This window comes from Streptomyces sp. NPDC021356, assembly GCF_040641015.1.
In the GTDB taxonomy this organism is placed as follows: Bacteria; Actinomycetota; Actinomycetes; order Streptomycetales; family Streptomycetaceae; genus Streptomyces.
Genome location: NZ_JBFACU010000014.1, coordinates 1 through 56,120, shown reverse-complemented (window position 1 = coordinate 56,120; position 56,120 = coordinate 1). Strand labels below are relative to the sequence as shown.

Here is a 56,120-nt window from a genome sequence, read left to right as displayed (position 1 = left end):
GGCGAGCTTCGGGGCGGCCTGGAGCGCCGCCACGATCAGCAGTTCGTTCATGCCGGGGTCGGCGGAGCGGTCGCGCCGCATGAGGTCCAGGGAGACGCCGTCCTCGCCCCACGGCACGAAGTGCAGGATCGCCTTCAGGTCGCCGTACTCGCCGGGCTCGTCGTCCTGTTTGTGGGCCGTGGCTATCAGGCAGTCGCCGTCGGCCGGGTCGCCGATGCGGCCGAGCGCCATGGAGAAGCCGCGTTCGGTGTCGGTGCCGCGCCAGTCCTCGGCGGCGTTGCGGATGCGCTCCAGTTCGGCGTCGCCGAGGTCACGGATGCGCCGTACCCGGGTTTCGTAGCCGGCCCGTTCGATGCGCTTGACCATTTGGCGGACGTTTCGCATCGCGCGTCCGGCGAGGGAGAAATCCGCTACGTCGACCACCGCCTCGTCGCCCAGTTCCAGGGCGTCCAGGCCGGTCTCGCGGGTCCACACCTCGCCGCCGGTCTCGGAGCAGCCCATGACGGCGGGCGTCCAGGAGTGGGCCTTGGCCTCGTCCATGAAGCGTTCGATGGCGCCCGGCCAGGCCTCGACGTCGCCGATCGGGTCGCCGCTGGCGAGCATCACGCCGGAGACGACGCGGTAGGTCACCGCGGCCTTGCCGCTCGGGGAGAACACGACCGCCTTGTCGCGGCGGAGCGCGAAGTGGCCGAGGGAGTCACGGCGTCCGTGCTTGGTCAGCAGGGCGCGCAGCTGGACCTCGTCCTCCTCGGTCAGCCGGGCGGCCGGGTGCTCGGGGCGGAAGGCCAGGTAGATCGTGGTGACCGCGGTGATCCAGCCGAGGGCGCCGAGGGAGAAGGCGACGGTCCAGGAGGTGTTGCCCTGGTAGTCGATCGGGCCTTCGAAGCCGATGAGGCCGTACACGACGTGGGTGAGGCGGTCCGCGACGCTCGGGTCGCCGACCATGCGGTGCGCGTGGACGCTGACGATGAGCATGCCCAGGGCCAGCGAACCCGCGCTCATCAGCACGAAGTTGGTCAGCGCCCGCCACCTGCTGCGCGGGTCCGGCAGCGCCGAGAACTCCTTGCGGTGCAGGAGCAGCGGAGTGAGCAGCGCCAGGGCGATGAGCACACCGACCAGGGAGTGCCGGTAGACGAACTCGGCCGCCGCGCCGGCCGGCAGGAGCACCACGGCGGCGCGCCAGGCACGGCGCTTGCGCCGGCGCAGGCCGTGCGCGAGGAGCAGCAGGAGTACGCCCGCGCTGAGCGAGAGGGCGGCGGCGAACGGGCCGAACGAGCCCGGCAGCACCTCGGCCCAGGCGTGCATCCGGCTGTGCCGGAAGCGCGGGAAGACGCCCGCCGCGATGTCCAGGAGGCCCACGACCGCGCAGGCCCTGCCGATCAGCGTGGGGACGGCCTCGGGGCGCGGACCGCGCAGTATGCGCCGTACCCGACCCGATCGGCTCGGAACCCCGCCCGGCTTTTCCCCATCTATCCTGACAGACATCGCATCCCATAGTTCTGCGAGAGACCTTGAATCCGGTGCCGATCCGGGCATCCGGCGACATTGCGCCCTCTAGGACGGTGTCTGGGGGAGGAAGGTTCACTCCCCACCCGGAATCCGGGTCAAAGGCCAGGGAAAGCCCGGGGCAAGCTCGCGCCAAGGAGGTGCCGGCGGGCCGGGCATCGAGTGCAGTCAGGAAAGGCTCATGGGTCTCACGAGCAAGAAGGTGCTGGTACTGGCGGTGCTGTTCGCCGTACTGCTGTTCGTCGCCACGGTGTGGCTCTGGCCGCGTCTGGCGCGGCGCAGCTGGCCGTCGGTCGGCGGCCGGGTCGGCATCCTGCTGGTCACACAGGCGGCGATCTTCGCGTGCGTCGGTCTCGCCGCCAACCAGGCCTTCGGCTTCTACGCCAGCTGGGCCGACCTGTTCGGCCAGGAGACCGACCAGGGCGTCGTCGTCGATCACGCCGCGAGCGGTTCGACCGGGCCGCTGCGGGTGGTCGGCACCCAGCAGGTGCAGCTGGCCGGCGGATCCCGGCCGCAGCTGACCGGGCAGATACAGAAGGTCGACATCGTGGGCCGCAGGTCCCACATCGCCTCGCCCGCCTTCATATACCTGCCGCCGGAGTACTTCCAGCCGCAGTACCGCACGCGTACGTTCCCCGCGGCTGTCGTCCTCACCGGTTACCCGGGCACCGCCCAGGCGCTCATCAGCAAGCTGAACTACCCGCGCACGGCTCAGCAGTTGGCCAAGTCGGGCAAGATGCAGCCGATGATCCTGGTGATGCTGCGGCCGACGGTGGCGCCGCCGCGCGACACCGAGTGCGTGGACATCCCGGAGGGCCCGCAGACCGAGAAGTTCTTCGGCCGGGACCTGCCGGACGCCGTGGCCGCCCACTACCGGGTCGACAAGAAGCCGGGCGGCTGGGGCGTCGTGGGTGATTCCACGGGTGGTTACTGCGCTCTGAAAATCGCCATGCACTATCCCGCGGTGTACGGCGCGGGTGCGGGTCTGTCGCCTTACTACAAGGCGCCGATCGACCCCACCACGGGTGATCTCTTCCACGATGACAAGAATCTGAAGAATCGTGCCGACCTGGGCTGGAGCATCAAGCACCTGCCGGCTCCGGACACTTCCCTGCTCGTCACCAGCAGCAGGCAGGGAGAGAGCAACTACAAGTCCACGCTGAAGTTCATAGACGCGGCCAAGGCGACGAACAAGACCCGTATCTCGTCGATCATCCTGGACAGCGGCGGCCACAACTTCAACACGTGGAAGCGCGAGATCCCGGCGGCGCTGCAGTGGATCAGCGCGCGACTGGCCGAGCGCTGAGAGCGGGCGGGACCGGTCTCGGCGCACGGAACGAGGGCATCAGGAATGATCTTGAAAAGGGTCCGGAGTTCGATCGAACCGGCGCAGTACTCGGGCGGAACTCGGCCGCGTACGCGCGCGGGTAGCGGAACGGAACTCCTGATGCCCTGTGAAGGTTTCGGTATGGCCGCCTTTTTGCGGGGCGGCCCACCACGATTCGCCTACGCGCGGTAAGTTTCTGGCCATGCCACGTGGACGTCACCGCCATTCCCCTCCTTTGCACAGGCTGTTGCCGCCCTCGGCGATCGCCGGCGTCTCCCTCGTCTGCGCCCTGGGTCCCTGGGTCTCCACGGCACCCGTGGTCCTGCGGTCCCTTGCGGCGGCCGCCGCGGTGACGGCGGTCGCCGGTGCCGTCGTCCTGCGCCGCTGGGACACCCAGGCGGGCCGCAAGGTGGCCGACCTCACGCGCGCGCGGGCGAGCGACGAGTGGCGCTTCGAGGAACGCGTCGCCGAACTCGAATCGGACCTGGAGGAGTCGCGCGAACTGCGCGTCCGCCTCGATCAGAAGCTGCGGGCCAAGCGCTCGGAACTGGCACGGCTGCGCAACGAGCACGCGTCGCTGCTGCGGCGGTACGCCACGGCCGAGACCGAGCGCGCGAGCGCGCTGGAGGGCCGCCGCCTGCTGGAACTGGAGGCGGCGGCCGAGCTGCCCGCGCTGCCTGCGGCCCCGGGCGGGGCCCTCACGCCGGCCCGCACCGAGCCGGCGGGGCGGCGGCCCGTGGCGACGGGGTCGGTGGCGGCCGGCGCGGCGGCGTCCGGATCGGTGGCGGCCGGATCAGTGGACGGCGCGCCCGTGAAGGCGGGTGCCACGGAGACCGGTTCCACGCGGACGGGATCGGCGGAGGCCGATTCGGTCGAGGCCGGGTCCGCGGACGAGGAGCCGGCGGTCGTGGCGCCCCCTGTGTTCTCCCCGGCGGGCTCCGAACTGTTCGGGCGGGCGATGGCCGCGCTGGCGCGGTTCGGCGCGGACGGCGACCGGCCCGTGGACGCGGTGGGCGCGGTAGACGCGGTGGCGAAGGAGCCGACGGTCGAGGAGGCCCCTGAGGCGGGATCGTCCGGCGGTGCTGCCGGCCCGGCCGAACCGGCTCCCGCGCGGGAGGACGATCCGGAGGGGAAGCCCGAGGCGGCCGATGCGCACGAGCACCCGGCCGCCGCCCACCCGACGGCCGGCCCGGACCGGTCGGCCGAGCCGGAGTCGGCCGAGCCGGCGATGACCGAGGTTGCGGAGTCGGCCGAGGCCGCGGTGGTCGTGCCGGGCGGACCGGTCCGGCAGCCCACCGGGCACTACGCCGTGCCGACCGCGGTGGCCGTCGTGCCGCCCGCGCCCGCGCGGCGTCCGGTGACCGGGGGCGGGTTCGACTTCTTCGGTACGCAGAAGGGGGCACCGCCCGCCGCCCTGGAGGCCGTCCAGAACGAGGACCTGGCCGACGTGGTCGGCCAGGAGGCGCTCGCACTGCACGAGGCCGAGGCCGAGGCCGCCGCCGGGTCCGGTGACGGTGGACCGGCCGACGCGGACGCCGGCGCCCGGGCCGTCGGTCAGGTCATCGACCTGACCGCCCACGACGAGACGGAACAGATCGACCTCCAGGGACTGCGGACCGCGGCCTCCTGAGCGCGGGCGTACGCCGGGGACGGCGCACGGCGCCGGCGAGCGGGAGCCGCGAAAGGGACGAGCGAAGGACGAGCCGGGGACGAGCGGGTAAGGGGCGCGGCACAGGGGCCACGCCCCTTACTGCTGCCCGCTCCCGGTGCTTCCCGCGTCCGCGGCCATCCACCGGTCCGGTCGGGCCCCCCGCCGTCCCGTCCGTGACCGCTCGGCCTGCGCCCGCAGCAGCCGCCCCGCCTCCTCCGCGTCCCGCAGCCGCGCCGTCACGCTCTTGTTCGCGCCCGTGTCCACGTGGACGTCCGCAACCTTCCAGACCCGCTTCCAGGGCCCTTGGGTGAGCCGTACGCTCTGCACCTTGGCGTGCGGGACCAGGGCGAGCCGCCGCCGGAGCACGCCGTGCCGGGCGGCGAACACCGCGTCGGTGACGGCGACTCCGTACCCCCGCCGACGCACCGGCGCGCACCACCGCGCACGTCGGGGCGGCTGGGCCAGCGAGGCGGTCTCCGGCACCGTGACCCCCGGCAGCACCCGCGCGATCACCGACTCGGCGATCTCCCGGGGAGCCACCGGCAGCAGCACGGAGTCCGACGATCCGGCCACGTCCAGTTCCACGCGGACCCAGCCTCGCCCGCGCCCGCTTCCGTCGGGCCCGGGTGACTTCCAGCGCCGCCACAGCAGCGGTTCCACGATCCGTACGGTCTGCACGCGTCCCGGGGGCACCGTCTCGTGGGTGCGGTCCAGCAGGCCGCGGTCGATGCGCAGCCCGTCGGGAGACTCGCTCACCGTCCAGTCGTAGGCGGCCACGAAACGTCCGACGCTGCTCGTCACGGCCCCGCCGAGCAGCGGCAGGGCGGTGGCCAGCACCGTCCACAGGCTGTGGGTGGCCAGCCACAGCAGGGGCGGCACGACGAGGGCGGCGATCAGCGATCCCCAGGTCGCAACGATCAGCAGCAGCGAGACCGCTATCGCGCGCGCGGGGACGCGGACGAGTTCCCGCGCGGGTGCCTCGCCGACCTCCCGTGCCGTCTCGGAGGTGAAGCCGGCGGCCCGGGCGAGCAGTTCGGCGCGCAGGGCGCGGGCGTCGTCCTCGCCGAGGAAGGCGAGTTCGTCCTTCTTGTCCGCGCCTATGACGTCGAGTTTCAGCTTGGCGACGCCCGCGACCCGCGCGAGCAGCGGCCGGGTGACGTCGACGGCCTGGATGCGTTCCAGCCGGATGTGCGCGGTGCGGCGGAACAGCAGCCCGGTACGTATGCGCAGTTCGCTGTCGGTCACCGCGAAGTGCGTGAACCACCAGGACAGGAATCCGTAGAGCGCGGCGGCCGTGACGAGCACCGCGAGCCCGGTCAGCAGCCAGGCGGTCGTCAGCCTGGTGAGCTGCTGCTGCGCCTGGCCGGGATCGTGCACCGCCCATCCGGCGAGGACGGCGACCGGCGCCCAGGCCCGGCGCAGCGGTGTCACGGGGTGCAGCCGCCGCTCGGTGACGGGCCGGGGCACGGCGGCCGCCCCGACAGTGGCCGCCCCGACAGTGGCCGGCCCGTCGGTGCTCGGCCCGTCTATGGCCGGACCGCCGGTGCCCGGACCGCCGGTGCCCGGACCGCCGGCGGGTTCCCCGCCGGTCTCCTCGCCCCCCGCCGCCGTCACCGTCACAGTCCCGCCGATCGGGCCTCGCCCAGCTCGGTGAGCCGGTCGCGCAGCCGTTCCGCCTCGGCCGGGTCGAGGCCGGGGATGGTCGCGTCGGTGGCGGCGGCGGCCGTGTGCAACTGCACGGTGGCCAGGCCGAAGTGCCGTTCCACGGGCCCGGAGGTGACCTCGACCAACTGCATGCGCCCGTACGGCACGACGGTCTCCTCACGCCACAGCACGCCCCGGCTGATCAGCAGGTCGTCGGCGCGCTCGGCGTAGCGCCAGGAGCGCCAGTTGCGGCCCAGCAGCACCCAGCCCCAGACCGTCAGCGCGAGCGGCAGCACCGCGCACGCCGACCACACGGGGCCGGCCACGACGGCGGGCACCGCCGCGGCGGCCACGGCGGCCAGGCCCAGCCACAGCACCAGCAGCAGCCGGCGCATCCGCAGCAGGCCCGGGGGCAGCGCGGTCCACACCGGCTCCTCCCCGGCCGACCGCTCGTTCTCCAGGCTCCCCGTCTCCATGGGGCAAGCGTACGTAGGGGAGACTGGGTCCATGACTCCCACGACGGAGACCATGGTCGGGATCGGCGGTGCCGCGGAGAGCACCGACATGGTGCTCAACATCGGGCCCCAGCACCCGTCCACGCACGGTGTGCTGCGGTTGAAGCTGCTGCTGGACGGCGAACGCATCACGCGCGCGGAGCCGGTGATCGGCTACATGCACCGCGGCGCGGAGAAGCTGTTCGAGGCGCGGGACTACCGGCAGATCATCATGCTGGCCAACCGTCACGACTGGCTGTCGGCGTTCTCGAACGAGCTGGGCGTGGTCCTCGCGGTGGAGCGCATGCTCGGCATGGAGGTCCCCACGCGCGCGGTGTGGACGCGCACGCTGCTCGCGGAGCTGAACCGGGTGCTCAACCACCTGATGTTCCTCGGCTCCTATCCGCTGGAGCTGGGCGGCATCACGCCGGTCTTCTACGCGTTCCGGGAGCGGGAGGTGCTCCAGAACGTCATGGAGGAGGTCTCCGGCGGCCGGATGCACTACATGTTCAACCGGGTCGGGGGCCTGAAGGAGGACCTGCCCGCCGGATGGTCCACGCGCGCGCGTGCCGCCGTCGCCGCCGTGCGCTCGCGCATGGACGTCTTCGACGACCTGGTCCTCGGCAACGAGATCTTCCGGGGGCGCACGCGGGGCGTGGGCGCGCTGACGCCGCAGGCCGTGCACGCGTACGGCGTCAGCGGGCCGATCGCGCGCGCCGCGGGCGTCGACTTCGACCTGCGCCGCGACGAACCGTATCTGGCGTACGGGGAGCTGCGGGACACCCTCAAGGTGGTCACCCGCGAGGAGGGCGACTGCCTGGCCCGCTTCGAGTGCCTGCTGGAGCAGACCCACAACGCCCTCGACCTCGCCGACGCCTGCCTGGACCGGCTGGCTGAACTGGAACCAGGGCCCGTCAACCAGCGGCTCCCGAAGGTCCTCAAGGCGCCCGAGGGGCACACGTACGCCTGGACCGAGAACCCGCTCGGGATCAACGGCTACTACCTGGTCAGCAAGGGCGAGAAGACCCCGTACCGGCTGAAGCTGCGCTCGGCGTCGTACAACAACATCCAGGTCCTCACCGAGCTGCTGCCGGGCACGCTGGTGGCGGACATGGTGGCGATCCTCGGCTCAATGTTCTTCGTGGTCGGGGACATCGACAAGTAGGTCCGCCGCGTCCCCGTCCTGGACGCCCACCGGCTGCAGCAGCCAGCCGAAGTCGCCGAGGCCGCCCGCCGCGGTGAGTTCCGCGGCCTCCCCGGCGCTCGCCAGGGCGCGTACGTACTCCGCGGGGTGGGTGGAGGCGAGGCTGAGCGGGGGGCGCGCGCCGGTGACGCCGAGGGCACGCAGAGCGTCGCGCTGGGAGACCAGGCGCGCGGGCGGGTACACGCGTGCGCGGGTGTGCCCTCCCGGCGTGCACGCCCCCGTCTCCGCCCCGGCCTCCATCTCCGCTCCCGCTCCCGCTCGCGCCCCCGCCCCCGTCTCCGGGGAGGCGTGCGCGGCGCACGCGTCCAGGGCGACGTGGGCGGTGAGGTCGCAGGCACCGTCCGGTACGGGCCGCGTCTCCCGTCCGTCCCGGAAGCCGGTGAGGGTGCCGAAGAGCGGCCGGGCGTCCGCCGTGTGCGCGTAGTCCACGGCGACCGCCAGGCCCCGGTCGAGACACGAGACCGCCGCGGCCCAGGCGCTGTCCCGGGGCAGGCCGATCTCCGCGCGCAGGCCCTCCTCGGCGGGCAGCGGCCACCACCGGTCCAGCCACTCGGCCTCCGCGCCCGCCACCGGCTCCCCGAGCCGCTGCGTCCCGTCGCGCCGGACGAGCACGCGCCGGCGCACGCCCGCGGAGTCCACCTCCACCACCTCCACCGGCACGTTGTCCAGCCACTCGTTGGCGAACAGCAGGCCGCTGACCCGCCGCGGGGGTTCGCTGCGCCACTCGATCCGGTGATCGAGTCCGGCCGGGCGCCCGGCGACCTCGACCGCGTACACCCGCGCGCGGGACGCCACACGCGCGGGCAGCGCGCTCAGCACCCCTGCGGCCAGCTCCCCGTGCCCGGCCGCCAAGTCGACGAAGTCGAGCACCGCCGGGTGCCCGAGCGCCGCGTCGACCCGGCACAGCAGCCGCGCCACGGCCGTCGCGAACAGCGGCGAGGCGTGCACGGACGTCCGGAAGTGCCCCGCCGGGCCCTCGGGCCGCCGGTAGAAGCCGCCCGGCCCGTAGAGGGCGTCCTGTGCCGCCGCGCGCCAGCCGCGCCATTCGTCCGCCGATGTGTCGTCCGCCACCCGGCCAGAGTAGGCGCACAGGTGATCACGGCCTCCACCTTGGGGAGTACGCGCGGCGAGTGCGGATCGGCCCTCCGGTTGACCCATGCACCTATCACGCTTCCCTACTCTGGGTTACGTGCAGCGTCTCTATGACTTCCTCCGCAGGCACCCGACCGGGGTCGACGGCTTCTGGGCCCTCGTCCTGCTCGGGGCCTCAGCCCTGGGCGCGGTGAGTGTCGACAGGACGCCGAACCACCACGGAACGCTGGCCGGGGCACTGGCGGTGTCCGTCGTGCTGAGCGCGGTCGTCGCGCTGCGCCGCCGCATGCCCGAGAAGATGGTGCTGCTGGCGGCGGCGACGGGCGTGGCGCAGCTGGCGCTGGACGTCGAGACGACGGTCGCCGACTTCGCCATGCTGGTGATCATCTACACGGTCGCCGCGGTCGGCGCCCGCTGGGCCTCCCGGTTCGCCCTGGCCGGCGGGATGTGCGCGGCGACGCTCGCGCAGATCCGCTGGCCCCAGGAGAACTCCGGCGTCGCGGGCAACGTGGCGATAGCCGTCTTCACCACCGTGCCGTTCGCCCTGGCCTGGGTGCTCGGCGACTCCATGCGCACCCGGCGCGCCTACTTCGCGCAGTTGGAGGAGCGGGCCGCCCGGCTGGAGAAGGAGCGCGAGGCGCAGTCCAAGGTCGCGGTCGCCGCCGAACGCGCCCGTATCGCGCGCGAGCTGCACGACGTGGTCGCGCACAACGTCTCCGTGATGGTGGTGCAGGCCGACGGCGCCGCCTACGTCCTGGACGCCGCGCCCGACCAGGCCAGGAAGGCGCTGGAGACGATCTCCTCCACCGGCCGCCAGGCCCTCGCCGAGATGCGCCGCCTGCTGGGCGTGCTGCGCACCGGCGAGCACCAGGAGGGCGGCGAGTACGTGCCGCAGCCCAACGCCGAGCAGATCGAGGACCTGGTCGAGCAGTGCCGGGGGTCCGGGCTGCCCGTCGACTTCCGGGTCGAGGGCACGCCGCGCCCGCTGCCCAGCGGCGTCGAGCTGACGGCGTACCGCATCGTGCAGGAGGCCCTCACCAACACCCGCAAGCACGGCGGGCCGAACGCGGGTGCGAGTGTGCGCCTGGTGTACTTCGACGACGGCCTCGGCCTGCTCGTCGAGGACGACGGCAAGGGCGCACCGCACGAGCTGTACGAGGAGGGCGGCGCCGACGGACGGGGGCACGGCCTGATCGGGATGCGCGAACGCGTCGGTATGGTCGGCGGCACGCTGGACGCGGGGCCGCGACCCGGGGGAGGCTTCCGCATCAGTGCGCTGCTGCCCCTCAAGCCGGCGCACTGAAGCCGACGCACTGAAGCCGGCGCACCGGAGCCGGCGCACCGGCGTCGGCGCACGCCCAGCGCCGGCGACCGCCGCACCGCCCCGCCACGGCGAGCCCGCTCGCCGCCCGCCCACCTGCCCGCCGCCCTACCCGATGGAAGAGGACCCCATGACGATCCGCGTGATGCTCGTCGACGACCAGGTGCTGCTGCGCACCGGATTCCGGATGGTGCTCGCCGCCCAGCCGGACATGGAGGTCGTCGCCGAGGCGGGCGACGGCGTCGAGGCCCTCCAGGTGCTGCGGGCCACCGCGGTCGACGTGGTGCTGATGGACGTGCGCATGCCGAAGCTGGACGGCGTGGAGGCCACCCGGCGCATCTGCTCGGAGGCGAACCCGCCCAAGGTGCTGATCCTGACCACCTTCGACCTCGACGAGTACGCCTTCTCCGGGCTGAAGGCGGGCGCCTCCGGGTTCATGCTCAAGGACGTGCCGCCCGGCGACCTGCTCGCCGCGATCCGCGCCGTGCACAGCGGCGACGCGGTGGTGGCGCCCTCCACCACGCGCCGTCTGCTCGACCGGTTCGCGCCCATGCTGCCTGCCGGCGGGCAGGAGCCCCAGCACAAGGAGCTGCAGCGGCTCACCGAGCGCGAGCGCGAGGTGATGGTCCTGGTCGCGCAGGGCCTGTCCAACGGCGAGATCGCCGCCCGCCTGGTGCTGTCCGAGGCGACGGTGAAGACCCACGTCGGTCGCATCCTCACCAAGCTGGGCCTGCGCGACCGCGTGCAGGTGGTGGTCCTCGCCTACGAAACGGGCCTGGTCCGGGCCGGCGGCCACGGCTGAGGGACCCGGGCGTCGGCGGCCGCGCCTGAGGCACCCGGACGCCGGGCGCCACGGCTGAAGGGGCCCCGGCCGGGGAAGGGCCCCCGAGAGGAGCGGGCCGCCGGTAGGGTCTGCGCATGCTCCTGTGGATCAACGGGCCCTTCGGGGGCGGCAAGACACAGACCGCGCACGAGATCCGGGACCGTCTTCCGGGCAGCGTCATCTGTGATCCCGAGCACGCCGGCTTCGGTCTGCGCCGCATGCTGCCGCCCGCGCTCCGGGGCGACTTCCAGGACCTGGCGTCCTGGAGGCAGGGCGTGGTCGAGGTGCTCGATCTCGCGCTGACGCTCCACGACGGGGTGGTCATCGCCCCCATGACCGTCACCGACCCCGGCCACTTCGCCGAGACGGTGGGACGGCTGCGGGAACTGGGACACGACGTACGGCACTTCACGCTCCTCGCGGAGCGCGACACCGTACTGAAGCGGCTTCGGGAGCGCGGTCCCGGGCACCTCCTCCAGCGAGCGGCCGGGAAGAACACCGGGCCGTACCGGGAGTCCTGGGCCGTCCGGCAGCTCGACCACTGCCTCGCGCGGCTGCGCGAACCGGAGTTCGCCGAGCACCTGTGGACCGACCACTCGACCGTCCCCAGGACCGCGGACCGGATCGCCGTCCTGGCCGGGCTGGAGCTGCGGCCCCACACCGGAGGGCCGCTGCGCACCCGGCTCAGGCAGGCGCGGGTCGGCATCCGGCACATCCGGTTCGACTGACCCGGCCACCGGCCATCGGTCACCGCCCGGGCCGGCCTACCTGAGGATCCCCTCCAGGAAGTCGCTGCCCAGCCGGGCCACCATCGCCACGTCCAACTGGTGGTAGACGTACCGCCCGCGGCGCCGGGTGGTGACCAGGCCCGCCTTCTTCAGCACGCTCAGGTGCCGGGATATCTCCGGAGCGGTCATGCCGTGCGCCTGGGTCAGCTCGCTGGTCGTGAACGCGCTGCGGGCCAGGCTGCGGCACAGTCTCATCCGCACCGGGTGGGACAGCGCGGACATCCGCAGGGTCAGCTGCTCCACCGACGGCGGGGCGGACAGCTCGGGGGAGCCGACCGGGTAGTGCAGCGCAGGCTGCCAGTCGTGGCGGTGCAGGACCATCAGGTGCGGCCAGCCGAGGCTCGTCGGTATGAGCAGCAGGCCTCCGTCCGCCGTGGCCGTACGGCCCTCGCCGAGCTTGTCGACCGTGATCCGGCAGGCCGTCTCGTCCAGCTCGACCGCGGGGGACACCGCTGCCAGCGCCTCCGCCAGGCCCCGGCGGCGCAGCAGCTCCGTCTTGTGCCGGGCGTCCGCCGCGAGCTGGTGGCGCAGCCGGGACCAAGTCTCCGCGAAGAACGCCTCGTCGCAGTCCTGGAGGAACTGCCGCAACCAGCCCCTGATGCGCGGCGGGTCGGCCAGCAGGCGCTCGCTGAAGCGCACCTGCTGCGGGCCGCGGGCGGCGGCCAGTTCCAGGGCGCGGCGGCGCAGGCGCGCGTCCGCGAGCGGGCCCGGGCCCGGTTCGCTGTAGGGCAGGGCGCAGGTGAACTCCAGGGCCGCGTCCACGAACTGCTCGTCGGAGAGCTTGTCGAGCAGGTCCAGCTCCTCGGCGAGGGACTGACCCGGCAGCCCCGTCCCGCCGGGCAGGCCGGCGAAGGGCATGAAGAGGTCGGAGAACGTCGTCCGCCACAGGAAGTCCGCCTCGCACATCCGGTCGGCGAGATGGGAGTCGAGCCGGGCGGTCACGCCCGTGGCCCAGCCCTGGAGGCCCGGGTGGTGCCCCGGCTCCGACAACGCGTGCAGCGCCATGCCCAGCTCGGCCAGGGGCGAGGGCACGGCGGCGACCCTCTCCGGCCGCAGCCCCGTGATGTCGATGCGCACGCTCATGTCCCCATGGTGCACGGCGCCACCGACAACGCGGCTCCCGATTGACGGCCGCCGTCAATCGGCGGGACTTCGCGCGGGCACCGCCGCAACCTGGAGCCACCGGGGCAGCCGCGGAGCCCGCCCCCGGGCCCCCTCCCGCTTCCTTTCCGTTCCGCTTTCCCTGCCGCTCCCTTCACGTCCTGAGAAGGCGATACGCCATGAGCATCACCGAGCAGTACCTCCTCGACCTCCATCGCGCGCGTCAGCACGGCGAGCCGGAGCCCCCCGCGCCGGGCCTGAACGACTGGCAGGTCGCGCGCGAACTGCGCGACCGCCGGCGCTTTCGCGCCGTGGTCGCGGGCCGCCCGGCGCACGGGCGGCTGCGCCTCGCGCTGGACCGGTGGCGGCACCGGCAGACGCGCCGGCGCACGCCCGGCGGTTCGCGCCGGCCCCGCCCCAGCGGCTGCTGACGGCGGGCAGCGCACTTCACGCGGCCGCCGGCCCGGGGCAGCGCGCTTCCCCTGCCGGGATCGCCGACCGGCTGCAGTGCGCTTCGCGCGGTCGCCGCTCCAGCGCCGGCGTGCTTCCCGCGGGAGCCGACACGACAGAGCGCCGGCGTGCTCCGGCGCCTGCCGTCCTCAGGGCAGCCGCGTCACGAAGTCGGCGACCGCCGCTCGCACGTCGTCCGCCGTCCACTCCAGACCGGCGGCGCGCACGGTCACCTCGGTGAAGGCCGCCCCGGGGCCGCCGCCGTCCCAGGGGCGGGCGAACAGCAGGGTGCGCGTCGCCTCCCCCTGGCGCACCGCCGCCTCGGCGAGCACGTCCGCGTCGTACGGCAACCAGACCTGGAACTCGTGGGTGTGCGGCACCTCCGGATGCACACGGAACCAGGGCACCCCGGCAGCCTCGAAGCCCTCGCGCAGCGCGGCGGCCACCACGCGCGCGTGCCGAACGTACGCGGGCAGGCGGGGCAGCTCCCGTTCGAGTCCGGCCAGCGCCGACAGCGCGGTCGGGAACTGCTGGAAGACCGTGCCCCCGTACCGGTGCCGCCAGGCCTTCGCCTCCTCCACCAGTTCCCGCGGCCCGGCGAGCAGCGCACCGCCGAGGCCTTCCAGTGACTTGTAGAGCGACACGTACACGCTGTCGGCCAGGTCCGCGATCTCCGCCAGGGAACGCCCGAAATGCTCGGTGGTCTCCCACAGGCGCGCGCCGTCGAAGTGCACCACGAGGTCCCGCTCGCGCGCCGCCTCGACGACCTCGGTCAGCTCCGGCCAGGTGGGCAGCACGAAACCGGCGTCCCGCAGGGGCAGCTCCAGCATCAGCGTCCCGACGGACTCGTCCAGAGCGCGCACCTCGTCGGCGGTCGGCTGCCGCGGCTCGCTCGTCACCCGCACCGGGCGCAGGCCGCTGACCTGGCTGAGCGCATGGCGTTCGTGCACCTCGGGGTGGGAGAGGGCGTGCAGGGCCACGGCCGGGTTCCCGGTGCGGGCCGCCCAGCAGCGCAGGGCGACCTGCTGCGCCATCGTGCCGGTCGGGAAGAAGGCGGCGGTCTCCTTGCCGAGCAGTGCCGCGACCTTCCCCTCCAGCGCCTCGACGACACCGTTGCCGTAGAGGTCCGACGGCTCGTCGAGGTCGTACACCTCCTCGGCCCGGTCCAGCGCGGCGAGCCGCTCCCGGAGCGTGCCCAGGTACCCGAGGCGGGAGAGCACGCGCTCCGCGCCCCGGTTCACGGCTATGCGCCGCTCGCGCAGCCGCTTGCGCCGCTCCTCGTCCGAGCCCGGCTCGCGCCCGAGCAGCAGTTGCCCTTCGTCATCGGGTCCCGCCTGCTCCGTCCCTGACCGATCCGGTCCCGCCTGGTCCGTTCCCGACCGATCCGCTCTGTCACTCATGCCGTGGATCATCCCGCGCGGCGACCGCGGCGGGCACCCGGATTTCCTCCGTCGCCCGCCGTGGTGAAACCCACAGCCTGTGGACGAACGGACCCCGCCCCGACGGATAGCGTTAACATGACGAGAAATCGTCCGGTACCGGGAGCGGACTGGAACGGGAAGGCCACTGTCGCGTGAGTACAAGCCAACAGCCAGACCCCAGGGACCGCCCCGCGCGGCTCACCGTCGGCGTCGTCGGCGCCGGCCGGGTGGGCCCCGCGCTCGCCGCGTCCCTCCAGCTCGCGGGCCACCGGCCGGTGGCCGCCTCGGGCGTCTCCGACGCCTCCAGGCGCCGTGCCGACCTGATGCTGCCCGGCGTCCCCCTGGTGCCCCCCGCCGAGGTGCTCCAGCGCGCCGACCTGGTGCTCCTCACCGTCCCCGACGACACCCTGCCCGGCCTCGTCGCCGGCCTCGCCGAGACCGGCGCCGTACGCCCCGGCCAACTGCTCGTGCACACCTCCGGGCGGTACGGCGCGAAGGTGCTGGACCCGGCGCTGCGCGCGGGCGCGCTGCCGTTGGCCCTGCACCCGGCGATGACCTTCACCGGCACTCCCGTGGACGTGCAGCGGCTGGCCGGGTGCTCCTTCGGCGTCACCGCTCCCGAGGAGCTGCGGCTGGCCGCCGAGGCCCTGGTCATCGAGATGGGTGGCGAGCCCGAGTGGATCGCCGAGGAGCGGCGGCCGCTCTACCACGCGGCGCTCGCCCTGGGCGCCAACCACCTGGTGACGCTGGTGGCGCAGTCCATGGAGCTGCTGCGCGAGGCCGGTGTAGGGGCCCCCGACCGGATGCTCGGCCCGCTGCTGGGCGCCGCCCTCGACAACGCCCTGCGCTCCGGCGACGCGGCCCTCACCGGCCCCGTCGCGCGCGGGGACGCGGGTACGGTCGCGGCGCACGTCGCCGAGCTGCGCCGCCACGCCCCGCAGACCGTCGCCGGCTACCTGGCGATGGCCCGCGCCACCGCCGACCGCGCCCTCGCCCACGGACTGCTCAAGCCCGAACTGGCCGCGGACCTGCTGGACGTCCTCGCCGCCGGAACCGACGCAGCCCCCGGCCCCGGGGACCCGGGCGGCCCGGGACCGGCCGGCGACGGCGAAGGGGATGCCCGATGACCGGCGCGGGGCACTCGACGCACCGGACGGCACCGAAGGACACGGTGCCGGAGAAGCCGCGGAACACGGCACCGGCCCCGCGCGACACGGCACCGGAGTACGCAGAGGAAGGCCGCCCGGTGACCCCGGCGCCCGAGAACGGAGACGCCCGATGACCACCACCCTGCTGCGCACCGCCGACGAGCTGCACGCACGCGCGCGTACCGGCCGCCGCGCCGTCGTGATGACCATGGGTGCCCTGCACGAGGGCCACGCCACCTTGATCCGTGCCGCGCGCGGCATCGCCGGTGACGGCGGCGAGGTCGTCGTCACCGTCTTCGTCAACCCGCTCCAGTTCGGCGCGGGCGAGGACCTGGACCGCTACCCGCGCACCCTGGAAGCCGACCTCAAGGTCGCCGAGCAGGCGGGCGCCGACGTCGTCTTCGCGCCGTCCGTCGACGAGGTCTACCCGGGCGGCGAGCCCCAGGTCCGCGTCACCGCCGGGCCGATGGGCGAGCGTCTGGAGGGCGCCTCGCGCCCCGGCCACTTCGACGGCATGCTCACCGTCGTCGCCAAGCTGCTGCACCTGACCCGTCCCGACGCGGCCCTGTACGGGCAGAAGGACGCCCAGCAGCTCGCGCTGATCCGCCGCATGGCGCGCGACCTCAACTTCGGCGTGGAGATCGTCGCCGTCCCGACCGTCCGCGAGGACGACGGGCTGGCCCTCTCCAGCCGCAACCGCTACCTCTCCCCGCGGGAGCGGCACACCGCCCTCGCCCTCTCCCAGGCCCTGTTCGCGGGCCGTGACCGGCACGCCGCCCAGGAGGCGCTGCGCGCCCGGGCCCGCGAGGTGCCCTCCACGCGCGCGCGTGCCGAGGCCCTGAGCGCGCTGGGGGAGTCCCGCGCGGCGGCCGACGCCGCCGCCGTCGCCAAGGCGGCTCCCGGCGCGGCCGACGCCGTCCGCGCGGCGGCCCGGCTGGTCCTCGACGAGGCCGCCCGCCTGGACCCGCCGCTCGAACTCGACTACCTGGCCCTGGTCGACCCGTCCGACTTCACCGAGATCGGGGGCGACTTCACCGGCGAGGCCGTGCTCGCCGTCGCCGCCCGGGTCGGGGCGACCCGGCTGATCGACAACCTGCCCCTCACCTTCGGAAACCCCGGGAACCCCGGGGCCCCGGAACCCCTTGGAGCCGCCTCGTGACCAGCACAGGCATACGACTGCACGCGCCCGCGCCCGGGTGGTCCATCGCCGCGGACGTCGTGGTCGTCGGCTCCGGTGTCGCCGGTCTGACCGCGGCCCTGCGCTGCGAGGCCGCGGGCCTGACCACGGTCGTCGTCACCAAGGCCCGCCTCGACGACGGCTCCACCCGCTGGGCCCAGGGCGGCATCGCCGCGGCCCTCGGCGAGGGCGACACGCCGAGGCAGCACCTGGACGACACGCTGGTGGCCGGGGCCGGTCTGTGCGACGAGGAGGCCGTACGGATCCTCGTGACCGACGGGCCCGACGCCGTACGGCGGCTGATCTCCACGGGCGCGCGGTTCGACACGGACGACGAGGGCGGCATCCAGCTCACCCGCGAGGGCGGCCACCACCGCCGCCGCATCGTGCATGCGGGCGGTGACGCGACCGGCGCCGAGGTCTCCCGGGCGCTCGTCGAGGCGGTCCGCGCGCGGGGCGTGCGCACCGTCGAGAACGCGCTCGTGCTGGACCTGCTCACCGACGCCGGCGGCCGCGCCGCGGGCGTGACCCTGCACGTCATGGGCGAGGGCCAGCACGACGGCGTCGGCGCCGTGCACGCGCCCGCCGTGGTCCTCGCGTCCGGCGGCATGGGCCAGGTCTTCTCCGCGACCACCAACCCCTCGGTGTCCACCGGCGACGGCGTCGCGCTCGCCCTGCGCGCGGGCGCGGAGGTCTCCGACCTGGAGTTCGTGCAGTTCCACCCCACCGTGCTCTTCCTCGGCGCGGACGCCGAGGGCCAGCAGCCGCTGGTCTCCGAGGCGGTGCGCGGTGAGGGCGCCCACCTGGTCGACGCCGACGGCGTGCGGTTCATGGTGGGGCAGCACGAACTGGCCGAACTGGCGCCGCGGGACATCGTCGCCAAGGGCATCACGCGCCGCATGCAGGAACAGGGTGCCGAACACATGTACCTGGACGCGCGGCACTTCGGCGCCGGGATGTGGGAGCACCGCTTCCCGACGATCCTGGCCGCCTGCCGCGCCCACGGCATCGACCCGGTCACCGAGCCGATCCCGGTCGCCCCGGCCGCCCACTACGCCTCCGGGGGCGTGCGCACCGACGCCCGCGGCAGGACCACCGTGCCCGGTCTGTACGCCTGCGGGGAGGTCGCCTGCACCGGCGTCCACGGCGCCAACCGGCTCGCTTCCAACTCCCTCCTGGAGGGGCTGGTCTACGCCGAGCGGATCGCCGCCGACATCGCGCGGGAGCGGTCGCACGACGGCCTGCACGCGCGCGTGCCCCAGCCGGTCCCCCGCGCCGAGCAGCCCGCGCACCCGCTCCTGGCCCCCGAGACGCGGTTCGCGATCCAGCGGATCATGACGGAGGGCGCCGGCGTGCTGCGCTCCGCCGCCTCCCTGGCCAGGGCCGCCGACCGGCTCGAACAGCTGCACGCCGAGGCGCGCGGCGCGCTGGAGGAGAACGGCAAGACCGCCGAGCCCGGCGTCGACACCTGGGAGGCCACCAACCTCCTGTGCGTGGCCCGGGTCCTGGTCGCCGCCGCCCGGCTGCGGGAGGAGACCCGCGGCTGCCACTGGCGCGAGGACCACGCCGAGCGCGACGACGCCCACTGGCGCTGCCACATCGTCGTACGGCTGAACTCCGCGCGTACGCCCCTCGTGCACACCACGGACACCGCAGACTTCCCCCCGACCCGACCCGGGGCCACCGCGCCCCGCCGTCCCCAGGAGCAGTGACACAAGTGAGCACCGAAGACTTTCCCCTCGCCTCGAACGGCGGCTGCGGCGACGGCTGTGCCTGCGGCGCGGACGCCGACGAGGAGTACCTGGAGTGCGGGCTGGACCCCGCGCTCGCCGAACTGCTGGCCGGCGCCGGACTCGACCCGGTGGAGATCGAGGACATCGCCAACGTCGCCATCCAGGAGGACCTCGCCCACGGCGTGGACGTGACGACGGTCGCGACCATCCCCGAGGAGGCCGTGGCCACCGGTGACTTCACCGCGCGCGAGGCCGGCGTGGTGGCGGGCCTGCGCGTCGCCGAGGCGGTCCTCTCGGTCGTCTGCACGGACGAGTTCGAGGTCGAGCGGCACGTCGAGGACGGCGACCGCGTCGAGGCCGGGCAGAAGCTGCTGTCGGTCACCACGCGCACGCGTGACCTGCTGACCGCCGAGCGCAGCGCCCTCAACCTCCTGTGCCGCCTGTCGGGCATCGCCAGCGCCACGCGCGCGTGGGCGGACGCCCTGGACGGCACCAAGGCCAAGGTGCGCGACACCCGCAAGACGACCCCGGGCCTCAGGTCCCTGGAGAAGTTCGCCGTCCGGGCCGGCGGGGGCGTCAACCACCGCATGTCCCTCTCGGACGCCGCCCTGGTCAAGGACAACCACGTCGTGGCCGCCGGCGGCGTCGGGCAGGCCTTCAGGGCCGTACGGGAGGCCTTCCCGGACGTGCCGATCGAGGTCGAGGTCGACACCCTGCACCAGCTGCGCGAGGTCGTGGACGCGGGCGCCGACCTGATCCTGCTCGACAACTTCACCCCCGGTGAGTGCGAGGAGGCCGTGGCGATCGTCGACGGCCGCGCGCTCCTGGAGGCCTCGGGCCGGCTCGCCCTGGACAACGCCCGCGCCTACGCGGAGACAGGCGTCGACTTCCTGGCCGTCGGGGCCCTCACCCACTCCTCGCCGATCCTGGACATCGGCCTGGACCTGCGCGAGGCGGAGTAGGAACCGGCCATGCTCCTGACCATCGACGTAGGCAACACGCACACGGTCCTCGGCCTGTTCGACGGGGACGACATCGTGGAGCACTGGCGCATCTCCACCGACGCCCGCCGCACGGCCGACGAGCTGGCCGTGCTCCTGCAGGGCCTGATGGGCATGCACCCGCTGCTCGGCGACGAACTGGGCGACGGCATCGACGGCATCGCGATCTGCGCGACCGTGCCGTCGGTCCTGCACGAGCTGCGCGAGGTGACCCGGCGCTACTACGGCGACGTACCGGCCGTGCTCGTCGAGCCGGGCGTCAAGACCGGGGTGCCGATCCTGACCGACAACCCCAAGGAGGTCGGCGCGGACCGCATCATCAACGCGGTCGCGGCCGTCGAGCTGTACGGGGGCCCGGCCGTCGTCGTGGACTTCGGCACGGCGACGACGTTCGACGCGGTGTCCGCGCGCGGGGAGTACATCGGCGGCGTCATCGCCCCCGGTATCGAGATCTCCGTGGACGCCCTCGGCGTCAAGGGCGCCCAGCTGCGCAAGATCGAGGTGGCCAGGCCGCGCAGCGTGATCGGCAAGAACACGGTCGAGGCGATGCAGGCCGGCATCGTCTACGGGTTCGCCGGGCAGGTCGACGGCGTCGTGAGCCGCATGGCCCGCGAACTGTCCGACGATCCGGACGACGTCACCGTGATCGCGACCGGCGGGCTCGCGCCGATGGTGCTCGGCGAGTCCTCCGTGATCGACGAGCACGAGCCCTGGCTGACCCTGATCGGCCTGCGGCTGGTCTACGAGCGGAACGTGTCCCGCATGTGACGCGCCCGCCCGGCACGCGCGCGGGTGCCGCTCCATCACACAGGCACGCGCGCGTGTGCGGCACGTCCGGTGCGCCGTGCGCGTGCCGCACGCCCGACGCACCACACGCCACGCACGCCACGCACGCGCCTTATGTCGAATTTGTCTGATTAGCGCGTATGGTCGGCCTATGCCCACGCCATACGGAACCCGCGGCGGCATGGCGTTCGGCGCGGAGGAGCTGCGTGTGCTCCGCCGCGCCCTCGCCGTCGCCCTTCATCTCCGTCCCGCCCGTGCCGAGGACGTGCAGGACTGTCTCCGCCTCGCCGAGTCGCTCGACGAGGCGATGCGCGAGGGCGCCCGGCTGCGCGCGTTCCTGGTGGCCGACCTGGCCCGCTACCGTGACGCGCTGCCCGGCACGGCCGTCGGCTACCTCGCGCTCCTGGAGGAGGCCCTGGGCGCCGGGTACCGGCCCGGCTCCGACGACCTCGCCGCCCTGCGCGCCCTGCGCGGCAACCCGGCCGCCGCCGCCCTCCTGCACCGCTGCGGGCCCAGGGCCGCCGCCCCCGCGGTGCCCGCCCCGGCAGGCCCGGCCCCCGCGGTGCCCACCGCGCCCGTGCCCGCCTCCCGCGCCCCGCGCGAACCGCTCGGCGCGTACGACACGCCCGGCCCGCGCGAACCCCTCGGCGTGTACGACACGCCCGGCCCGCGCCACCCCCTCGGCGTCGCCCGCGCCCTCGTCGCCGTGCCGGGCGCCCGCGCGAGCCAGGGCGGCGGCCCCGGCAAGGTCCCCGCGAAGCGGCCGGCGCCCAAGCCGGGCGAGCGCCCCGCCCCCGCGCGGCCCGCGCCCGCCCCGCCCGGTCCGGCGCCCGCCCCCGGCGGCGGGAAGCCCGTGCGCCGTCCCGTCCCCACGCCGGGCGAGGTCTTCCCGCGGCGCAAGCCGGCCCCGCCCTCCCCGGGCCCCGAGCAGCGGCTGGCCGCGCGGCTCGCCGCGGTGTAGCGGTCCGGACCACCCCGCCCCTGTTTGTCCCACGCCCCTGGCTACTCTGGATCCATGGACTACGTCTCCGCACTCGTTCCGCCGATCGTGATGGCCGCCTTCTTCATCGGTCTGGTCAGGGTGATCGTGAAGACCCAGGGCGGGGCCGCCAAGGCCAAGGAGGACGCGGCCGTCGACGCCGCCCTGGTGCCCGCCCGCGGCGGCCAGGCCGCGGCCTCCACCGCCGGCAACGTTTCCACCGACGCCTGACACGGCGTACGGCCCGCAGCACGGACGCCCCCGTCACGCTGCGCGCCGTACGCCCTTTTTGTTCGCATTTGCCGCGTGAGCGCACGTTCGGCACGCCATTGCCCGCATCTCCCACTATGGTCTGAGGTGTGCCTCGCCCCTTGGGAGAACTCGAAGACGCGGTCATGACGCGGGTGTGGAAGTGGAACCGCCCGGTGACCGTTCGAGAAGTCCTGGAAGACCTCCAACAGGAACGGTCCATCGCGTACACCACGGTGATGACCGTTTTGGACAATCTCCATCAGAAGGGCTGGGTGCGGCGGGAAGCGGAAGGCCGGGCCTATCGATATGAGGCGGTCTCCACCCGGGCCGCCTACGCGGCCGCACTGATGAACGACGCCTGGTCCCAGAGCGACAACGCCGCGGCCGCTCTCGTCGCCTTCTTCGGCATGATGAGCGAGGAACAGCGGCGCGCGCTGCGGGATGCCGTACGGATCGTCGAAGGCACTCCCGAGGGCGGGACCTCGGTCCTCGGCGCACAAGGCGGCCCGGTGCGAGGAACAGAAGCGGCGGAAGGAACGGCGGCGGCCCCGGGCGAAGTGCCGGATACCGCGGAAGCCGCCGAAGGGACCTCCGCCGAAGGGCCTGCCACCGAATCAGGCGACCGGAACCCCGGCTCGGCGCCGGACAGCGCCGGGCGATAGCGTCCGCTCATGCCCGCAGAGCGCCCCGTAGAGCAACCGGCAGAGCATCCCGAAGTCCCCGCAAAAGCCATCACTGTCCGGCGGGCCCGGACCAGCGATGTGCCGGCCGTGCGCCGGCTGCTGGACGCCTACGCCCGCGAGCGCATCCTGCTCGACAAAGCGACGGTGACGCTTTACGAGGACATCCAGGAGTTCTGGATCGCCGAACGGGACGACAACGCCGAGGTCGTCGGCTGCGGCGCACTGCACGTGATGTGGGAAGACCTGGCGGAAGTGCGCACGCTCGCGGTGAAGCCGGGACTCAAGGGCGCCGGTGTCGGTCACCAGGTGCTGGAGAAGTTGCTGCAGACCGCGCGCTGGCTCGGCGTTCGCCGTGTTTTCTGTCTGACCTTCGAAGTCGACTTCTTCGAGAAGCACGGCTTCGTGGAGATCGGTGAGACACCCGTCGACACGGATGTCTACGCGGAGCTGATGCGTTCCTATGACGAGGGCGTGGCGGAGTTCCTCGGGCTCGAACGGGTGAAACCGAACACCTTGGGCAACAGCCGGATGCTTCTGCATCTGTGACCCACAGGGACGCCCGAAGAGACGTCCGGCGCCGCGTGAGGAAGCCGCATTCCGTCGGACCGGTCATGCCCGCGTTCCCTATGTCCGAAACGCGCATGTTTCCGGGCGGTGATGAGGGTCCGGTCTCTCCCAGGGGTTTGTGTTTTTCCCGCAAAAGCGGTTTGCTTTCCGACGTACTGCAGTACTGCATATAACAGGGGACGGCGAAACGGCGGATGCCGACCAACCCCGGCCCTGACGTTATCGATGAAAGGAAATCCGGTGGCACAGAAGGTTCAGGTCCTTCTTGTCGACGACCTCGACGGTGGCGAGGCGGACGAGACCGTGACGTTCGCACTGGACGGCAAGACATACGAGATCGATCTCACCACCGCCAATGCGGACAAGCTCCGCGGCCTTCTCGAGCCGTACGTCAAGAGCGGCCGGCGTACCGGGGGCCGTGCTTCGGGCGGCCGCGGAAAGGCGCGCGCGGCGGCGTCCGGCGGCGGTCAGGACACCGCGCAGATCCGCGCCTGGGCGAAGGAGAACGGTTACGAGGTCAACGACCGCGGCCGTGTCCCCGCGACCATCCGCGAGGCCTACGAGAAGGCCAACGGCTGACCGAGGCAGGCGAGAGGCTTTTCACGGCCCGAAGGCACGGGGGAGCGCCATCGGCAGGCCGCACGCGCGCCGCAGCCGGATCCGGTGGCAGTGCGTCGCCACCGTGTTCACCAGCCGTACGAGATCGGGGGCACCCCCGCCGCCCCCCAGCGCCGACACGGCCGACATGGCCGGCAGCGAGGTCTCGACCTCGCGTCCGGGCTCGGGGGGCCGCAGCCACTCGGCGGCCCCCTGCGGACCAGGCCGCTCCCGCGCCCGCGATCCGGTGCCGGGCGGTGTCGGAGCGTCCATCTGCGTCCCCGCGCCGAGGCCCACCAGGTCCAGGTCCAGCGCGTCCCACTCCAGCCACCGCAGCAGCCCCGGCAGCTCCTCCGCGCTGCCCGCGGCCACCAGCAGCCGCATCCGGTCCGCCTGCACGGCCACCGGGGACGCCGGCACCCCTGGACGGAGCCCCGGATGGCGCAGTGCCGCGCGCCCCGCTTCCAGGGGCACGTCCAGGACGTCGAAGCGGCGGCCCACGACAAGTCGTACCGGTGCCCCGGGCACCGTCGCCCACCCCAGTTCGTTCTCGTACCAGTGCCGCGCCCGGTCGCCGGGGTCGAGCGGCCGACGAGGAGGCGGGACCGGGAGAGGGATCGTGGGAAGACTGCCGACCATGCCAGTGCAACCGCCGGAAAGACCCGGAGGTTACGCTGGGTCGCCTCGCGTGAGCACACCGTTCCGGAATCGGGGGCGCGCGGAGGCGGTGAAGGGCGCAAGGTTGTTCGCCCATAGCGGAGGGAACCGGTGCGCGCCGCATGGAGTGTCAGTTCCCACGGGTAAGACATGCCTAGTGGGAGGGGGCGACACGCAAGGCCACACCCGGGCAGAGGAGTCTCACGTTCGCCATCGGCGTACTGGCGACTGGGGTAACTGCCTGGCCTGCGGGAACATCGTCTCGCACCATCGGGTTGGAGCAGATGTCGGCGTTCGGGGTCAGGAGGCCATCGACGGTGTCGGCAGTTGGAATGAGCGGTCCCCGCTTGCGGGACTAAGCTGCGGAAGGACAGGGAGGGGAAGTTCCCCCCACTGCCTGACCGCTCTGAGGAGCGATTAACGATGTTCGAGAGGTTCACCGACCGCGCGCGGCGGGTTGTCGTCCTGGCTCAGGAAGAAGCCCGGATGCTCAACCACAACTACATCGGCACCGAGCACATCCTCCTGGGCCTGATCCACGAGGGTGAGGGTGTCGCCGCCAAGGCCCTTGAGAGCCTCGGGATTTCGCTCGAGGCGGTCCGCCAGCAGGTGGAGGAGATCATCGGCCAGGGCCAGCAGGCGCCCTCCGGCCACATTCCCTTCACCCCCCGTGCCAAGAAGGTCCTGGAGCTGTCGCTCCGCGAGGCCCTTCAGCTGGGCCACAACTACATCGGCACGGAGCACATCCTGCTCGGCCTGATCCGTGAGGGCGAGGGCGTCGCCGCCCAGGTCCTGGTCAAGCTGGGCGCAGACCTCAACCGGGTGCGGCAGCAGGTGATCCAGCTGCTCTCCGGTTACCAGGGCAAGGAGACCGCCACCGCCGGCGGCCCTGCCGAGGGCACCCCCTCGACGTCCCTGGTCCTCGACCAGTTCGGCCGGAACCTCACCCAGGCCGCCCGTGAGTCCAAGCTCGACCCGGTCATCGGGCGCGAGAAGGAGATCGAGCGGGTCATGCAGGTGCTGTCCCGCCGTACCAAGAACAACCCGGTGCTGATCGGTGAGCCCGGCGTCGGCAAGACCGCCGTCGTCGAGGGCCTCGCCCAGGCCATCGTCAAGGGCGAGGTGCCCGAGACCCTCAAGGACAAGCACCTCTACACCCTGGACCTCGGTGCCCTGGTCGCCGGCTCCCGCTACCGCGGTGACTTCGAGGAGCGCCTGAAGAAGGTGCTCAAGGAGATCCGCACCCGCGGCGACATCATCCTGTTCATCGACGAGCTGCACACGCTGGTCGGTGCGGGTGCCGCCGAGGGCGCCATCGACGCGGCCTCCATCCTGAAGCCGATGCTGGCCCGCGGTGAGCTGCAGACCATCGGTGCCACCACCCTGGACGAGTACCGCAAGCACCTGGAGAAGGACGCGGCCCTGGAGCGCCGCTTCCAGCCCATCCAGGTCGCCGAGCCGTCCCTGCCGCACACCATCGAGATCCTCAAGGGCCTGCGCGACCGGTACGAGGCGCACCACCGCGTCTCGATCACCGACGAGGCCCTGGTCCAGGCCGCCACCCTGGCCGACCGCTACATCTCGGACCGCTTCCTGCCGGACAAGGCGATCGACCTGATCGACGAGGCCGGCTCGCGGATGCGCATCCGCCGGATGACCGCGCCGCCGGACCTGCGCGAGTTCGACGAGAAGATCGCCGCCGTCCGCCGGGACAAGGAGTCCGCGATCGACTCGCAGGACTTCGAGAAGGCCGCCTCCCTGCGCGACAAGGAGAAGCAGCTCCTGGCCGCCAAGGCCAAGCGGGAGAAGGAGTGGAAGGCCGGCGACATGGACGTCGTCGCGGAGGTCGACGGCGAGCTGATCGCCGAGGTCCTCGCCACGGCCACCGGCATCCCGGTCTTCAAGCTGACCGAGGAGGAGTCCAGCCGTCTGCTCCGCATGGAGGACGAGCTGCACAAGCGGGTCATCGGCCAGGTCGACGCCGTCAAGGCGCTGTCCAAGGCGATCCGCCGTACGCGTGCCGGACTCAAGGACCCGAAGCGTCCGGGCGGCTCGTTCATCTTCGCCGGTCCGTCCGGTGTCGGTAAGACCGAGCTGTCCAAGGCACTCGCCGAGTTCCTCTTCGGTGACGAGGACGCGCTGATCTCCCTCGACATGTCGGAGTTCAGCGAGAAGCACACGGTCTCGCGCCTCTTCGGTTCGCCCCCCGGCTACGTGGGCTACGAGGAGGGCGGCCAGCTGACGGAGAAGGTCCGCCGCAAGCCGTTCTCGGTCGTCCTGTTCGACGAGGTCGAGAAGGCGCACCCGGACATCTTCAACTCGCTGCTGCAGATCCTGGAGGACGGTCGCCTGACCGACTCCCAGGGCCGGGTCGTGGACTTCAAGAACACGGTCATCATCATGACGACCAACCTCGGCACCCGGGACATCTCCAAGGGCTTCAACCTGGGCTTCGCGGCCTCGGGCGACACGAAGACCAACTACGAGCGCATGAAGAACAAGGTCTCGGACGAGCTGAAGCAGCACTTCCGGCCCGAGTTCCTCAACCGCGTCGACGACGTGGTCGTCTTCCCGCAGCTCACGCAGGCCGACATCCTGCAGATCGTCGACCTGATGATCGGCAAGGTGGACGAGCGCCTGAAGGACCGGGACATGGGCATCGAGCTGTCCCAGTCCGCCAAGGAGCTGCTGTCCAAGAAGGGCTACGACCCCGTTCTGGGCGCCCGGCCGCTGCGCCGGACGATCCAGCGCGAGATCGAGGACTCGCTCTCGGAGAAGATCCTCTTCGGCGAGCTGCGCCCCGGTCACATCGTGGTCGTGGACACCGAGGGCGAGGGCGACGAGAAGACCTTCACCTTCCGGGGTGAGGAGAAGTCGGCGCTGCCCGACGTCCCGCCGATCGAGCAGGCGGCCGGCGGAGCCGGACCGAACCTGAGCAAGGACGCGTAGCCCTCCGGGAGGCGACGCACCGAAAGGGGCTGCCCCGGGACCGAGAGGTCCCGGGGCAGCCCCTTTTCCAGCGCTCGACCAGCGTCACCGTGATCCCGGGGAAGACCTCCGCGTACCGGCCGGCCGCGTACCGGCCGGCCGGGAAGCGGCTGCCGGGACGGGTCTGCGGGGTGACCCGCGCGGTCCGGGCAGGCGCGAGGCCAGGACGGACGGGTTCTCGGTGCCCCGCAGGGAGAGGACGCGCACCTGGGCGGTACCCGGCAGGCGGGGCACGGTCTTGACTGCGGTGCCCGGCAGGTGGGCACGGCCTCGACGTTCTCGGACCAGATCTCGTCACGAGACTCGCGCTGAGTGAGGTGCGGCGTGGTCGGTGCGGGCAGCTCGGCCACGGGTCGCCAGTTTTCGGCTGTAGGGGCGGTCGGCGGCGGGGACTCGTCCGGACCCTCGACCGGGACCAGGGCGCGGCCCAGCCGTCAGGACGCGTACGGCCCAGCCCTCCGGCGGGGTGAGCGGGCCGCTCACCGCCTTGAGGAAGCCGGCGGGGGAGGGGAGCGGTCCGGTGCGATCAGGGTGCGCGGGGGCAGCGCGCGGGGGACGCGGCCGCCGTGCCGGGCGGCGGTGACCGCCGGCCACTGCACCGGAGCCGTCCTCCCCGACCCGGCGCCGCCCCGCGGCAGGACCCGGGAAGCGGCGAGCAGGGCCACCTCGGCGGGCAGCCGGGCGTGTGTCCTGACCGGCGCGTCAGGACAACTGGCCGTCGTAGTCCGGCAGTTTGAACGTCTTCTCGGCGTGGCCGCCGGAGAGGTCGGTGGCGCTGTTGCCGATGTTCGCGATGATCGTGTAGCCCTTGGCCTCGATGCCTGCGCGCTGTGCGGTCTTGTAGTCGGCGATGTTCGTGAACAGGTCGAGCAGACCGCGGACGGAGAGGCCGTCGACGCGGTAGCCGTCGTGCTCCAGGTTGTACTCGGTCGGCGCCTTGATGATCCCGGGGCGGGCGGTGACGAAGAACAGCGCGACGCCGTGCTCCTGCGCGTAGCGGGCGGCCTCCAGCACGGGCTCGTCGGCCGGCTGGGGCCAGCTGAAGCCGAAGCCGGTCTCCAGGGTGGTGTTGTCGACGTCGAACACGATGGCCTGCTTCTCGCCGGGGCCGCCGTGCGCGATGCGCTCCTTCAGGTAGGGCAGCGCCTGGTCCATCACGCGTCGGCAGTCCTCCTGCCAGGTGGCGTGGCCGACCTTCCCGGACGCGGCGCCGGAAGCGGCCGGGGCGGCGGGGGCCGGGGAGCCGGTCGCGGCGTGGGCGCCCGCGGGGACGGCCAGTGCGGTGGCGGCGACCGTGGCGAGGGCGGTCATACCGGTGCGGCGCGTCCAGGTGCCTGTGGTCATCGAGGGGGTTCCTCTCCCGTCCGTAACGCTGCGGATGGGGTGCGAGCATGCTCCTGCGCCAGGGCGGCGGGAGGGGAACCGATTGATTACTTGCCGGTAACTCTGCTGAGACGGACGCCATATGAGCCCGGTCACAGGGAAGCGAGGGTCAGGGGGGTCTGCCGGTGACATGGGGCACAAGCGTTTCCGGCCGTACTAGGGCGCTTAGTGGGGGACAGGATTCAATAAAGCGGACATTTCGCCCGGCTGAATGGGCTGCCATGGGGGTTTTACAGGTGTTTTGTCCTAGATGGGCGAGGTGTCAAGAGATCTGAATCACTGTCCTCTCTTACTAGTTTGTGTCGTAGAGGGGGTGTTTGAGGCGTGATGACCGGCCGGGTTACCAAGGTGTGGCCCGCCCGGCGAAGCACCTGCGTCCGGGAGGTCCTCATGTCCCCCACCCACAGAGGTTTCGATGTTCCAGCGCGCCACCGTCCGTTCTTCCCGTGCGACCAAGCTCCGTACCCGTGCCGCCGTCCTGGCCGCAGGCCTGGGAGTCACGGCCGCGCTGGGGGCGGGCGCCGCGTCGGCCGCCGAGATGGCGGCCCCGACCGCCACCGTCGCCAAGTCGGCGGCGGCCTGGGTCGACCCGGTGAAGAACTACACCCTCACCGCCAGCTTCAACCAGGGCGGCAGCCACTGGATGCACAAGCACAGCGGCCAGGACTTCGCCGTGCCGATCGGCACCGACGTCGTCGCCGCGCACGGCGGTACGGTCGTCAAGGCCGGTCCCAATGGCGGTGGCGACGGCCCCGCCTACGGCAACGCCATCGTCATCAAGCACGCCAACGGGCTCTACTCCCAGTACGCCCACCTCTCCCGCATCGACGTGAAGGTCGGTCAGGTCCTCGCCACCGGGCAGCACATAGCCAAGTCCGGCAACACCGGCAACACCACCGGCCCGCACCTGCACTTCGAGGTGCGCACGACCCCGAACTACGGCTCCGCCGTCAACCCGGTCGTCTTCCTGCGCGCCCACGGCGTGAAGGTCTGAGGCCGGGCCGAAGGCCGGAGCCGAGGCGTGAAGGCCTGAGCGCACCCCTGGTGACGCCAGGCTGAACGATTCAGCACCGTGCCGCCCCGCTGTGTCCGCAGCGGGGCGGCACGGTGCTGTGCGCTCAGGCCCCGCGGGCGCCCCGGTGAGCCTGGGTCACCATGTCGATGGAGACCTCGAGCACGGCCTTGCGCCGCTCCTCGGGGTCGCCTTCGAGGTCCTGCATGACGAACATGCCGGCGTGCAGCGTGAACAGGGCGCTGATGCAGCGCACCTGGTCGGTCAGGCTCGCGTCCGGGTCGATGATGATGTCCCGCAGGCCGCGCATCCGGTCCTTGAAGGTGTCGCCGATGCGCAGTTCCCGTACCGTCGCCTGGTTCTCCTGCATGAAGCGGAACAGCGGGGAGGCGCCGGCCAGCGCGTCGCTGTAGCGGCGGACGATCTCCTGCTTGGTCTCCAGCGTGTGCGGCTGGCCCCGGCCCCACTCGATCAGGTCCTGGATCGGCTGCGTCAGGTCCTCGAAGAGGCTGACGATGATCTCTTCCTTGGTCCTGAAGTGGTAGTAGAGCGCGGCTTTCGTGACGTCCAGGCGCTCGGCGATCTCGCGCAGGGACGTCTTCTCGTAGCCCTGCTCGGCGAAGAGTTCGAGGGCCACGTCCTGGATGCGCTGGCGGGTGTTGCCGCGGCGCTGCTGCTTGGTGCCGTCCATCGTGACGCCCATCCTCGTACTCCTTGCGCTGTCCCGGAAACCTACCTGCCGACAGGCCAGTGGAAACTTACTTGACGACCGGCTAGTAAAGCTCTACCTTCCCGAGTGTAATGACTTGCCGGGCGGCAAGTAAGTGGGACAGGCACACCTGGGGGAGCTGGGGAACGATGGCGGACACAGCGATAGCCACGGCAGAGGCCGAGAAAGCGGGCGAACAGCCCAGGAGCGTACGGGTCGTGCTGCTCGCGCTCATGATCGCCATGATGCTCGCGATGCTCGACAACATGATCGTGGGCACCGCGATGCCGACGATCGTCGGCGAGCTGGGCGGGCTCCAGCACCTGTCCTGGGTGGTGACCGCCTACACGCTGGCCACCGCGGCGGCCACCCCGCTGTGGGGCAAGCTCGGCGACATGTACGGGCGCAAGGGCGCCTTCATGACCTCCATCGTGATCTTCCTGGCCGGTTCCGCGCTGAGCGGCATGGCGCAGGACATGGGTCAGCTGATCGGCTTCCGCGCCCTCCAGGGCCTGGGCGCCGGCGGTCTGATGGTCGGCGTGATGGCCATCATCGGCGACCTGATCCCGCCCCGTGAGCGTGGCAAGTACCAGGGCATGATGGCCGGTGTCATGGCGCTGGCGATGATCGGCGGCCCGCTGGTCGGCGGCACCATCACCGACAACTGGGGCTGGCGCTGGGCCTTCTACATCAACCTGCCGCTCGGCGCGGTGGCGCTCGTCGCGATCAGCGCCGTGCTGCACCTGCCGAAGAAGCGCTCGCAGGCGCGCGTCGACTACCTGGGCGCCGCGCTGCTCACCCTCGGCATCAGCTCCATCGTGCTCGTCACCACCTGGGGCGGCACGGAGTACGCCTGGACGTCCGCGCGGATCATGGAACTGACCGCGATCGGCGTGGCCGCGCTCGTCGGGTTCGTGTTCTGGCAGACCAAGGCCGCCGAGCCGATCGTGCCGCTGCACATCTTCCGCAGCCGCAACTTCACCCTGATGTCGGTCATCGGCTTCATCACCGGCTTCGTGATGTTCGGCGCGGTGCTCTTCCTGCCGCTCTACCAGCAGTCGGTGCAGGGAGCCTCCGCGACCAACTCCGGCCTCCTGCTGCTGCCCATGCTCGGCGCGATGCTCGTCGTGTCGATGATCGCGGGCCGGGTCACCACCAACAGCGGCCGCTACAAGATCTTCCCGGTGGTCGGCAGCGTCCTCATGGTGGCAGGGCTGTACCTGCTGTCCATGATGGACACGGAGACCAGCCGGCTCACCTCGGGTCTGTACATGGCCGTCCTCGGCGCGGGCATGGGCTGCCTGATGCAGATCACCATGCTGGTCGCGCAGAACAGCGTCCAGATGAAGGACATCGGCGTGGCCTCCTCGTCCGCCACCCTCTTCCGTACGCTCGGCTCGTCCTTCGGCGTCGCGATCATGGGCGCGCTCTTCAACAACCGGGTCCAGGACGTCATGGCCGAGCGGGCCGGCGCCTCGGGCTCCAAGATGACCGAGAAGTCCGCGCAGCTGGACGCGGCGAGCCTGGCCAAGCTCCCGGACGCCATCCGCGAGGCCTACCAGCACGCGGTGTCCTCCGGAACCCACTCGGCCTTCCTGCTCGGTTCCGTGGTGGGCGTCGTCGCCCTGGTCGCCGCGGTGTTCGTGAAGGAAGTCCCGCTGAAGGGCGCAGGTCCGGCCACGGCGAAGGCGGCCGACGCGCAGGTGACCGACGCGAAGGCGGCCGACGCGAAGGCGGCGGAGGCGCAGGCGTAGAGCGGCGCTCCCGGGCTTCCCCGGAAGCGCCCGCGCGCCCCCCCGCACCGCACGGAGGCCCCCGGCTCTCGCCGGGGGCCTCCGTCGTGCCTCCGCCGCGCCGAGGGAGGGCGGTCCCTCAGGCCGGCAGGGTCGGGTAGCTGCCCGTGCTGGTCGGCGCGTGCTCCGGGAGCCACAGGACGGCGACCGCGCCCTCGGCCGGGACGTGCTCGGGAGCGCCCGCGGGCCGGACGTTGCGGAACGTCAGCCGGGCGCCCAGGACGCGGGCCTGCCCGGCGGCGATGGTCAGGCCGAGGCCGTGGCCGCGCCCGGCCCGGTCCGCGCTGCCGGTGCGGAAGCGGCTCGGGCCCTCGGCGAGCAGCGCCTCGGGGAAGCCGGGGCCGTGGTCCCGCACCCGGATGACCCGGCCCTCGACGGTCACCTGGATCGGCGGCCTGCCGTGCCGGGCCGCGTTGGTGATCAGGTTGAACAGCACCCGCTCCAGCCGCCGCGGGTCGGTGGTGACCATCGACTCGTGCACGACCCGTACCTCGACGTCCGGGTCCTTGGCCGCCACCCGCCGGGCGACGAACTCGCCGAGCAGGATGTCCTGGAGTTCGGCCCGCTCGGAGGCGCCGTCGAGCCGGGCCACCTCCAGGACGTCCTCCACCAGGGTGCGCATGGCCTTCGCGCGGTCCAGGACCAGTTCCGTGGGGCGCCCCGGCGGCAGCAGTTCGGCCGCCGTCAGCAGCCCGGTCACCGGAGTGCGCAGCTCGTGCGCGATGTCCGCGGTGACCCGCCGCTCGGCCTCCAGCCGCTGCTGCAGCGTGTCCGCCATCGCGTCCACCGCGCGCGCGAGGTCGTCGGTCTCGTCGCGCACGACACCGCCGATGGCGTCGCGGACCCGCACGTCCGGCTCGCCGTTGGCGACCCGGTTCGCGGCCGCGGAGGCCTTGCGCAGCCGGCGCGAGAGCTGGCCGCCGATGAGCACGCCCAGCGCGCTGCCCCCGAGGACGACCGCGATGGAGCCGATGACCAGGGCCTGGTCGAGGTCCCTGAGGATGTTCGCGCTGCGGTCGGTGAAGTGGGTGTGCACAGAAAGTACGTGGCCGCCCTTGATCGGCATGGCCGCCCAGATGTCGGGCACCCCGCCCCGGTGGTCGGTCACGTACGTCGCCCGTCGGCCCTCGCGGATGCTCTGCTGCAGCTCGGGGGGCAGCAGCGGATCGTCGATCTTGATGATCGACGAGGTCGGCCGGTGACCGGGCCGCTCGTACAGCGGCTGGGCGTACACGAGCCGCGAGTCGGCGAGGTCGCGGGCGTTGTCCAGCATGGACACCCGCGCGGCGTTGTGCACGACCAGGCTCAGCGCGATCGCGATCAGCGAGCCCACCAGGGCGATGGCCGCGCTGAGCTTCCACCGCAGGCCCGTACGGATGTCCGCGTGCTCCAGGCGCCCCGGGAGCAGGCGTCGCGTGGTCCCCCGCATGTGTGCCCGCTCAGGCCTTCAGCTTGTAGCCGAAGCCGCGGACCGTCTCGATGCGGTCCTGGCCGATCTTGGCGCGCAGCCGCTGTACGTGGACGTCGACGACGCGGGTGTCGCCGCCCCAGCCGTAGTCCCAGACCCGCTCCAGGAGCTTGTCCCGGGACAGGACCGTGCCCGGCGCCGAGGAGAACTCCAGGAGCAGCCGCATCTCGGTCGGCGTGAGGCCCACCGGCCGCCCCGCCCGGCGCACCTCCATGCCCTCGGTGTCGACCTCCAGGTCGCCGAAGGTCAGTACGCCGTCCACGCCGGCCGCGCCCTCCTCGCCCCGGTCGCCGCCGGCGTGCCCGAAGCGGCGCAGCACCGCGCGGATCCGGGCGACGAGGACGGCGCCGTCGAACGGCTTGGTCACGTAGTCGTCGGCGCCCGCCTCCAGGCCGAGGACGACGTCGATGGAGTCCGCGCGCGCCGACAGCATGATCACCGGAACGGTCGACTCGTCGCGGATGCGGCGGCACAGGCTGACGCCGTCGAGGCCGGGGACCATGACGTCCAGCAGTGCGATGTCCGGCCGTCGCGCCCGGAACGCCTCCAGGCCGGACAGCCCGTCGGGCATCGCCGTGACCGCGAAGCCGTCCCGCTCCAGCGCGAGCTGGGTGGCCTCGCGGATGACGTCGTCGTCCTCGACGAACAGGACGTGGGTCTGGTCTGCCATCCCGGTGCTCTCAGTCCTCGTGTGCTTCAGGTGGTGCGCCCCCTGGGGGGACGCGCCTGATCGGTGGTGCGTTCCTCGGCGCCGCGCACCGCCGGTGGTGGGCGCGCCGGTGCCGTGCCCGCCTGTCGCCTACCCGGCCGGTGCCGCGTTCACCAGGGGATCGGACGGGCGGGCCCGATCGGTTCACGCCGCCGGATCCCCCCGGTGGTCAGTCGGGCGGTTCCGGTACCGGCTCGGGCTCGTCCGCGGCCTTGGACGCCGCGGCGCCCCCTCCGACGGCCTTGCTGTACTCGTTGCGCGTACTGAACGCCTTGGTGAAGCGGCTGCCCGACCAGCGGTAGGTGATGACGTCCTCGCCGGACGGGTTCGAGACCGGATCGCCCCGCTCGTACACCTGCTTGGTCACCACGAGGTCACCGCGGTCGATCTCGGCGTACACCGGGGGCTCCTCGGCCGCGAACACGTTCTCGTAGTGGTCGCCGCCCTGCTCCCGGTACACATAGGCGCCGAGGCCCACGGCGTCACCGCAGGTCAGCACGTTGATGACGATGTCGTCCGCGGAACTGCCGGTCAGCTTGCCGTACGACACGTCCACAGGGTACTCGTCGGCGACGCACGGCTTGAGTCCGCGCTTGACCGAGGGGGAGACCTTCGGGTCGTCCTTGACCAGCCGGACCGCGTCCACCGGGCGGGGGGTGTCGCTGGGGCTGGGGGTGGGCGCGGCCGGGGTCCCCGCCACCGAGCTGGCGTCGGCGGGCCCCTCGTCGCGAGCGCCGGTGCCGCCCGTACCGCAGGCGGACACCAAAAGGGCGAGGGCGGCGAGCACGGCCACCGCCGTGCTCACCGCCTGGAAGGTCCCTCGAGCCCCACTGGGCTCAGGGCCGGCGCTCAGGCCGCGCAACGCTCCCGCTCCTCACGCTCCAGCGCGCGTGCGTCCAGATCGCGGGCCTCCAGCTCCTCGCGGAGCCGGGCGAGCGCCCGGTGCAGCGTGCTCTTGACCGTTCCCGCGGACATGCCGAGTGCCGCGGCGGTCTCCTCCGTGGACATCTGCTCCCAGTGTCGCAGCACGACGACACTGCGTTGCTTCGGAGCGAGAACTTTCATGATGTCCATGAGCAGCGCACGGTCGGCGTGCTGTTCGGTGGAGTCGTCGACCGAGGCGTCCGGGAGCTGCTCGGTCGGGACCTCCTCCAGCTTCCGGGCCCGCCACCACTCGGTACGCGTGTTGATCATGACGCGGCGCAGGTAGGCGTCCGCGAGCCGCTTGTCGGCGATGCCGTCCCAGCGGCCGTACGTCCGTACGAGCGCGGTCTGCAGGAGGTCCTGGGCGTCGACCGGGTCCGGCACCAGCCGGCGTGCACTGCGCAGCAGCGCGTCCTGCCGGGTACGCACGTACTCCTCGAACTCGAGCACCTCGCTCTGCGCCATGATCAACCGCCTCCGCTCCCCGTTTTCCGGCCTGTCTTCCGCCGGACCCCGAGCCTGTGTGCGAGCGACTGTGGTCGGCAGCCGCCCGGTGCCTGTCGGGCACGGAAATGAAGGTACGGAGGGGTTGTCACGGCGTTGTCCGAAGCAGCCTGCGGCTAGCGCTCGGCTGTGCGTCGGTTGTGTAACGGACGGCGGAACGGGGTAAAGAGGTGCTCCGATCAGTCCCGTTCTAGGGGGATTTGCGCCTCAGGGTGGCGTGTGGGTCTGTGACACAGAGGCCCGCGACGCCCCCTGAGGCTGTGATGCGGCTGTGAAGTGACGGGGTGTCGGCGACGGGGTGTCGGCGACGGGGTGTCAGGTCAGCGGCAGCCGGTACAGGCCGCTCGGCAGCGGCTCCACCAGACCGTCCGCGACGAGCCCGTCCAGGGCCCGGGCCCGCTGGACCGGCTCGTGCCACACCCGGTCGAGCACCGCCTGCGGCACCGGCGTGTGCGCTTCCCGCAGCACGGCGAGCAGCTTGCCCCGCACCTGCCGGTCCGTACCGGCGTACGTCTGGCCGCGGCGCGGCGGTCCCTCGTGCTCCGGCTTGCCCGCCAGCCGCCAGGCGCAGTGCGCGGCGATCGGACAGCGCGGGCACGACTCGTTCTTCGCCGTGCACACCAGTGCGCCCAGTTCCATGGAGGCGGCGGCCCAGCGGGCGGCGGTCCGCTCGTCCTCGGGCAGCAGGGCGCGCGCCAGCCGGCGTTCGGCCGCGGTGGTCGCGTTCGGCGGGTACTGCACTCCGGTGACCGCGCGGGCCAGGACCCGGCGGACGTTGGTGTCCAGCACGGCGTGCCGCTGCCCGTACGCGAAGGAGGCGACCGCCGCCGCCGTGTACTCGCCGATGCCGGGCAGGGCCAGCAACTGCGCGTGCTCGGTGGGTACGTCGCCGCCGTGCCGTTCCGTTATGGCGACCGCGGCGCCGTGCAGGCGCAGGGCGCGGCGCGGGTAACCGAGCCGGCCCCAGGCGCGGACCGCCTCGCCGGGCGCCTCCTTGGCGAGGTCGGCGGGGCGCGGCCAGCGCTCCAGCCACTGCTCGTAGACGGGGAGCACGCGGTTCACCGGCGTCTGCTGCAGCATGAACTCGCTGACCATCACGCCCCAGGCACCGGCGTCGGCGCGTCGCCAGGGCAGGTCGCGGGCGTTGCCGTCGAACCAGGTGATGACCTGGGTGTGCAGGGTCTCGCCGAGCCGGGGGGAGTCTGCGGACTCGGCGGCGCGCTCGGTGGGGGGTTCGTCGGCGGACTCGTCGGCGGACTCGGGGAGGTGCTCTGCGGCGGACTCGTCGGTCGGGTGCGCGGTGGTGCCGGGGGTGGTGAGCGTGCCGGTGGCCGGGTGCGCGGCGGTGGTGTCGGGGGCCGCCGTGGCGGTGGCCGTGCCGGTCTCGGTCTCGGTCCGGGCGGTGGTCTCGGGGGCGGGGGCCGGGGCTGTGGGGCTGCTGTGTGGGGGCAGTGTGGGCGCAGTCATGACGTTTCCGATCCTGCCACGTGGCGGCGGACGGGCGTGTGACCCGGCGCGGGCCGTTTCGTCACCGACCGTCGCTCCGTCGTCACCGGCCCGGCAAGGCAGGTCGGCGGCAGGGGCGTTGCCGGAATGATGATCCGGAAAAGTTGTGGGCGGCGCGGCGGGTGGGGCGGGCGAAGGCCACGATCTCTCGTACAGTTTGGGCGTGGGATCTCTGCGCAATCCGGTCGGGCCGCTTCCCTCCTCCATCTACTGGCGACGGAGGGTCGTACTGCTGTCCTTGGTGGCCGTGTTGGCCCTGCTGGGCATCTGGATCGCCACCTCGGGCGGCGGCGGGGGCCACAAGGACACCGGGGGCGCCGCGGGCGGCAAGAATCCCACCCCGTCCACCATCGGCCCCGGCCCCTCCGAATCCGGTCCCGCGATCAGCCAACATCCCGGCGGACGCGACGAGTCCGGCGGCGGTGACTCGGCCGGGTCCGGGTCCTCGGCGGGCGGCAGCGGCGGCTCCGGAGGTTCGGGCGCGGGCGGCTCCGGCGCTTCGTCCGGGGGGTCCGCCGGTGGTGCGGGCGACGACGCCAAGGGCGGCGGCACGGGCGCGGCGCTGCCGGCCGGGAGCACGCTTCCCGACTGCACGCCCACGGCGGTGAGGCTGAGCCTGCGCAGCGTGCGCAACACCTACGCCCCCGGCGAGACGCCCACCTTCGAGCTGGTCGCGAAGAATTCCTCCGGCACCGACTGCAAGGTGGACCTGGGGCCGAAGAGCGCGGTGGTGACGGTCAGCCAGGCCGACAGCAGCGGCTCCTACTGGTCGTCCGCCGACTGCCCGAAGACGGCCGGGAGCCTGCTCTACCGGGTGCCGGCCGGCAGCGGCATCACCTCCACCGTGCGCTGGGACCGCAAGCCGAGCGCCCCCCGGTGCGCGACCCCGCCCGCGGGCTCCGCCGGGCTGGGCAAGACGTACCTGGTGGAGGCGAAGGTGCCGGGGTACGGGAAGCTGCAGACGTCGTTCGTGCTGTCGGCGGACTGAGCCGTACCGGCGCCGGTACGGGCGGGCACCGCCCTCAGCGCCGGCGGGCCGCTACGGCCACGGCCTGGGATCCCTCGCTGGGCGGGAGGCCGTCCCCGCCTACTCAGCCCTGACGAGGAAGACTTCGTCATCCAGACGGCCACCACCCGCCCCACAAGCTCGGCCACCCTGCACCCGCTGGTCGATCCGCAAACTCGCCGCCTACCTGCGGAAAGCACACGGCCGCATCGGCCGTGAAGCCTCACGGTGCCTGCTCCGGCGCCGCGGCATCACCTTCCAGCGCACCAAGACCTGGAAGGAGTCGCCCGCCCTGATCGCGACGCCAAGCCCGACCGGATTGAGCAGGAGCCCGCTGTGGACCGCTTCCCGGACCGGGTCTTCGCCTTCGACGAGTTCGGGCCCCTGGGGATTCCGGCCCACTGCGGGCCCCTGCTGGGCGAAACAGGGCAAGCCGAACCGGCTGCCGGCGACCTACCGCCGCACTCACGGCGTCCCCTACTTCCACGGCTGCTGCTCCGGGGGCGACGACCGCCGGTGGGGCGTCAACCGACGTCACAAGGGCCCGCTGCGGCAGTTCACCCTGGCCGATTCCCACCACCGCAGCCACCCCGCGCAAACCCAGGCACTGCACCGCTACCTGCGCTGGTGCAATACCAACGCCCTGCCACCCCGACGTACTCACCGCCCACCGCAAGGAACGCGCCCGCGTCCGCAGCGAGAAGGGCCTCTGCTGGGGCGGACGCCCCCTCGACACCGCGGCCTGACCAACCGCGAACCGCAGCCCCCGAGCGCCGAAGGGGGCAAGTTCAGGGGAAGGACAGCGGCAGAAGGATGACTCAGGAGGCGGACGGTTCGATGTCCCCCGCAAAGACGATGACCTGGTCGATGAGGCTCCGCCGCAGATGGACGACGTCCGTTCCCGCCAGGCGGGGGCCTCCATCCGGCGTGGTGAAGACCCACTGGTACCGGGCCCATTCGTCAGGCATGTCCACCGCTGAGCAGCGCACCATCGTGCCGGCACCCGCCGGGTGACGCCGGATGTCCAGCACGAACCGCTCGACCGCCGCGATTCCTTCGCTGCGACCCAACGGCCCCCAGAAGACCACGTCTGAGGTCAGGGCCTGAGAGAGCAGGGCAGTCACATAGCTGTCGTCCGAGGCGTTGAACGCGGAGATGAACGTGTCGATCGCGGAGCGTGCAATCTCTTCCTGCATGCCCCAGTAATACCAGCCGTTTCGCGTGCGCTCGTCCCGCGAGCCGCCTTCCGATCACGGTGAACCATCCCGGTCACAGCACTAGACGTACCGCTCCAGGATCGACGACTCCGCCAGCCGGGACAGGCCCTCGCGGACGCTGCGGGCACGGGCCTCGCCCACGCCGTCCACCGTCTGGAGGTCGTCGACGCTGGCCGCGAGCAGCTTCTGCAGGCCGCCGAAGTGCTCGACCAGGCGGTCGATGATGGCACCGGGCAGCCGCGGGACCTTGGCCAGCAGGCGGAAGCCGCGCGGGGAGACCGCCGAGTCGAGGGTCTCGGGCGAGCCGGTGTAGCCCAGCGCGCGGGCCACGGTGGACATCTCCAGCAACTCCGCGTGCGAGAGCTTGTCCAGCTCGGCCAGGGCCTCCTCGACCGTGCGGGAACGCTTGGCCGTGGGCTCGGGGACGTAGTCCCGGACGACCAGTTCGCGCTCGGGCTCCACGCCCGCGATCAACTCGTCCAGCTGGAGCGCGAGGAGACGGCCGTCGGTGCCGAGCTCCACCACGTACTCGGCGATCTCGGTGGCGATGCGGCGCACCATCTCCAGGCGCTGGGCGACCGCCGAGACGTCCCGGACCGTCACCAGGTCCTCGATCTCCAGCGCCGACAGCGTGCCCGCGACCTCGTCCAGGCGCAGCTTGTAGCGCTCCAGGGTCGCCAGGGCCTGGTTGGCGCGGGAGAGGATCGCCGCGGAGTCCTCCAGGACCCGGCGCTGCCCGTCGACGTAGAGGGCGATCAGCCGCATCGACTGGGAGACGGAGACCACCGGGAAGCCGACCTGCTTGCTGACCCGGTCCGCCGTTCGGTGCCGGGTGCCGGTCTCCTCCGTCGGGATCGTCGGGTCCGGCACCAGCTGCACGCCCGCCCGCAGGATCTTCGACAGGTCCGAGGACAGCACGATGCCGCCGTCCAGCTTGCACAGCTCCCGCAGCCGCGTCGCCGTGAACTCGACGTCCAGGACGAAGCCGCCCGTGCACATCGTCTCCACGGTCTTGTCGGAGCCCAGCACGATCAGCCCGCCGGTGTTGCCGCGGAGCACCCGCTCCAGTCCGTCCCGCAGGGCCGTGCCGGGTGCCACGGCGCTCAGTGAGGCGCGCATCAGGCCATCGGCGCCGGAGCTCCCACCGGACTTTCCGGGAGCTGCTGCCCGGTCGTTGGCTGCCACTGCACTCCTCCGGTCGCAGGTTCTTCTGGCGCTCCCGTTTCGCACACTGGGTTCGTACGGACGGGCGGGACCAGGGCAAAGTCTACCGGCGGTCCTCCTGCTCCCGCGGGGCCTCTCGGCGACGCGAGCGCGGCAGGACCCGCAGCGCGTCCCCCATGTCGGCCACTTCCAGGACCTTCATCCCGGCCGGGACCTTGCCCGGGTCGCCCGGCACCAGGGCGTGCGTGAACCCCAGGCGGTGCGCCTCCGAGAGCCGGCGCTGCACGCCCGTGACCCGTCTGACCTCGCCCGCCAGGCCCACCTCGCCGATCGCCACGAGGTTCTTCGGCAACGGGGTGTCGCTCGCCGCCGAGGCCAGCGCGAGCGCGATCGCGAGGTCGGCGGCGGGCTCGGACAGCTTCACCCCGCCGACCGTCGCCGAGTAGATGTCCCGCTTGCCCAGCGCGCTGATCCGGCCGCGCTGCTCCAGCACGGCCAGCATCATCGACACCCGGGAGGTCTCCAGGCCCGACGTCGTACGCCGTGGCGAGGGGATCTGGGAGTCCACCGTGAGCGCCTGCACCTCGGCGACCAGCGGGCGGCGGCCCTCCAGGGTCACGGTCAGGCAGGTGCCGGGCACCGGCTCGGCGCGGCGGGTCAGGAACAGGCCGCTGGGGTCGGCCAGGCCCGTGATGCCCTCGTCGTGCAGCTCGAAGCAACCCACCTCGTCGGTGGCGCCGTAGCGGTTCTTGACGCCGCGGACCAGGCGCAGGCGCGCGTGCCGGTCGCCCTCGAAGTGGAGCACCACGTCCACCAGGTGCTCCAGCAGGCGCGGGCCCGCGATCGCGCCGTCCTTGGTGACATGGCCCACCAGCAGAGTGGACATACCGCGCTCCTTGGAGGCGCGGATCAGCGCCCCGGCCACCTCGCGCACCTGCGCCATGCCGCCGGGCGCGCCGTCGATCTCGGGGGAGGCCACCGTCTGCACCGAGTCGAGGATCAGCAGCGAGGGCTTCACCGCGTCCAAGTGCCCGAGGACGGCGGCCAGATCGGTCTCGGCGGCGAGGTAGAGGTGGTCGTCCAGGGCGCCGATGCGGTCGGCGCGCAGCCGGACCTGGCTCGCGGACTCCTCACCCGTGACGTACAGCGTGCGGTGCTCGTCGCTCGCCGCCTTGGCGGCCACGTCCAGCAGCAGCGTGGACTTGCCGACGCCGGGCTCACCGGCGAGCAGGACGACGGCGCCGGGGACCAGCCCGCCGCCCAGCACGCGGTCCAGCTCGGGCACACCGGTCGAGCGGGCGGTCGCCTGGCGCCCGTCGACCTGGCCGATGGGCAGGGCGGAGCTGGTGACGCGGCCCGGAGCCGTCGTGCGGACCGCGGGCGTGCCGTACTCCTCGACCGTGCCCCAGGCCTGGCACTCGGGGCAGCGGCCGAGCCACTTGGCCGTCTGCCAGCCGCATTCGGTGCAGCGGTAGGACGGGCGGTCCTTGGTGGTCTTCGTACGGGCAGCCATGCACGAAACCGTAACCGGCGGCACTGACAACGCCGGAAGCGCGGCGGCCGGCCCGCCCCTCAGGGACTCGAACGGCATCGAACGAGCGTGCCCGAAGGAGGGGAGCACCCCCTCCCGTCCCCGTATGAGGGATCGTTTCACCCGTATGGATTAAAAGTGCGCAACGGGGAAGAACGGACGAACCTCCGCCGCCTACGGTCGCACAGGTGATGAGCAGCAGCCCGGAGACCTCGACCCGTACGGACCGTACGACGCGTGCGACCGGTGAGTACCGGGCGCACCGCGAGGCGCGCGACCGTGCTGCCGCACGCACCCTGGCGCAGCACCCGCCCGGCGCCTACGAGCCCTACCTCGACGGCCTGTTCACCTACTGCCTGGCCGTGCTGTGCGACCACGACGCGGCGACCACCGCCCTCGGCGACGCGCTCGCGTTCGCCGAGCGGCGTGCGCCGCGCGTGCCGCAGAGCGCGGGTGAGCGCAGGGCCTGGCTGTACGCGCTGGCCCGCTGGGCCTGTCTGCGGGAGCTGGCCGAGGCCAAGCAGAAACGTCAGGCCACGCACGCCGGGGGCCGCCACGGCGGTTCCCGGCGGCGCGCGGAGCCCGCCACCGTCCCGTCCGTCCCCGAGGACGTCCAGGAGCGCCGCCGCCGCGAACTCGCCCTGCTGGCCTGGCCGGAGGCCGCCGGCACCACCCCGGAGCAGCGCGAGGCGCTCGAACTCGCCGTCCGCCACCACCTCGCCGGCCACGAGGTCGCCGCCGTGCTCGGCATGAGCCTCGCCGCCGCCCGGGAACTGCTCGCCGCCGCCGCCTGCGAGGTGGAGCGCACCCGCGCCGCGCTCGCCGTCGCCGAGGCGGGCGGCTGCCCGGGTGTGGCCGCCCTCACCGGTGACGGCGGGTTCGTGCTCGGCACGGCGCTGCGCCGCGAACTCGTCCGGCACGTCGACGACTGCCCGCGCTGCCGCCGCACCGCCGAGCGCGCGCACCCGGCCCGCTGGCCCGGCGCCTGTGTGACCCCCGCGGAACTGCCCGTCCTGCCGGCGCCCCGCACGGCGGTGGCCCTGGCCATGGCGCACCCCTCGCGCGCGCGGGGCACCGTCCCGCGCCTGGACCGGCGGGGATTCCCGATGGACCCCAAGGACCGCGCGGCCCGCAGGGACCGTCTACGCGCGCGTGCCGTCACGACGACGGTCGTCGCCACCGTGGTCGCCGCTCCCGTACTGGCCCTGTGGGCCGCCTACCGGAGCACACCGACCGGCGAGGGGCAGGGCGGTCCCTCCGCCACCGCGCGTGAGGGACACGACTCCGGAGCGCTGGTCGGCGAGGAGAGCGGCGGCTACGAGAACACCGGCGACACGGGCACCGGCCCCGGTGCCCGTACCGACCAGGGCGCCGCACCGGACGTCTCGGTGGAGGTCCTCGGCGCCGCGGGGGCCGGCCGCGCGGGCGGCCGGCTGACGGTGACCGCCACCGGCACCGGCGACACCACCCTCGTCACGCTCACGGCGTCCGGTGCCGAGCCGGTCCACTGGTCCGCGTCCACGGGAGCGCCCTGGCTCTACCTCAGCCGCTCCGCGGGCACCCTGGAGCCGGGCGAGTCGGTGACGATCAAGGTGTACGTCGACCAGCTCCGCGAGCCGTCCGGTCCCTGGAGCGCACGGGTGGCGATCGCGCCGGCCGGAGCGGTGGTCTCCATCGACGGCCAGGGCCGGGCGCCCAGCCCGTCCGTCCCCCGTCCCACGCGCCCGGCGGACCCGACACCGACCGGCGACCCGCGCTCGCCCACCCCGACCCCCACGCAGCCGTCCGGCACACCCCCGACCGAGCCGCCGTCCACCGGCCCGACCCCGACGCCCACCGGGACGTCCCCGTCCGACCCGGGCGGCTCACCGCCGCCCTCCGGCGGCAGCGGAACCCCGAGCCCCACCGGGAGCTGAGGGCCGGCCACGAGGGGGGGTGGGCTGAGGTCGGAGCGCTGCCGCCCCCCCGGGGACCCGGTGGGTGGGCTGAGGTCGGAGCGCTGCCGCCCCCCGGGGGCCCGGTCGCTCCCCCTCAGGCCCGGTCGGCCGGACCCGCCGGGCTCGCCGGATCCGCCGGGTGCGCGGCGAGCAGCGGCAGCCCGGAGGCGAGACGCTCCTCGCACAGCTCGACCAGCCGGTCGTAGCCCTCCTTGCCCATCAGCTCGGTCAGCTCGGCCCGGTAGGAGACGTACACCGGGTCGCCCGCGCCGTGCGCCGACGTGGCCGAGGTGCACCACCAGTGCAGGTCGTGACCCCCCGGACCCCAGCCCCGGCGGTCGTACTCCCCGATCGACACCTGGAGCACGCGGGTGTCGTCGGGGCGGTCGATCCACTCGAAGGTTCGCCGGATCGGCAGCTGCCAGCACACGTCCGGCTTGGTCTCCAGCGGCTCACGGCCCTCCCGGAGCGCCAGGATGTGCAGCGAGCAGCCCATGCCGCCGGAGAACCCGGGCCGGTTCTGGAAGATGCAGGAGCCCTGGAAAGGACGGGTCTGCCGCGATCCCTCCTCGTCCTCGGACACCCAGCCGTTCTCCATGCCCTCGGCGTGGTTCTGCCAGATGTCCGGGGTGAGCCTGGCCACGTGAGCGGCGACCCGCTGCTCGTCCTCCTCGTCGGAGAAGTGCGCGCCCAGCGTGCAGCACCCGTCGTCCGCGCGGCCCGCCTGGATGCCCTGGCAGCCGCTGCCGAAGATGCAGGTCCAGCGGGAGGTCAGCCACGTCAGATCGCAGCGGAAGACCTGCTCGTCGTCCGCAGGGTCCGGGAACTCCACCCACGCGCGCGCGAAGTCCAGCCGCTTCTCGTCCGGCTCCGAGGCCGCCGATGCACCGGTCTTCGCCTTCTTCGTCTTTGACACGCGTCCAGGGTAAGTCGCCCCACCGTGTGCCGGGCGGGCGCCGGACCCGTGCCGCCCCGGCCCAGGGGGCAGTAGCGTTCCGTACATGAGACTCGGTGTCCTCGACGTGGGTTCGAACACGGTGCATCTGCTGGTGGTCGACGCGCACCCCGGTGCCCGCCCGCTGCCCGCGCACTCGCACAAGGTGGAGCTGCGCCTCGCCCAGCTCCTCGACGAGGACGGCGCGATCGGCTCCGAGGGGGTCGACCGGCTGATCACGGTGGTCCAGGACGCGATCCAGGCCGCCGAGGACAAGGGCGTGGAGGACCTGCTGCCGTTCGCGACCTCCGCCGTGCGCGAGGCGGGCAACGCCGACGACGTCCTCGCGCGCGTGCAGGCCGGAACCGGCGTCCGCCTCCAGGTGCTCAGCGGGGCGGAGGAGGCCCGCCTCACCTTCCTCGCCGCCCGCCGCTGGTTCGGCTGGTCCGCCGGGAAACTGCTCGTGCTGGACATCGGCGGCGGCTCTCTGGAGGTCGCCTACGGCATCGACGAGGAACCCGATGCCGCCGCGTCCCTGCCGCTGGGCGCGGGACGGCTCACCGCCGGCTGGCTGCCCGGTGACCCGCCCGACCCGGAGGCCGTCAGGGCGCTGCGCCGCCACGTGCGTGCACAGATCGCGCGGACGGTCGGCGAGTTCAGCCGCTTCGGCGCCCCCGATCACGTGGTCGCCACCTCCAAGACGTTCCGGCAGCTCGCCCGCATCGCCGGGGCCGCGCGCTCCGCCGAGGGCCTGTACGTGCAGCGCGAGCTGAAACGCGAGTCGCTGGAGGCGTGGGTGCCGCGTCTCGCGGCGATGACGACCGACGAGCGCGCCGAACTGCCCGGCGTCTCCGACGGCCGTGCGAGCCAGCTCCTGGCCGGGGCGCTGGTCGCCGAGGGCGCGATGGACCTCTTCGGGGTGGAACGCCTGGAGATCTGTCCCTGGGCCCTGCGCGAGGGAGTGATCCTGCGGCGCCTGGACCACATGGGTACGGCCTAGTGCTGTGACCGGCACCAGCGGGGCACGGCCGCAGCGGGGCACGGCCGCGTGAGCCTGCTCACCGGCCCTTCCTCGGACACCGGGCAGCGCCGCCGTCGCGGGCGCAGGTCACCGGCGCTTCGGCGCAGGTCGCGGGGCGCGCGCCGGGAACACGGGCGCGGGGCCCCGAACCGGTCGCGGTGAGCCGGCTCACGCCGGGATCGCCGGCGCACCCCGTAACCTGTCATCCGTGGTGGAACCCGTCGTGCGCATCCCGAATGCGAAGGTCGCCCTGTCGACGGCCTCCGTGTATCCGGAGTCCACGGCGACGGCCTTCGAGATCGCCGCGCGCCTCGGTTACGACGGCGTCGAGGTCATGGTGTGGACCGACCCGGTCAGCCAGGACATCGACGCGCTGCGCAGGCTCAGCGACCACCACGGGATACCGATCCTGGCCGTGCACGCCCCGTGTCTGCTGATCACGCAGCGGGTGTGGTCCACCGACCCCTGGGTCAAGCTCCAGCGTGCCCGGGCGGCGGCGGAGAAGCTCGGCGCGAGCACGGTCGTCGTGCACCCGCCGTTCCGCTGGCAGCGCCAGTACGCCCGCGACTTCGTCAGTGGAATCTGGCGGATGGCGGACGAGACCGATGTGCGCTTCGCCGTGGAGAACATGTACCCCTGGCGCTACCGCGACCGCGAGATGCTCGCCTACGCCCCCGACTGGGACGTCACCAAGGACGACTACCGGCACTTCACGATCGATCTCAGCCACGCGGCGACGGCCCGTACCGACGCGCTCGGGATGGTGGACCGCATGGGCGACCGCCTCGGCCACGTCCACCTCGCCGACGGCAAGGGCTCGGCGAAGGACGAGCACCTGGTGCCCGGACGCGGCGGACAGCCCTGCGCCGAGCTGCTGGAACGGCTGGCGGGCTCCGGTTTCGACGGTCATGTCGTCATCGAGGTCAACACCCGCCGCGCCATGTCCGGCGCCGAGCGCGAGGCGGACCTCGCCGAGGCACTCGCCTTCGCCCGGCTCCACCTGGCGTCGACGGCGGGGGTGTCCCGACGCTGACCCGGCGGCGCCGCACGCCCGACCCGCCGCCCCTCCGTCGCGCCGCGCACCCGCGCTCCTCACGCCTCACCCGCCTGCCCCACGCCCCCCAAGCACGCACGCACCCAAGCCCCCGCGTACGCCCCCGCACCCCGAGACATCCGTCCCGTATCGCGGACACCGCGTCCCGCACCCTGGATGACCGGCGTACGCTCGACTCAGTCAGAACTCTCCGAAGGAGCGAGCGACGATGCCCGAGCTGAGGTCCCGCACAGTCACCCACGGCCGCAACATGGCGGGCGCCCGCGCCCTTATGCGTGCCTCCGGTGTACCCGGCGCGGACATCGGCCGGAAGCCGATCATCGCGATCGCCAACAGCTTCACCGAGTTCGTGCCCGGCCACACCCACCTGTCGCCGGTCGGCCGGATCGTCAGCGAGGCGGTCCGCGAGGCGGGCGGCATCCCGCGCGAGTTCAACACCATCGCCGTCGACGACGGCATCGCGATGGGCCACGGCGGCATGCTCTACTCGCTGCCCTCGCGGGACCTGATCGCCGACAGCGTCGAGTACATGGTCGAGGCGCACTGCGCCGACGCCCTGGTCTGCATCTCCAACTGCGACAAGATCACCCCCGGCATGCTGATGGCCGCCCTGCGCCTGAACATCCCGACGGTCTTCGTCTCCGGCGGGCCCATGGAGGCCGGCCGCGCCACGCTGGTCGACGGCACCGTGCGCACGCTCGACCTGATCGACGCGATGTCCGAGGCCGCCAACGACAAGGTCTCCGACGAGGACATGCTCCGCATCGAGGAGAACGCCTGTCCGACCTGCGGCAGCTGCTCCGGCATGTTCACCGCCAACTCGATGAACTGCCTCACCGAGGCCATCGGCCTCTCCCTGCCCGGCAACGGCTCGGTCCTCGCCACCCACACCGCCCGCCGCACCCTCTACGAGAACGCGGCCCGCACGGTCATGGACATCACCCGCCGCCACTACGAGCAGGACGACGACACGGTCCTGCCGCGCAACATCGCCACCTTCGCGGCCTTCGAGAACGCCATGGCCCTGGACATCGCGATGGGCGGCTCGACCAACACGATCCTGCACCTGCTGGCCGCCGCCCAGGAGGCCGGCGTCCCCTTCGGCCTGACCGAGATCGACGCAGTCTCCCGCCGCGTCCCCTGCCTGGCCAAGGTCGCCCCGAACATCGCCAAGGACCGCACGTACTACATGGAGGACGTGCACCGCGCCGGCGGCATCCCCGCCCTCCTCGGCGAACTGCACCGGGCCGGCCTGCTCAACGAGGACGTGCACTCCGTGCACAGCCCCTCCCTGGCGGACTGGCTCAAGACCTGGGACGTCCGCGGCGGCTCCCCGTCCCCCGAGGCCGTCGAGCTGTGGCACGCGGCCCCCGGCTGCGTCCGCTCCGCCGAGGCCTTCTCCCAGTCCGAGCGCTGGGAGGCCCTGGACACCGACGCCGAGGGCGGCTGCATCCGCTCCATCGAGCACGCCTACTCCAAGGACGGCGGCCTCGCGGTCCTCAAGGGCAACCTCGCCGTGGACGGCTGCGTGGTGAAGACCGCCGGTGTCGACGAGTCCATCTGGACCTTCGAGGGCCCGGCCGTCGTCTGCGAGTCGCAGGAGGAGGCCGTCCAGAAGATCCTCACCCAGCAGGTCGAGGAGGGCGACGTCGTCGTCATCCGCTACGAGGGCCCCAAGGGCGGCCCCGGCATGCAGGAGATGCTCTACCCGACCTCGTACCTGAAGGGCCGCGGCCTCGGCAAGAGCTGCGCGCTGATCACGGACGGCCGCTTCTCCGGCGGCACCTCGGGCCTGTCCATCGGCCACGCCTCGCCCGAGGCGGCCTCCGGAGGCACCATCGCCCTCGTCGAGAACGGCGACCGCATCCGCATCGACATCCCGAACCGCTCCATCGAACTCCTGGTGGACGAGGAGGAGCTGTCCCGCCGCGAGCAGGCCCTGAACGGCGCGTACGCCCCCAAGGACCGCGACCGCAAGGTCTCGGCGGCCCTGCGCGCCTACGCCGCGATGGCCACCAGCGCGGACAAGGGCGCCGTCCGCGACGTCTCCAAGCTGGGCTGATCCGCCGATCCGCCGACCTGCACGAGGGGCCGCTCCCACCGGGAGCGGCCCCTTCGCGCGTCACCAGGCGGACGGGTCGCGCGCGTCCACGGCGAAGACGGAGCCGTCGGGGGCACCCGCGTAGACATGACCGGCGGCCGGCACCGGCTGCGGGACCGAGGCGGCGACCCGGTCCGCGCCCGCACCCAGCCGCGCCACCGTCTGACCCACCAGCACACCCCGGCCCGCGTCCACGGCCAGCAGCCGCCCGTCCGCCGACAGGACGTACACGTACCGCGCGTCGGCCACCGGCGCCGAACCGCGGCTCACCGACGTCTCCAGGGACCACAGCTGCCGGCCCGCGGCCATGTCGACGGCCGTCAGCGAACCACCGGCGGACATCAGGTGGACCACCTCACCGCGGACCGTGGCATGCGCCTGCTGGAGCGGCACCCCCAGCGCCACCCGGCGCACGGCACCGGCACCGGGGGAGTAGCGGACCACCGCGCGCGTGTCGCCGTAGACCCCGTCCACGGACTGGAGGAACAGGGACCCGCCGGCCGAGCCGAAGGGCCGCAGCGTCCCCTCCAGCCGCGCCTGCCAGCGCACGGCACCCGTGCGCGGATCGACGGCCGTCACCCGCGTGCCCTTCCCGTCGCCCGAAGGGCTCGTCGCGTACGCCAGCGGATCACCGGCGAACGCCGTGAAGTACGGCTCGCCCAGGCCGGGCACGCGCCGCCGCCACCGCGTCCCGCCCGACCGGCCGTCCACCCCGGTCACCACGCCGTCCGCCCCGGTGAGCAGCAGCATGTCCCCGGCGCACCGCATCGCCTCGTACGCCGATACGTCACGCTGCCAGCGCACCTGCCCCGAACGGGGATCCAGCGCCCGCAGAACGCCGTCCCCGCCGGCCGGCGGCAGCACGAGGCCCCCCGACATCAGCGGGGCACCACTGGCCGGCGCCACCGCCACGGGGCGCCGCCACAGCACCTTGCCGTCCGCCGGATCGAGGGCGAAGACCAGCCGCGGCCCGGCACAGACGAGCCGCCCGGGCGCGGCGGCGCAGTGCGGCGCGCCACCGCCCCCCGGCACCGGCCGTGCCTGCCACCCGCTGAACGCGGCCGAGGCGGTCCGCGCCCCCTCGTCCCGCTGCGGCGTCCCGCCGCCGAACGCCTCCACCGACGCGAGCGTCCCGCCCACGACCAGCCCGCACACCCCCGCCGCCAGCGCCAGCCGCCTGCCCAGCCGCCGCCCCGGACGCCGGCCCGCGCGCCGCACCGGCTGCCCGCCGCGGGACTCCGCGTCCCCGCCGCCGGACTCCGCCTCCCCGGTGCCGGGCTCCGCCGGTGCTGGTGCTGGTGCCGGTGCCTCCGCCGCGCCCGTCCGCTGCGGCGGTATGAACAACTGGGTGTCGTACGAGGCCGCCACCGACCGCAGCTCCCGCATCAACTCGTCCGGGGTCGGCCGGTCCTCCGGCTCCTTCGCCAGACAGCGCAGCACCAGCGGAGCCAGATCCTCCGGTACGCCGCTCAGATCCGGCTCGTCATGCACGACCTGGTACGCCACCACGTACGGGCTGTCCGAGTCGAACGGACCACGCCCCGTCGACGCGTGCACCAGCACCGACCCGAGCGTGAAGATGTCGGCGGCCGGACCGACCTCCCGCGGGCGCCGGAACTGCTCGGGCGCCATGAACGGCGGCGTGCCTATCAACTTGCCGGTCTCGGTCCGCAGCTCGCTGTCCTTCGGCCGCGAGATGCCGAAGTCGATGACCTTCGGCCCGTCCCCGGCGAGCAGGACGTTGCTCGGCTTGAGATCACGGTGGACGACGCCCACCCGATGGATGTCGCGCAGCGCCTCGGCGAGACCGGCCATCAGCCGCCGCAACTGCGCCGGTGCCATCGGACCGTTCCGCTTCACCTCCTCGGCGAGCGTGGGCCCCGGGATGAACAAGGTGGCCATCCACGGCCGCCCGGCCTCCGGGTCGGCGTCGACCACCGGCGCGGTGAAGGCGCCGCTGACCCTGCGGGCCGCCGCCACCTCCTGCCGGAAACGCCCTCTGAACTCCGGATCCCTGGCGAACTCCGCGTGCACGACCTTGACCGCGAGCTTCAGCCCCGACGTACTGCGGGCCAGGTGCACGACCCCCATGCCACCGGAGCCGAGCCGGGACTCCAGCCGATAGTGCCCGGCGTACTCCGGAAGTTCCGCTTCCGCGCCCGCTCCGATGTTGCGCTGTGGCGTCATGGACCACCCCCGTGCTGTTCGTCCCGCGCGCGCGACGCACCGACCCTAGTCGATGACTCGAAGGGAACCGAGGAGGGTTGCTAGCGTTCGCGTGCGAGTCGCGCACACGTGTTCCATCGCGCGCTTCAGGGGAATCAACGCGCCCCCATGAACGTCATGGGGCACAACGGGGGGAGTCCTTCCATGTCCGTCGACCACGTCGAGCAGACGACAGGCGGAGACGACGAGCAGGGCGCCACGGCCCGGGCCGCGGCCCTGCGCTACTACTCGGTCGCCCCGGGCGTCAGCCTCAACGTCCGCAGCGGCCCCGGCACCGGATACCCGATCGTGCGGGCCCTGCCCGCCGGAGCCAAGGTCCCGATCTACTGCCAGTCGCCCGGCACCAAGGTCACCGGCCCCTACGGCACGTCGAGCATCTGGGACAACATCGACAACGGCGAATACGTCTCCGACGCCTACATCTACACCGGCGCCGACGGCTACGTCGCCCCGCGCTGCGCCTGAACCCGCCCCGAGCCCGCGGGCCCCAGGGCGCCATAATCGGTTGCGTGAGCGACGAGAACGGCACCCCGGCCACCCCCGCGGGCTCCACGGCCACCGGCCCCCGCCCCGAGCCCCTGCGCTTCTTCGGCACGACCTGGGTGCACCACGACAACGGCTACGCGCTGCGCCGCGCCGGCGTCGCCGTCGGCTCCCTCCTGGCGGCAGCCGCGGCCTGCTTCGTCCTCCGCTTCGCCTTCGAAGGCATCCAGATCGCGAACTCGGGTGCCTTCGTCACCCTCCTGGTCGTCGTCATGTTCGCCGTGTGCAGCGCCCTCGCCTTCGGCCACACCTGGGGCGGCTTCACCAAGCGCCCCGACCCCGAGCGCCAGTCCTCCCTGCGCGGCCTGCTCGCCATCGGCTTCATCGGCACCCTCCTCGCCTACTTCTTCCGCTCCCTCACCGAGGCACCCGGCGAGAAACTGCACCGCCAGGAGTACGAAGAGGCCCGCGAACAGTTCGCACGCCGCACCACCCGCCGCTCCGGCAACCCCTCCAAGAAGCGCCGCCGCTCCTGACCCACGCCGGGGCCCGCCCCGGCCCGCACGGGACACCAGGTGCGCGAAATCCCGCCCATCCGGCGGCACCCTGCACGAGCATGGGCCCATGACCGCCCCCGCCTCGCCCGCCCAGGGCGCCGCCGACCACGCCGCCCGAGCCCGCTCCTTCGACGCGGCCGCCGCCCAGTACGCCGCCCACCGGCCCTCCTACCCGGCCGCCCTCCTCGACACGATCGAAGACCTCACCGGCCGCCCGCTCACCGGCACGCGCGTCGCGGACATCGGCGCCGGCACGGGCATCTCCACCGCCCTGCTGCACGAACGCGGCGCCCGGGTCCTGGCCGTCGAACCCGGCGACGGCATGGCCGCCCAGTTCCGCGCCGGCCACCCCGGCATCCCCCTCGTACGCGGCGACGGCAACGCGCTCCCCCTCGCCGACGACTCCACCGACCTCCTCACCTACGCCCAGGCCTGGCACTGGACAGACCCGCACAGCTCCGTCCCGGAAGCCCTGCGCGTGCTGCGCCCCGGCGGCGCCCTCGCCCTGTGGTGGAACACGAACGCCCTCGACATCGACTGGATCGCCGAGGCCGCCCGCCGCGCCGGCCGCTTCTTCGGCATCGACATCCCCGCCGAGAAGCAGCGGGCCGCCCGCACCGAACTGGCCGACCCCACAGGCCGCCTCGACTTCACCCGCCGCGAGCTGCGCTGGAGCCGCCGGATCCCCGTCGACGCCCACCTCGCCAACATCGGCAGCCACTCGTTCTTCCTGGTCTGCCCCGAGGACCGCCGCACCGCCTTCTTCACCCAGGAGCGCGACCACCTGCTGGAGGTCTTCCCCGACGGCATCGTCGAGGAGACCTACGACGTCCTCCTCCTCGTCGCCACCAAGCCCTGACCCACTCGGCCCGCCACCGGCCACCCCGGACGTCCCGCCTGCCGGACAACCCGCCGTGCGCCCGACCGCCGGTGCGAGGATGAACCCCATGAGCCAGAAAGTCGCAGTCCTCGGCACCGGCAAGATCGGCGAAGCCCTGCTCAGCGGAGTGATCCGGGCCGGCTGGGCCCCCTCCGACCTCCTGGTCACCGCCCGCCGCCCCGAGCGCGCCGAGGAACTCCGCGCCCGTCACGGAGTCACCCCGGTCACCAACGTGGAGGCCGCGAAGAGCGCCGACACCCTGATCCTCACGGTCAAGCCCCAGGACATGGGCACCCTCCTCGACGAACTCGCCCCGCACGTCCCGGCGGACCGCCTCGTCATCAGCGGCGCGGCGGGCATCCCCACGTCCTTCTTCGAGGAGCGCCTGGCGGCGGGCACCCCGGTCGTCCGCGTCATGACGAACACCCCCGCCCTCGTCGACGAGGCCATGTCCGTGATCTCCCCGGGCACTTACGCCACCGCCGACCACCTCGCCCACGCCGAGGAGATCTTCGGCGCCGTCGGCAAGACGCTCCGCGTCCCCGAGTCCCAGCAGGACGCCTGCACCGCACTCTCCGGCTCGGGCCCCGCCTACTTCTTCTACCTGGTCGAGGCCATGACCGACGCGGGCATCCTGCTCGGCCTGCCCCGCGACAAGGCCCACGAGCTGATCGTCCAGTCCGCCATCGGCGCCGCCGTCATGCTCCGCGACAGCGGCGAGCACCCGGTCAAGCTCCGCGAGAACGTCACCTCGCCGGCCGGCACGACGATCAACGCCATCCGCGAACTCGAGAACCACGGAGTGCGCGCCGCGCTGATCGCCGCGCTGGAGGCCGCCCGCGACCGCAGCCGCGAGCTGGCCTCCGGCAACAACTGACCCCGGCCCCGCTGCTCGCCGGGCCCCGGCCCCTCAGGCGGGCAGCAGCCCGATCGCCCGGTACGCCGCGTCCACCGTCGGCCGCGCCATCTCCCTGGCCTTCTGCGCACCCGCCCGCAACACCCCCTCCAGATACCCGGGGTCCGTGCACAGCTCCCTGTGCCGCTCCTGCACGGGCCTGAGGAGTTCGACCACGGCCTCCGCGGCGTCCTTCTTCAGGGCGCCGTACGACTCGTACGCACCGCTCAAATCCTGCGGGTCCCCGCCTTCGCAGGCGGCCAGGATCTCCAGCAGGTTCGCGACCCCGGGCCGCTCCTGCCGGTCGTAGACGACGTCCCGCCCGCTGTCGGTCACCGCCCGCATGACCTTCTTCCGCGCGACCTCGGGCTCGTCCAGCAGGTAGACGATGCCCGGCCCCGTGTCGTCCGACTTTCCCATCTTCGACGTGGGGTCCTGGAGGTTCATCACCCGTGCCGCCACGTTGGGCGGGGTCGCCTTCGGCACCACGAACGTGTGCCCGTAGCGGTGGTTGAACCGCACGGCCAGGTCCCGGGCCAGCTCCACGTGCTGCGTCTGGTCCTCCCCGACCGGCACCTCGTCGGTGCCGTACGCCAGGATGTCCGCCGCCATCAGCGCCGGATACGTGAGCAGCGACAGCCGCACGCTCCCGCCCCGCCCCTGTTCGCGCACGGATTTCTCCTTGTACTGGATCATCCGCCGCATCTCGCCGTCGGTGGCCACGCACTCCAGGAGGTAGGAGAGCCGGGCGTGCTCGTCCACGTGGCTCTGCACGAAGACGGTGCACTGCTCGGGGTCGAGGCCGGTCGCCAGCAGCAGCGTCGCCGCCTGCCGGCTGAGCCTGCGCACGCGGGCGGGGTCATGGTCCACGGTGAGCGCGTGCAGATCGACGACGCAGAACAGCGCGTCCGCGCGGTGCTGGTCGACCTCAGCCCACTGCCGCATGGCACCCAGGTAGTTCCCGAGCGTCAGGTGTCCGGTCGGCTTGACCCCGCTGAAGACCCTTGTCATCTCTACTCCATCTCCCGGTCGAGGCCGCCGTCCCCGGCCGGCCGGCCCCCGGAGTCCCTGGAGGAGAAACGAGAACGGCCGCCGAGGCGGCGGCCGTTGTGTGCGTACGTGAGCGCGGCCGCCGTCAGGCGGGCCACCACTGCTGGGTACACGTACGCGTAGTCATGACGAACAGCGTACGCCCCGAGGCCTCACCGGGCCATGAGTTGACACGCCCCGGCGGGGTCCGTAAGGTACTTCGAGTTGTCCGACGTGAGAGCCGACTCCGGTCGGTCCCCGGGCAGCCACTCCGCAAGTCCACACCTACTCGACGACAGTCGTTCAGTCTGTCTGTCGTCGTTGCATTGTCGTGCGTATTTACGGAATGAGGAATCCGCGTTCGGAAGGACGCAGCCCCCGATTCGCTCGGGGGCACGGAATCCGCTAAAGTCTCACTCGTCGGAACGGCCCAGCGGCCGGGAAGACAAACCCCGCTGACTGGGGATCAGGTCGAGAAAAGATCTGATAGAGTCGGAATCGCCGGAAAGGGAAACGCGAAGCGAAAGCGGAGCGGGAACCTGGAAAGCACCGAGGAAATCGGATCGGAAAACGGTCTGATAGAGTCGGAAACGCAAGACCGAAGGGAAGCGCCCGGAGGAAAGCCCGAGAGGGTGAGTACGAAGGAAGCGTCCGTTCCTTGAGAACTCAACAGCGTGCCAAAAGTCA

Annotated in this window: 50 protein-coding genes and 2 pseudogenes (1 of these 52 running past the window's edge); 30 read left to right on the top strand and 22 right to left on the bottom strand. The window is 72.8% G+C overall.

The features are described 5' to 3' along the window. On the bottom strand, nt 1–1,485 hold the 5' portion of the coding sequence (locus AB0G56_RS20300; RefSeq protein ID WP_360971019.1) for a phosphatidylglycerol lysyltransferase domain-containing protein. It extends 354 nt beyond the left edge of the window; only the first 1,485 of its 1,839 coding nucleotides appear in the window; it begins with the start codon at nt 1,483–1,485; its stop codon lies beyond the left edge, outside the window. Between the two features lie 202 nt (nt 1,486–1,687). On the opposite strand from AB0G56_RS20300, the gene AB0G56_RS20295 reads away from it, so the two are divergent. Both AB0G56_RS20295 and AB0G56_RS20290 read left to right on the top strand, forming a co-directional pair. After that, on the top strand, nt 1,688–2,812 hold the full coding sequence (locus AB0G56_RS20295) for an alpha/beta hydrolase-fold protein (RefSeq protein WP_360971016.1): 1,125 nt from the start codon (nt 1,688–1,690) through the stop codon (nt 2,810–2,812). 223 nt (nt 2,813–3,035) lie between these two features. Further along, nucleotides 3,036–4,463, top strand: coding sequence for a hypothetical protein (locus AB0G56_RS20290; RefSeq protein ID WP_360971013.1), 1,428 nt, complete (start codon nt 3,036–3,038; stop codon nt 4,461–4,463). Nucleotides 4,464–4,580: 117 nt separating this feature from the next. On the opposite strand, the gene AB0G56_RS20285 is transcribed toward AB0G56_RS20290, so the two are convergent. Together AB0G56_RS20285 and AB0G56_RS20280 are read right to left on the bottom strand one after the other, a co-directional pair. Beyond that, entirely contained in the window at nt 4,581–5,951 is a 1,371-nt protein-coding gene (locus tag AB0G56_RS20285; RefSeq protein WP_360971408.1) for a PH domain-containing protein, read from the bottom strand. A 149-nt stretch (nt 5,952–6,100) separates the two neighbouring features. Beyond that, nucleotides 6,101–6,604, bottom strand: coding sequence for a PH domain-containing protein (locus AB0G56_RS20280; protein WP_360971010.1), 504 nt, complete (start codon nt 6,602–6,604; stop codon nt 6,101–6,103). Nucleotides 6,605–6,635: 31 nt separating this feature from the next. On the opposite strand from AB0G56_RS20280, the gene AB0G56_RS20275 reads away from it, so the two are divergent. Further along, nucleotides 6,636–7,787, top strand: coding sequence for an NADH-quinone oxidoreductase subunit D (locus AB0G56_RS20275; protein WP_360971007.1), 1,152 nt, complete (start codon nt 6,636–6,638; stop codon nt 7,785–7,787). On the opposite strand, the gene AB0G56_RS20270 is transcribed toward AB0G56_RS20275, so the two are convergent. After that, nucleotides 7,752–8,897, bottom strand: coding sequence for an SAM-dependent methyltransferase (locus AB0G56_RS20270; RefSeq protein ID WP_360971004.1), 1,146 nt, complete (start codon nt 8,895–8,897; stop codon nt 7,752–7,754). The genes AB0G56_RS20275 and AB0G56_RS20270 overlap by 36 nt on opposite strands. Before the next feature lie 118 nt (nt 8,898–9,015). Between AB0G56_RS20270 and AB0G56_RS20265 the strand changes: the two genes are divergently transcribed. The 3 genes from AB0G56_RS20265 (at nt 9,016) to AB0G56_RS20255 (ending at nt 11,790) form a co-directional block, all read left to right on the top strand. Beyond that, nucleotides 9,016–10,221, top strand: a complete 1,206-nt coding sequence (locus AB0G56_RS20265) for a sensor histidine kinase (RefSeq protein WP_360971001.1) — start codon at nt 9,016–9,018, stop codon at nt 10,219–10,221. 148 nt (nt 10,222–10,369) lie between these two features. Next, a complete protein-coding gene (locus AB0G56_RS20260) occupies nt 10,370–11,041 on the top strand; it encodes a response regulator transcription factor (RefSeq protein WP_360970998.1) in 672 nt (223 codons plus the stop codon). A 116-nt stretch (nt 11,042–11,157) separates the two neighbouring features. Then, nucleotides 11,158–11,790: an AAA family ATPase gene (locus AB0G56_RS20255; protein ID WP_360970995.1), complete on the top strand. Its 633-nt coding sequence runs from the start codon at nt 11,158–11,160 to the stop codon at nt 11,788–11,790. Between the two features lie 36 nt (nt 11,791–11,826). Here AB0G56_RS20255 and AB0G56_RS20250 read toward each other — a convergent pair whose 3' ends face one another. Then, nucleotides 11,827–12,933 carry a DUF5937 family protein gene (locus AB0G56_RS20250; protein WP_360970992.1) on the bottom strand — a complete coding sequence of 369 codons (1,107 nt, stop codon included), beginning with the start codon at nt 12,931–12,933 and terminating at the stop codon, nt 11,827–11,829. A gap of 197 nt (nt 12,934–13,130) precedes the next feature. Between AB0G56_RS20250 and AB0G56_RS20245 the strand changes: the two genes are divergently transcribed. Beyond that, nucleotides 13,131–13,382: a hypothetical protein gene (locus tag AB0G56_RS20245; RefSeq protein WP_360970989.1), complete on the top strand. Its 252-nt coding sequence runs from the start codon at nt 13,131–13,133 to the stop codon at nt 13,380–13,382. A gap of 168 nt (nt 13,383–13,550) precedes the next feature. Here the strand turns inward: AB0G56_RS20245 and AB0G56_RS20240 are convergent, their stop codons facing one another. Beyond that, the gene (locus AB0G56_RS20240) at nt 13,551–14,801 is read right to left on the bottom strand and encodes a beta-eliminating lyase-related protein (protein ID WP_360970986.1); all 1,251 of its coding nucleotides are present in this window, start codon (nt 14,799–14,801) and stop codon (nt 13,551–13,553) included. A gap of 173 nt (nt 14,802–14,974) precedes the next feature. Between AB0G56_RS20240 and AB0G56_RS20235 the strand changes: the two genes are divergently transcribed. From AB0G56_RS20235 to AB0G56_RS20190, 10 genes are all read left to right on the top strand, one after another. Beyond that, nucleotides 14,975–15,949: a DUF2520 domain-containing protein gene (locus tag AB0G56_RS20235; protein WP_360970983.1), complete on the top strand. Its 975-nt coding sequence runs from the start codon at nt 14,975–14,977 to the stop codon at nt 15,947–15,949. 151 nt (nt 15,950–16,100) lie between these two features. Beyond that, nucleotides 16,101–17,129, top strand: coding sequence for a pantoate--beta-alanine ligase (gene panC / locus AB0G56_RS20230; protein ID WP_360970980.1), 1,029 nt, complete (start codon nt 16,101–16,103; stop codon nt 17,127–17,129). After that, nucleotides 17,126–18,859 carry an L-aspartate oxidase gene (locus AB0G56_RS20225; protein ID WP_360970978.1) on the top strand — a complete coding sequence of 578 codons (1,734 nt, stop codon included), beginning with the start codon at nt 17,126–17,128 and terminating at the stop codon, nt 18,857–18,859. Before panC ends, AB0G56_RS20225 begins: the two co-directional genes overlap by 4 nt. Nucleotides 18,860–18,864: 5 nt before the next feature. Beyond that, nucleotides 18,865–19,842 (top strand): carboxylating nicotinate-nucleotide diphosphorylase, encoded by a 978-nt coding sequence (nadC, locus tag AB0G56_RS20220; protein WP_360970975.1) that lies wholly within the window; start codon nt 18,865–18,867, stop codon nt 19,840–19,842. 9 nt (nt 19,843–19,851) lie between these two features. Continuing rightward, nucleotides 19,852–20,649, top strand: a complete 798-nt coding sequence (locus AB0G56_RS20215; protein WP_360970972.1) for a type III pantothenate kinase — start codon at nt 19,852–19,854, stop codon at nt 20,647–20,649. 169 nt (nt 20,650–20,818) lie between these two features. Next, nucleotides 20,819–21,628, top strand: a complete 810-nt coding sequence (locus AB0G56_RS20210; RefSeq protein WP_360970969.1) for a hypothetical protein — start codon at nt 20,819–20,821, stop codon at nt 21,626–21,628. Nucleotides 21,629–21,682: 54 nt separating this feature from the next. Continuing rightward, nucleotides 21,683–21,877 carry a hypothetical protein gene (locus AB0G56_RS20205; RefSeq protein ID WP_360970966.1) on the top strand — a complete coding sequence of 65 codons (195 nt, stop codon included), beginning with the start codon at nt 21,683–21,685 and terminating at the stop codon, nt 21,875–21,877. Between the two features lie 140 nt (nt 21,878–22,017). After that, nucleotides 22,018–22,560, top strand: coding sequence for a BlaI/MecI/CopY family transcriptional regulator (locus AB0G56_RS20200; RefSeq protein ID WP_360970963.1), 543 nt, complete (start codon nt 22,018–22,020; stop codon nt 22,558–22,560). Nucleotides 22,561–22,569: 9 nt separating this feature from the next. Then, on the top strand, nt 22,570–23,127 hold the full coding sequence (locus tag AB0G56_RS20195; RefSeq protein ID WP_360970960.1) for an amino-acid N-acetyltransferase: 558 nt from the start codon (nt 22,570–22,572) through the stop codon (nt 23,125–23,127). Nucleotides 23,128–23,388: 261 nt separating this feature from the next. Beyond that, nucleotides 23,389–23,727, top strand: a complete 339-nt coding sequence (locus tag AB0G56_RS20190) for an Lsr2 family protein (protein WP_360970957.1) — start codon at nt 23,389–23,391, stop codon at nt 23,725–23,727. A 21-nt stretch (nt 23,728–23,748) separates the two neighbouring features. Here the strand turns inward: AB0G56_RS20190 and AB0G56_RS20185 are convergent, their stop codons facing one another. Continuing rightward, nucleotides 23,749–24,384 carry an SCO3374 family protein gene (locus tag AB0G56_RS20185; protein WP_360970954.1) on the bottom strand — a complete coding sequence of 212 codons (636 nt, stop codon included), beginning with the start codon at nt 24,382–24,384 and terminating at the stop codon, nt 23,749–23,751. A 441-nt stretch (nt 24,385–24,825) separates the two neighbouring features. Between AB0G56_RS20185 and AB0G56_RS20180 the strand changes: the two genes are divergently transcribed. Further along, nucleotides 24,826–27,351, top strand: a complete 2,526-nt coding sequence (locus tag AB0G56_RS20180; protein ID WP_360970952.1) for an ATP-dependent Clp protease ATP-binding subunit — start codon at nt 24,826–24,828, stop codon at nt 27,349–27,351. A 465-nt stretch (nt 27,352–27,816) separates the two neighbouring features. Here AB0G56_RS20180 and AB0G56_RS20175 read toward each other — a convergent pair. Together AB0G56_RS20175 and AB0G56_RS20170 are read right to left on the bottom strand one after the other, a co-directional pair. Next, a pseudogene (locus tag AB0G56_RS20175) lies at nt 27,817–28,073 on the bottom strand (hypothetical protein); the annotation flags it as partial. 19 nt (nt 28,074–28,092) lie between these two features. After that, the gene (locus tag AB0G56_RS20170) at nt 28,093–28,734 is read right to left on the bottom strand and encodes an HAD family acid phosphatase (RefSeq protein WP_360970951.1); all 642 of its coding nucleotides are present in this window, start codon (nt 28,732–28,734) and stop codon (nt 28,093–28,095) included. A gap of 454 nt (nt 28,735–29,188) precedes the next feature. Between AB0G56_RS20170 and AB0G56_RS20165 the strand changes: the two genes are divergently transcribed. After that, nucleotides 29,189–29,767, top strand: coding sequence for a M23 family metallopeptidase (locus tag AB0G56_RS20165; protein WP_360970949.1), 579 nt, complete (start codon nt 29,189–29,191; stop codon nt 29,765–29,767). Between the two features lie 124 nt (nt 29,768–29,891). Here AB0G56_RS20165 and AB0G56_RS20160 read toward each other — a convergent pair whose 3' ends face one another. Beyond that, complete coding sequence (locus AB0G56_RS20160; RefSeq protein ID WP_360970947.1) at nt 29,892–30,488, bottom strand: helix-turn-helix domain-containing protein; 597 nt, start codon at nt 30,486–30,488, stop codon at nt 29,892–29,894. 155 nt (nt 30,489–30,643) lie between these two features. On the opposite strand from AB0G56_RS20160, the gene AB0G56_RS20155 reads away from it, so the two are divergent. Next, nucleotides 30,644–32,248 carry an MDR family MFS transporter gene (locus tag AB0G56_RS20155; protein ID WP_360970946.1) on the top strand — a complete coding sequence of 535 codons (1,605 nt, stop codon included), beginning with the start codon at nt 30,644–30,646 and terminating at the stop codon, nt 32,246–32,248. A 118-nt stretch (nt 32,249–32,366) separates the two neighbouring features. Here the strand turns inward: AB0G56_RS20155 and cseC are convergent, their stop codons facing one another. The 5 genes from cseC to AB0G56_RS20130 all read right to left on the bottom strand — a co-directional run bounded on the left by cseC (nt 32,367) and on the right by AB0G56_RS20130 (nt 37,359). Next, nucleotides 32,367–33,716 carry a two-component system sensor histidine kinase CseC gene (gene cseC, locus AB0G56_RS20150; protein ID WP_360970944.1) on the bottom strand — a complete coding sequence of 450 codons (1,350 nt, stop codon included), beginning with the start codon at nt 33,714–33,716 and terminating at the stop codon, nt 32,367–32,369. Between the two features lie 10 nt (nt 33,717–33,726). Beyond that, nucleotides 33,727–34,425 (bottom strand): two-component system response regulator CseB, encoded by a 699-nt coding sequence (gene cseB / locus AB0G56_RS20145; protein WP_360970942.1) that lies wholly within the window; start codon nt 34,423–34,425, stop codon nt 33,727–33,729. 208 nt (nt 34,426–34,633) lie between these two features. Next, on the bottom strand, nt 34,634–35,326 hold the full coding sequence (locus AB0G56_RS20140) for a hypothetical protein (RefSeq protein ID WP_360970940.1): 693 nt from the start codon (nt 35,324–35,326) through the stop codon (nt 34,634–34,636). Then, nucleotides 35,314–35,853, bottom strand: coding sequence for a SigE family RNA polymerase sigma factor (locus AB0G56_RS20135; RefSeq protein ID WP_360970938.1), 540 nt, complete (start codon nt 35,851–35,853; stop codon nt 35,314–35,316). Before AB0G56_RS20135 ends, AB0G56_RS20140 begins: the two co-directional genes overlap by 13 nt. A 354-nt stretch (nt 35,854–36,207) precedes the next feature. Beyond that, complete coding sequence (locus tag AB0G56_RS20130) at nt 36,208–37,359, bottom strand: A/G-specific adenine glycosylase (protein ID WP_360970936.1); 1,152 nt, start codon at nt 37,357–37,359, stop codon at nt 36,208–36,210. Between the two features lie 202 nt (nt 37,360–37,561). Here AB0G56_RS20130 and AB0G56_RS20125 point away from each other — a divergent pair, with 202 nt between their 5' ends. Together AB0G56_RS20125 and AB0G56_RS20120 are read left to right on the top strand one after the other, a co-directional pair. Next, the gene (locus tag AB0G56_RS20125; protein ID WP_360970934.1) at nt 37,562–38,386 is read left to right on the top strand and encodes a hypothetical protein; all 825 of its coding nucleotides are present in this window, start codon (nt 37,562–37,564) and stop codon (nt 38,384–38,386) included. 72 nt (nt 38,387–38,458) lie between these two features. After that, a pseudogene (locus AB0G56_RS20120) lies at nt 38,459–39,150 on the top strand (IS630 family transposase); the annotation flags it as partial. A gap of 72 nt (nt 39,151–39,222) precedes the next feature. Here the strand turns inward: AB0G56_RS20120 and AB0G56_RS20115 are convergent. From AB0G56_RS20115 to radA, 3 genes are all read right to left on the bottom strand, one after another. Continuing rightward, complete coding sequence (locus AB0G56_RS20115) at nt 39,223–39,600, bottom strand: nuclear transport factor 2 family protein (RefSeq protein WP_360970932.1); 378 nt, start codon at nt 39,598–39,600, stop codon at nt 39,223–39,225. Between the two features lie 81 nt (nt 39,601–39,681). Then, nucleotides 39,682–40,806, bottom strand: a complete 1,125-nt coding sequence (disA, locus tag AB0G56_RS20110; RefSeq protein ID WP_026252689.1) for a DNA integrity scanning diadenylate cyclase DisA — start codon at nt 40,804–40,806, stop codon at nt 39,682–39,684. 82 nt (nt 40,807–40,888) lie between these two features. Beyond that, the gene (gene radA, locus AB0G56_RS20105) at nt 40,889–42,298 is read right to left on the bottom strand and encodes a DNA repair protein RadA (protein ID WP_360970931.1); all 1,410 of its coding nucleotides are present in this window, start codon (nt 42,296–42,298) and stop codon (nt 40,889–40,891) included. A gap of 209 nt (nt 42,299–42,507) precedes the next feature. Between radA and AB0G56_RS20100 the strand changes: the two genes are divergently transcribed. Beyond that, the gene (locus AB0G56_RS20100; RefSeq protein ID WP_360970929.1) at nt 42,508–44,232 is read left to right on the top strand and encodes a hypothetical protein; all 1,725 of its coding nucleotides are present in this window, start codon (nt 42,508–42,510) and stop codon (nt 44,230–44,232) included. A gap of 115 nt (nt 44,233–44,347) precedes the next feature. Here the strand turns inward: AB0G56_RS20100 and AB0G56_RS20095 are convergent, their stop codons facing one another. Next, a complete protein-coding gene (locus tag AB0G56_RS20095; protein WP_360970927.1) occupies nt 44,348–45,169 on the bottom strand; it encodes a hypothetical protein in 822 nt (273 codons plus the stop codon). An 85-nt stretch (nt 45,170–45,254) separates the two neighbouring features. On the opposite strand from AB0G56_RS20095, the gene AB0G56_RS20090 reads away from it, so the two are divergent. From AB0G56_RS20090 to ilvD, 3 genes are all read left to right on the top strand, one after another. Continuing rightward, entirely contained in the window at nt 45,255–46,187 is a 933-nt protein-coding gene (locus AB0G56_RS20090; RefSeq protein WP_360970925.1) for a Ppx/GppA phosphatase family protein, read from the top strand. Between the two features lie 229 nt (nt 46,188–46,416). Then, the gene (locus AB0G56_RS20085) at nt 46,417–47,241 is read left to right on the top strand and encodes a sugar phosphate isomerase/epimerase (protein ID WP_360970923.1); all 825 of its coding nucleotides are present in this window, start codon (nt 46,417–46,419) and stop codon (nt 47,239–47,241) included. Nucleotides 47,242–47,470: 229 nt separating this feature from the next. Then, nucleotides 47,471–49,324 (top strand): dihydroxy-acid dehydratase, encoded by a 1,854-nt coding sequence (gene ilvD / locus AB0G56_RS20080; protein WP_360970921.1) that lies wholly within the window; start codon nt 47,471–47,473, stop codon nt 49,322–49,324. 60 nt (nt 49,325–49,384) lie between these two features. Here ilvD and AB0G56_RS20075 read toward each other — a convergent pair whose 3' ends face one another. Then, a complete protein-coding gene (locus AB0G56_RS20075) occupies nt 49,385–51,550 on the bottom strand; it encodes a serine/threonine-protein kinase (protein ID WP_360970920.1) in 2,166 nt (721 codons plus the stop codon). Nucleotides 51,551–51,733: 183 nt separating this feature from the next. Between AB0G56_RS20075 and AB0G56_RS20070 the strand changes: the two genes are divergently transcribed. The 4 genes from AB0G56_RS20070 (at nt 51,734) to proC (ending at nt 54,386) form a co-directional block, all read left to right on the top strand. After that, nucleotides 51,734–52,054 (top strand): SH3 domain-containing protein, encoded by a 321-nt coding sequence (locus AB0G56_RS20070; protein ID WP_360970918.1) that lies wholly within the window; start codon nt 51,734–51,736, stop codon nt 52,052–52,054. A gap of 44 nt (nt 52,055–52,098) precedes the next feature. After that, on the top strand, nt 52,099–52,608 hold the full coding sequence (locus AB0G56_RS20065; protein WP_360970916.1) for an EamA/RhaT family transporter: 510 nt from the start codon (nt 52,099–52,101) through the stop codon (nt 52,606–52,608). An 88-nt stretch (nt 52,609–52,696) separates the two neighbouring features. Then, nucleotides 52,697–53,488 (top strand): class I SAM-dependent methyltransferase, encoded by a 792-nt coding sequence (locus AB0G56_RS20060; RefSeq protein WP_360970914.1) that lies wholly within the window; start codon nt 52,697–52,699, stop codon nt 53,486–53,488. Between the two features lie 88 nt (nt 53,489–53,576). Beyond that, the gene (proC, locus tag AB0G56_RS20055; RefSeq protein WP_360970912.1) at nt 53,577–54,386 is read left to right on the top strand and encodes a pyrroline-5-carboxylate reductase; all 810 of its coding nucleotides are present in this window, start codon (nt 53,577–53,579) and stop codon (nt 54,384–54,386) included. A 33-nt stretch (nt 54,387–54,419) separates the two neighbouring features. On the opposite strand, the gene trpS is transcribed toward proC, so the two are convergent. Together trpS and AB0G56_RS20045 are read right to left on the bottom strand one after the other, a co-directional pair. Beyond that, the gene (gene trpS / locus AB0G56_RS20050; protein ID WP_360970910.1) at nt 54,420–55,415 is read right to left on the bottom strand and encodes a tryptophan--tRNA ligase; all 996 of its coding nucleotides are present in this window, start codon (nt 55,413–55,415) and stop codon (nt 54,420–54,422) included. Between the two features lie 2 nt (nt 55,416–55,417). Continuing rightward, entirely contained in the window at nt 55,418–55,567 is a 150-nt protein-coding gene (locus AB0G56_RS20045; RefSeq protein ID WP_360970908.1) for a hypothetical protein, read from the bottom strand. Nucleotides 55,568–56,120 lie beyond the last annotated feature (553 nt).

What these genes read in the sequence shown, in the direction of transcription:
- AB0G56_RS20295 (WP_360971016.1), top strand. Translation starts at nt 1,688, where the DNA reads ATGGGTCTCACGAGCAAGAAGGTGCTGGTACTGGCGGTGCTGTTCGCC.
- AB0G56_RS20290 (WP_360971013.1), top strand. Translation starts at nt 3,036, where the DNA reads ATGCCACGTGGACGTCACCGCCATTCCCCTCCTTTGCACAGGCTGTTG.
- AB0G56_RS20280 (WP_360971010.1), bottom strand. Translation starts at nt 6,604, where the DNA reads ATGGAGACGGGGAGCCTGGAGAACGAGCGGTCGGCCGGGGAGGAGCCG.
- AB0G56_RS20275 (WP_360971007.1), top strand. Translation starts at nt 6,636, where the DNA reads ATGACTCCCACGACGGAGACCATGGTCGGGATCGGCGGTGCCGCGGAG.
- AB0G56_RS20260 (WP_360970998.1), top strand. Translation starts at nt 10,370, where the DNA reads ATGACGATCCGCGTGATGCTCGTCGACGACCAGGTGCTGCTGCGCACC.
- AB0G56_RS20255 (WP_360970995.1), top strand. Translation starts at nt 11,158, where the DNA reads ATGCTCCTGTGGATCAACGGGCCCTTCGGGGGCGGCAAGACACAGACC.
- AB0G56_RS20250 (WP_360970992.1), bottom strand. Translation starts at nt 12,933, where the DNA reads ATGAGCGTGCGCATCGACATCACGGGGCTGCGGCCGGAGAGGGTCGCC.
- AB0G56_RS20245 (WP_360970989.1), top strand. Translation starts at nt 13,131, where the DNA reads ATGAGCATCACCGAGCAGTACCTCCTCGACCTCCATCGCGCGCGTCAG.
- AB0G56_RS20240 (WP_360970986.1), bottom strand. Translation starts at nt 14,801, where the DNA reads ATGAGTGACAGAGCGGATCGGTCGGGAACGGACCAGGCGGGACCGGAT.
- panC (WP_360970980.1), top strand. Translation starts at nt 16,101, where the DNA reads ATGACCACCACCCTGCTGCGCACCGCCGACGAGCTGCACGCACGCGCG.
- AB0G56_RS20215 (WP_360970972.1), top strand. Translation starts at nt 19,852, where the DNA reads ATGCTCCTGACCATCGACGTAGGCAACACGCACACGGTCCTCGGCCTG.
- AB0G56_RS20210 (WP_360970969.1), top strand. Translation starts at nt 20,819, where the DNA reads ATGCCCACGCCATACGGAACCCGCGGCGGCATGGCGTTCGGCGCGGAG.
- AB0G56_RS20205 (WP_360970966.1), top strand. Translation starts at nt 21,683, where the DNA reads ATGGACTACGTCTCCGCACTCGTTCCGCCGATCGTGATGGCCGCCTTC.
- AB0G56_RS20195 (WP_360970960.1), top strand. Translation starts at nt 22,570, where the DNA reads ATGCCCGCAGAGCGCCCCGTAGAGCAACCGGCAGAGCATCCCGAAGTC.
- AB0G56_RS20185 (WP_360970954.1), bottom strand. Translation starts at nt 24,384, where the DNA reads ATGGTCGGCAGTCTTCCCACGATCCCTCTCCCGGTCCCGCCTCCTCGT.
- AB0G56_RS20180 (WP_360970952.1), top strand. Translation starts at nt 24,826, where the DNA reads ATGTTCGAGAGGTTCACCGACCGCGCGCGGCGGGTTGTCGTCCTGGCT.
- AB0G56_RS20170 (WP_360970951.1), bottom strand. Translation starts at nt 28,734, where the DNA reads ATGACCACAGGCACCTGGACGCGCCGCACCGGTATGACCGCCCTCGCC.
- AB0G56_RS20165 (WP_360970949.1), top strand. Translation starts at nt 29,189, where the DNA reads ATGTTCCAGCGCGCCACCGTCCGTTCTTCCCGTGCGACCAAGCTCCGT.
- AB0G56_RS20160 (WP_360970947.1), bottom strand. Translation starts at nt 30,488, where the DNA reads ATGGGCGTCACGATGGACGGCACCAAGCAGCAGCGCCGCGGCAACACC.
- AB0G56_RS20155 (WP_360970946.1), top strand. Translation starts at nt 30,644, where the DNA reads ATGGCGGACACAGCGATAGCCACGGCAGAGGCCGAGAAAGCGGGCGAA.
- cseC (WP_360970944.1), bottom strand. Translation starts at nt 33,716, where the DNA reads ATGCGGGGGACCACGCGACGCCTGCTCCCGGGGCGCCTGGAGCACGCG.
- cseB (WP_360970942.1), bottom strand. Translation starts at nt 34,425, where the DNA reads ATGGCAGACCAGACCCACGTCCTGTTCGTCGAGGACGACGACGTCATC.
- AB0G56_RS20135 (WP_360970938.1), bottom strand. Translation starts at nt 35,853, where the DNA reads ATGGCGCAGAGCGAGGTGCTCGAGTTCGAGGAGTACGTGCGTACCCGG.
- AB0G56_RS20130 (WP_360970936.1), bottom strand. Translation starts at nt 37,359, where the DNA reads ATGACTGCGCCCACACTGCCCCCACACAGCAGCCCCACAGCCCCGGCC.
- AB0G56_RS20115 (WP_360970932.1), bottom strand. Translation starts at nt 39,600, where the DNA reads ATGCAGGAAGAGATTGCACGCTCCGCGATCGACACGTTCATCTCCGCG.
- radA (WP_360970931.1), bottom strand. Translation starts at nt 42,298, where the DNA reads ATGGCTGCCCGTACGAAGACCACCAAGGACCGCCCGTCCTACCGCTGC.
- AB0G56_RS20100 (WP_360970929.1), top strand. Translation starts at nt 42,508, where the DNA reads ATGAGCAGCAGCCCGGAGACCTCGACCCGTACGGACCGTACGACGCGT.
- AB0G56_RS20090 (WP_360970925.1), top strand. Translation starts at nt 45,255, where the DNA reads ATGAGACTCGGTGTCCTCGACGTGGGTTCGAACACGGTGCATCTGCTG.
- ilvD (WP_360970921.1), top strand. Translation starts at nt 47,471, where the DNA reads ATGCCCGAGCTGAGGTCCCGCACAGTCACCCACGGCCGCAACATGGCG.
- AB0G56_RS20075 (WP_360970920.1), bottom strand. Translation starts at nt 51,550, where the DNA reads ATGACGCCACAGCGCAACATCGGAGCGGGCGCGGAAGCGGAACTTCCG.
- AB0G56_RS20070 (WP_360970918.1), top strand. Translation starts at nt 51,734, where the DNA reads ATGTCCGTCGACCACGTCGAGCAGACGACAGGCGGAGACGACGAGCAG.
- AB0G56_RS20060 (WP_360970914.1), top strand. Translation starts at nt 52,697, where the DNA reads ATGACCGCCCCCGCCTCGCCCGCCCAGGGCGCCGCCGACCACGCCGCC.
- proC (WP_360970912.1), top strand. Translation starts at nt 53,577, where the DNA reads ATGAGCCAGAAAGTCGCAGTCCTCGGCACCGGCAAGATCGGCGAAGCC.
- trpS (WP_360970910.1), bottom strand. Translation starts at nt 55,415, where the DNA reads ATGACAAGGGTCTTCAGCGGGGTCAAGCCGACCGGACACCTGACGCTC.